The organism is Microbispora sp. CL1-1, assembly GCF_012034195.1.
Lineage (GTDB): Bacteria > Actinomycetota > Actinomycetes > Streptosporangiales > Streptosporangiaceae > Microbispora.
This window is the reverse complement of record NZ_JAATEK010000026.1, coordinates 1-56,535: the sequence shown is the minus strand read 5'-3', so window position 1 is coordinate 56,535 and position 56,535 is coordinate 1. Positions and strand designations below refer to the sequence as shown.

At 71.9% G+C, this 56,535-nt stretch carries 52 protein-coding genes and 1 tRNA gene (1 of these 53 only partly in view); 23 read left to right on the top strand and 30 right to left on the bottom strand.

All coding sequences use genetic code 11. The annotated features are described in order from the left end of the window. From ettA to HCK04_RS26530, 12 genes are all read right to left on the bottom strand, one after another. On the bottom strand, positions 1–678 hold the beginning of the coding sequence (gene ettA / locus HCK04_RS26585) for an energy-dependent translational throttle protein EttA (protein WP_142650128.1). 987 nt of this gene lie to the left of the window's left edge; 678 of the gene's 1,665 nt are visible here — the first part of the coding sequence; its start codon is at positions 676–678; the stop codon falls past the left edge of the window. A 10-nt stretch (positions 679–688) separates the two neighbouring features. After that, on the bottom strand, positions 689–1,990 hold the full coding sequence (locus HCK04_RS26580; protein WP_142650127.1) for a GGDEF domain-containing protein: 1,302 nt from the start codon (positions 1,988–1,990) through the stop codon (positions 689–691). A gap of 198 nt (positions 1,991–2,188) precedes the next feature. Beyond that, a complete protein-coding gene (locus HCK04_RS26575; RefSeq protein ID WP_205830736.1) occupies positions 2,189–2,455 on the bottom strand; it encodes a hypothetical protein in 267 nt (88 codons plus the stop codon). A 78-nt stretch (positions 2,456–2,533) separates the two neighbouring features. Then, positions 2,534–3,472 carry a dioxygenase gene (locus HCK04_RS26570; protein ID WP_142650126.1) on the bottom strand — a complete coding sequence of 313 codons (939 nt, stop codon included), beginning with the start codon at positions 3,470–3,472 and terminating at the stop codon, positions 2,534–2,536. Continuing rightward, the gene (locus HCK04_RS26565) at positions 3,469–4,521 is read right to left on the bottom strand and encodes a maleylacetate reductase (RefSeq protein ID WP_142650125.1); all 1,053 of its coding nucleotides are present in this window, start codon (positions 4,519–4,521) and stop codon (positions 3,469–3,471) included. The genes HCK04_RS26570 and HCK04_RS26565 overlap by 4 nt, the downstream gene beginning before the upstream one ends. Positions 4,522–5,036: 515 nt before the next feature. Then, positions 5,037–5,843 carry a single-stranded DNA-binding protein gene (locus tag HCK04_RS26560; protein WP_142650124.1) on the bottom strand — a complete coding sequence of 269 codons (807 nt, stop codon included), beginning with the start codon at positions 5,841–5,843 and terminating at the stop codon, positions 5,037–5,039. A 266-nt stretch (positions 5,844–6,109) separates the two neighbouring features. Further along, the gene (locus HCK04_RS26555) at positions 6,110–7,741 is read right to left on the bottom strand and encodes a GTPase (protein WP_142650123.1); all 1,632 of its coding nucleotides are present in this window, start codon (positions 7,739–7,741) and stop codon (positions 6,110–6,112) included. 61 nt (positions 7,742–7,802) lie between these two features. Next, positions 7,803–9,869 carry a dynamin family protein gene (locus tag HCK04_RS26550; RefSeq protein ID WP_260617407.1) on the bottom strand — a complete coding sequence of 689 codons (2,067 nt, stop codon included), beginning with the start codon at positions 9,867–9,869 and terminating at the stop codon, positions 7,803–7,805. 56 nt (positions 9,870–9,925) lie between these two features. Continuing rightward, positions 9,926–11,158: a uroporphyrinogen-III C-methyltransferase gene (gene cobA, locus HCK04_RS26545; protein ID WP_142650122.1), complete on the bottom strand. Its 1,233-nt coding sequence runs from the start codon at positions 11,156–11,158 to the stop codon at positions 9,926–9,928. A 161-nt stretch (positions 11,159–11,319) separates the two neighbouring features. Then, positions 11,320–12,408, bottom strand: coding sequence for a nicotinate-nucleotide--dimethylbenzimidazole phosphoribosyltransferase (gene cobT, locus HCK04_RS26540; protein ID WP_142650121.1), 1,089 nt, complete (start codon positions 12,406–12,408; stop codon positions 11,320–11,322). Between the two features lie 64 nt (positions 12,409–12,472). After that, positions 12,473–13,618: a sirohydrochlorin chelatase gene (locus tag HCK04_RS26535; RefSeq protein WP_205830735.1), complete on the bottom strand. Its 1,146-nt coding sequence runs from the start codon at positions 13,616–13,618 to the stop codon at positions 12,473–12,475. A gap of 217 nt (positions 13,619–13,835) precedes the next feature. After that, on the bottom strand, positions 13,836–14,957 hold the full coding sequence (locus HCK04_RS26530; RefSeq protein WP_142650120.1) for a GNAT family N-acetyltransferase: 1,122 nt from the start codon (positions 14,955–14,957) through the stop codon (positions 13,836–13,838). Between the two features lie 101 nt (positions 14,958–15,058). On the opposite strand from HCK04_RS26530, the gene HCK04_RS26525 reads away from it, so the two are divergent. Both HCK04_RS26525 and HCK04_RS26520 read left to right on the top strand, forming a co-directional pair. Continuing rightward, the gene (locus tag HCK04_RS26525; protein WP_142650119.1) at positions 15,059–15,478 is read left to right on the top strand and encodes a DUF2795 domain-containing protein; all 420 of its coding nucleotides are present in this window, start codon (positions 15,059–15,061) and stop codon (positions 15,476–15,478) included. Between the two features lie 9 nt (positions 15,479–15,487). Then, on the top strand, positions 15,488–16,561 hold the full coding sequence (locus tag HCK04_RS26520; protein ID WP_142650118.1) for a Vms1/Ankzf1 family peptidyl-tRNA hydrolase: 1,074 nt from the start codon (positions 15,488–15,490) through the stop codon (positions 16,559–16,561). Between the two features lie 152 nt (positions 16,562–16,713). On the opposite strand, the gene HCK04_RS26515 is transcribed toward HCK04_RS26520, so the two are convergent. Genes HCK04_RS26515 through HCK04_RS26505 form a run of 3 tightly spaced genes read right to left on the bottom strand, consistent with a single transcriptional unit; the run spans position 16,714 to position 19,471 of the window. Next, on the bottom strand, positions 16,714–17,325 hold the full coding sequence (locus HCK04_RS26515; protein WP_142650117.1) for an LUD domain-containing protein: 612 nt from the start codon (positions 17,323–17,325) through the stop codon (positions 16,714–16,716). After that, positions 17,322–18,737, bottom strand: coding sequence for a lactate utilization protein B (locus tag HCK04_RS26510; RefSeq protein WP_142650116.1), 1,416 nt, complete (start codon positions 18,735–18,737; stop codon positions 17,322–17,324). Before HCK04_RS26510 ends, HCK04_RS26515 begins: the two co-directional genes overlap by 4 nt. Next, positions 18,734–19,471 (bottom strand): (Fe-S)-binding protein, encoded by a 738-nt coding sequence (locus HCK04_RS26505; RefSeq protein WP_142650115.1) that lies wholly within the window; start codon positions 19,469–19,471, stop codon positions 18,734–18,736. Before HCK04_RS26505 ends, HCK04_RS26510 begins: the two co-directional genes overlap by 4 nt. 92 nt (positions 19,472–19,563) lie before the next feature. Between HCK04_RS26505 and HCK04_RS44335 the strand changes: the two genes are divergently transcribed. Together HCK04_RS44335 and HCK04_RS26495 are read left to right on the top strand one after the other, a co-directional pair. Further along, positions 19,564–20,361 (top strand): FCD domain-containing protein, encoded by a 798-nt coding sequence (locus HCK04_RS44335; RefSeq protein WP_142650114.1) that lies wholly within the window; start codon positions 19,564–19,566, stop codon positions 20,359–20,361. Between the two features lie 20 nt (positions 20,362–20,381). After that, positions 20,382–21,395, top strand: coding sequence for an LLM class F420-dependent oxidoreductase (locus HCK04_RS26495; protein ID WP_142650113.1), 1,014 nt, complete (start codon positions 20,382–20,384; stop codon positions 21,393–21,395). Here HCK04_RS26495 and HCK04_RS26490 read toward each other — a convergent pair. Further along, the gene (locus tag HCK04_RS26490; protein ID WP_240971833.1) at positions 21,364–22,074 is read right to left on the bottom strand and encodes a hypothetical protein; all 711 of its coding nucleotides are present in this window, start codon (positions 22,072–22,074) and stop codon (positions 21,364–21,366) included. The genes HCK04_RS26495 and HCK04_RS26490 overlap by 32 nt on opposite strands. A 75-nt stretch (positions 22,075–22,149) precedes the next feature. Between HCK04_RS26490 and HCK04_RS26485 the strand changes: the two genes are divergently transcribed. Continuing rightward, a complete protein-coding gene (locus HCK04_RS26485; protein ID WP_142650111.1) occupies positions 22,150–22,992 on the top strand; it encodes a LysR family transcriptional regulator in 843 nt (280 codons plus the stop codon). On the opposite strand, the gene HCK04_RS26480 is transcribed toward HCK04_RS26485, so the two are convergent. Both HCK04_RS26480 and HCK04_RS41405 read right to left on the bottom strand, forming a co-directional pair. Then, positions 22,982–23,299 (bottom strand): hypothetical protein, encoded by a 318-nt coding sequence (locus tag HCK04_RS26480; protein WP_205830733.1) that lies wholly within the window; start codon positions 23,297–23,299, stop codon positions 22,982–22,984. The genes HCK04_RS26485 and HCK04_RS26480 overlap by 11 nt on opposite strands. A 13-nt stretch (positions 23,300–23,312) precedes the next feature. Beyond that, entirely contained in the window at positions 23,313–23,459 is a 147-nt protein-coding gene (locus HCK04_RS41405) for a hypothetical protein (RefSeq protein ID WP_205830732.1), read from the bottom strand. Positions 23,460–23,766: 307 nt separating this feature from the next. Here HCK04_RS41405 and HCK04_RS26475 point away from each other — a divergent pair, with 307 nt between their 5' ends. Continuing rightward, positions 23,767–26,616: an AAA family ATPase gene (locus HCK04_RS26475; protein WP_168066283.1), complete on the top strand. Its 2,850-nt coding sequence runs from the start codon at positions 23,767–23,769 to the stop codon at positions 26,614–26,616. Positions 26,617–27,554: 938 nt separating this feature from the next. Here the strand turns inward: HCK04_RS26475 and dnaE are convergent. Both dnaE and HCK04_RS26465 read right to left on the bottom strand, forming a co-directional pair. Next, positions 27,555–31,178 (bottom strand): DNA polymerase III subunit alpha, encoded by a 3,624-nt coding sequence (dnaE, locus tag HCK04_RS26470; protein WP_142650108.1) that lies wholly within the window; start codon positions 31,176–31,178, stop codon positions 27,555–27,557. Between the two features lie 73 nt (positions 31,179–31,251). Continuing rightward, positions 31,252–31,518, bottom strand: a complete 267-nt coding sequence (locus HCK04_RS26465; protein ID WP_142650107.1) for a DUF6504 family protein — start codon at positions 31,516–31,518, stop codon at positions 31,252–31,254. A 391-nt stretch (positions 31,519–31,909) separates the two neighbouring features. Here HCK04_RS26465 and HCK04_RS26460 point away from each other — a divergent pair, with 391 nt between their 5' ends. The 3 genes from HCK04_RS26460 to HCK04_RS26450 all read left to right on the top strand — a co-directional run bounded on the left by HCK04_RS26460 (position 31,910) and on the right by HCK04_RS26450 (position 35,142). Beyond that, positions 31,910–33,103, top strand: coding sequence for an AAA family ATPase (locus HCK04_RS26460; RefSeq protein ID WP_142650106.1), 1,194 nt, complete (start codon positions 31,910–31,912; stop codon positions 33,101–33,103). Between the two features lie 106 nt (positions 33,104–33,209). Continuing rightward, on the top strand, positions 33,210–33,773 hold the full coding sequence (locus HCK04_RS26455; RefSeq protein WP_142650105.1) for a hypothetical protein: 564 nt from the start codon (positions 33,210–33,212) through the stop codon (positions 33,771–33,773). 247 nt (positions 33,774–34,020) lie between these two features. Then, positions 34,021–35,142: a glycosyltransferase family 4 protein gene (locus HCK04_RS26450; protein ID WP_142650104.1), complete on the top strand. Its 1,122-nt coding sequence runs from the start codon at positions 34,021–34,023 to the stop codon at positions 35,140–35,142. A 76-nt stretch (positions 35,143–35,218) separates the two neighbouring features. Here HCK04_RS26450 and HCK04_RS26445 read toward each other — a convergent pair whose 3' ends face one another. Further along, complete coding sequence (locus HCK04_RS26445) at positions 35,219–35,917, bottom strand: GntR family transcriptional regulator (protein WP_142650103.1); 699 nt, start codon at positions 35,915–35,917, stop codon at positions 35,219–35,221. A 271-nt stretch (positions 35,918–36,188) separates the two neighbouring features. Here HCK04_RS26445 and HCK04_RS26440 point away from each other — a divergent pair, with 271 nt between their 5' ends. The 4 genes from HCK04_RS26440 to HCK04_RS26425 all read left to right on the top strand — a co-directional run bounded on the left by HCK04_RS26440 (position 36,189) and on the right by HCK04_RS26425 (position 39,809). Beyond that, the gene (locus tag HCK04_RS26440; RefSeq protein ID WP_240971835.1) at positions 36,189–37,349 is read left to right on the top strand and encodes an NRAMP family divalent metal transporter; all 1,161 of its coding nucleotides are present in this window, start codon (positions 36,189–36,191) and stop codon (positions 37,347–37,349) included. A gap of 16 nt (positions 37,350–37,365) precedes the next feature. Continuing rightward, complete coding sequence (locus tag HCK04_RS26435) at positions 37,366–38,184, top strand: 5-oxoprolinase subunit PxpA (protein WP_142650175.1); 819 nt, start codon at positions 37,366–37,368, stop codon at positions 38,182–38,184. Then, positions 38,181–38,792 (top strand): allophanate hydrolase subunit 1, encoded by a 612-nt coding sequence (locus HCK04_RS26430; protein WP_142650101.1) that lies wholly within the window; start codon positions 38,181–38,183, stop codon positions 38,790–38,792. Before HCK04_RS26435 ends, HCK04_RS26430 begins: the two co-directional genes overlap by 4 nt. 105 nt (positions 38,793–38,897) lie before the next feature. Then, the gene (locus HCK04_RS26425; protein ID WP_142650100.1) at positions 38,898–39,809 is read left to right on the top strand and encodes a biotin-dependent carboxyltransferase family protein; all 912 of its coding nucleotides are present in this window, start codon (positions 38,898–38,900) and stop codon (positions 39,807–39,809) included. A gap of 70 nt (positions 39,810–39,879) precedes the next feature. On the opposite strand, the gene HCK04_RS26420 is transcribed toward HCK04_RS26425, so the two are convergent. Further along, entirely contained in the window at positions 39,880–40,617 is a 738-nt protein-coding gene (locus HCK04_RS26420) for a GntR family transcriptional regulator (protein WP_142650099.1), read from the bottom strand. Between the two features lie 163 nt (positions 40,618–40,780). On the opposite strand from HCK04_RS26420, the gene HCK04_RS26415 reads away from it, so the two are divergent. The 8 genes from HCK04_RS26415 (at position 40,781) to HCK04_RS26380 (ending at position 48,112) form a co-directional block, all read left to right on the top strand. Next, a complete protein-coding gene (locus tag HCK04_RS26415; protein WP_328709438.1) occupies positions 40,781–41,881 on the top strand; it encodes an ABC transporter substrate-binding protein in 1,101 nt (366 codons plus the stop codon). Positions 41,882–41,885: 4 nt separating this feature from the next. After that, on the top strand, positions 41,886–42,722 hold the full coding sequence (locus tag HCK04_RS26410; protein ID WP_260617405.1) for an ABC transporter permease: 837 nt from the start codon (positions 41,886–41,888) through the stop codon (positions 42,720–42,722). Further along, positions 42,710–43,597 (top strand): ABC transporter permease subunit, encoded by an 888-nt coding sequence (locus HCK04_RS26405; protein ID WP_142650097.1) that lies wholly within the window; start codon positions 42,710–42,712, stop codon positions 43,595–43,597. The genes HCK04_RS26410 and HCK04_RS26405 overlap by 13 nt, the downstream gene beginning before the upstream one ends. Continuing rightward, positions 43,594–44,679, top strand: a complete 1,086-nt coding sequence (locus HCK04_RS26400) for an ABC transporter ATP-binding protein (RefSeq protein ID WP_142650096.1) — start codon at positions 43,594–43,596, stop codon at positions 44,677–44,679. Before HCK04_RS26405 ends, HCK04_RS26400 begins: the two co-directional genes overlap by 4 nt. Beyond that, positions 44,669–45,331 (top strand): HAD family phosphatase, encoded by a 663-nt coding sequence (locus tag HCK04_RS26395; protein ID WP_142650095.1) that lies wholly within the window; start codon positions 44,669–44,671, stop codon positions 45,329–45,331. The genes HCK04_RS26400 and HCK04_RS26395 overlap by 11 nt, the downstream gene beginning before the upstream one ends. 56 nt (positions 45,332–45,387) lie before the next feature. Next, entirely contained in the window at positions 45,388–45,747 is a 360-nt protein-coding gene (locus HCK04_RS26390; protein WP_142650094.1) for a helix-turn-helix domain-containing protein, read from the top strand. 281 nt (positions 45,748–46,028) lie between these two features. Next, positions 46,029–47,063, top strand: coding sequence for a zinc-binding alcohol dehydrogenase family protein (locus HCK04_RS26385; protein WP_142650093.1), 1,035 nt, complete (start codon positions 46,029–46,031; stop codon positions 47,061–47,063). Positions 47,064–47,149: 86 nt separating this feature from the next. Beyond that, positions 47,150–48,112, top strand: a complete 963-nt coding sequence (locus HCK04_RS26380) for a quinone oxidoreductase (protein WP_142650092.1) — start codon at positions 47,150–47,152, stop codon at positions 48,110–48,112. An 18-nt stretch (positions 48,113–48,130) separates the two neighbouring features. Here HCK04_RS26380 and HCK04_RS26375 read toward each other — a convergent pair whose 3' ends face one another. From HCK04_RS26375 to HCK04_RS26340, 8 genes are all read right to left on the bottom strand, one after another. Then, positions 48,131–48,697, bottom strand: a complete 567-nt coding sequence (locus tag HCK04_RS26375; protein ID WP_168066281.1) for a glycosyltransferase family 1 protein — start codon at positions 48,695–48,697, stop codon at positions 48,131–48,133. Positions 48,698–49,223: 526 nt separating this feature from the next. Continuing rightward, positions 49,224–50,276: a helix-turn-helix domain-containing protein gene (locus tag HCK04_RS26370; protein ID WP_142650091.1), complete on the bottom strand. Its 1,053-nt coding sequence runs from the start codon at positions 50,274–50,276 to the stop codon at positions 49,224–49,226. After that, positions 50,276–51,076 (bottom strand): ABC transporter permease subunit, encoded by an 801-nt coding sequence (locus tag HCK04_RS26365; protein ID WP_142650090.1) that lies wholly within the window; start codon positions 51,074–51,076, stop codon positions 50,276–50,278. The genes HCK04_RS26370 and HCK04_RS26365 overlap by 1 nt, the downstream gene beginning before the upstream one ends. Beyond that, entirely contained in the window at positions 51,057–51,965 is a 909-nt protein-coding gene (locus HCK04_RS26360; protein WP_142650089.1) for an ABC transporter ATP-binding protein, read from the bottom strand. The genes HCK04_RS26365 and HCK04_RS26360 overlap by 20 nt, the downstream gene beginning before the upstream one ends. Before the next feature lie 102 nt (positions 51,966–52,067). Next, on the bottom strand, positions 52,068–52,451 hold the full coding sequence (locus HCK04_RS26355; protein ID WP_142650088.1) for a DCC1-like thiol-disulfide oxidoreductase family protein: 384 nt from the start codon (positions 52,449–52,451) through the stop codon (positions 52,068–52,070). Positions 52,452–52,461: 10 nt separating this feature from the next. Further along, on the bottom strand, positions 52,462–52,608 hold the full coding sequence (locus HCK04_RS26350) for a hypothetical protein (RefSeq protein ID WP_168066279.1): 147 nt from the start codon (positions 52,606–52,608) through the stop codon (positions 52,462–52,464). Then, positions 52,605–53,687, bottom strand: coding sequence for a cobalamin biosynthesis protein (locus tag HCK04_RS26345; RefSeq protein WP_260617415.1), 1,083 nt, complete (start codon positions 53,685–53,687; stop codon positions 52,605–52,607). Before HCK04_RS26345 ends, HCK04_RS26350 begins: the two co-directional genes overlap by 4 nt. A gap of 38 nt (positions 53,688–53,725) precedes the next feature. Beyond that, complete coding sequence (locus HCK04_RS26340; RefSeq protein WP_142650087.1) at positions 53,726–54,541, bottom strand: aminoglycoside phosphotransferase family protein; 816 nt, start codon at positions 54,539–54,541, stop codon at positions 53,726–53,728. A 306-nt stretch (positions 54,542–54,847) separates the two neighbouring features. On the opposite strand from HCK04_RS26340, the gene HCK04_RS26335 reads away from it, so the two are divergent. Then, a tRNA-Arg gene (locus HCK04_RS26335) sits at positions 54,848–54,921 on the top strand. Between the two features lie 1,222 nt (positions 54,922–56,143). Next, on the top strand, positions 56,144–56,535 hold a 392-nt coding region (locus HCK04_RS26330; protein ID WP_205830730.1), incomplete at its 3' end, for a CPCC family cysteine-rich protein.

Sequence of the window (56,535 nt, the reverse complement as noted above, 5' to 3'; positions counted from 1 at the left end):
GATCCAGTTGGCGACGTTGTCGAGGAAGTAGCGGTCGTGGGTGACGGCCAGGACGGTGCCGGGGTACTTTTCCAGGTGCTGCTCCAGCCACTGGACGCTCTCGGCGTCGAGGTGGTTGGTGGGCTCGTCGAGCAGCAGCAGGTCGGGCTGCTCCAGCAGCAGCTTGCACAGCGCGACCCGGCGCCGCTCACCACCGCTGAGCTTGGTCACCTCGGCGTCGGGCGGCGGGCAGCGCAACGCGTCCATGGCCTGTTCGAGCTGGCTGTCGAGGTCCCACGCGTTGCGGTGGTCGAGCGCGTCCTGCAGACGGCCCATCTCCTCCAGCAGCTCGTCGCTGTAGTCGGTGGCCATCTGCTCGGCGATCTCGTTGAACCGGTCGAGCATGGCCTTGGTCTCGGCGACGCCCTCCTCGACGTTTCCGAGCACGGTCTTCGACTCGTTGAGCGCCGGCTCCTGCATCAGGATGCCGACCGTGAAGCCGGGCATCAGCCGGGCCTCGCCGTTGGACGGCTGCTCCAGCCCCGCCATCATCTTGAGCAGCGTCGACTTGCCCGTGCCGTTCGGGCCCAGGACACCGATCTTGGCCCCCGGCAGGAACGACAGGGTGACGTCGTCGAGAACCACCTTGTCACCGTGCGCCTTGCGCACGCGCTGCAACGTATAGATGTACTCCGGCATACCTTCAAGCCTAGGGGATCGCACCGGCAGCGCCGTCCGCGCTGCGCGGAGGTGGGGCCACTGGGGCGGCAGGGAGACAGACCCTGTCCCTGCCGAGCTCCTTCGCGCGATAGAGGGCGAGATCGGCAGCGGCCAGCAGCTCGATCAGGTCCTCACCGTGGACGTTCATGATCGCCACCCCGGCGGAGACCGTGACCGTGACCGTCGCCTGCTCGGCGGGGACGACCATCCGGCCCACCCTGGTGCGCAGCCGTTCGGCCACCCGCCTCGCCTCGTGCACGTCGGCGCCGGGCAGCAGCACGACGAACTCCTCGCCGCCGAACCGCCCCACCACGTCGTACTCACGCAGCTGGGTGCGGAGGGTGGCCGCCACCTGGGCGAGGACCTGGTCGCCCACCAGGTGGCCGTAGGTGTCGTTGACCTTCTTGAAGTGGTCGATGTCCACCAGGACCAGCGCGAGGGCGTCTCCGGTCCGCTGGGCCCTGACGATCTCCGTGTCCGCCTCCCGCTGCCAGGCGGCCGCGTTGAGAAGGCCCGTCTTCGGGTCCGTACGGGCCGCGGCCTGGAGCTGGGCGTGCAGCAGGCTCCGCTGCAGCAGCACGACGGGCGGCAGCACGAGCAGCAGCAGCGCCAGGTTGAGGCCGCAGACGACGGCGACGAGCACGCCGAGGCAGAGCTCGACCGCGTCGAGCAGGACGCGCTCACGGTCCCACAGCACCTCGCCCCAGCGGCCCTCCGGGTCGGACGCGTGCGCCGCGACCGCGATCAGCGCGGTGTTGAGCACCGTGAACAGCACCGCGCAGGCCGCCGCGACCGCGATCGGCCCGCCCTTCCCCGCCGACAGGTCCGCGGCGGAGGGGACCCATCGGTGGAAGACGGCCGAGGCGGAGCCCGCCGCGATCCCGATCGCCGCCGCGCTGAACACGCGGCGATACAGCACGGTCGCCCGGACCCTGAGCTGGAGCAGGATCTGCATCGGAATGGGCGCGAGCAGGGCGTAGACCGGCGGAAGCAGGAACGCCACCGGCAACCACCAGGCGGACAGCAGGTCACGGGAGACACCCGCGGGCATGCCGAGGCGGCGGGTGGCCTCGATGCACACCGCGCCGCACACGGTGAGCGCGCCGAACATGACGAGGTGAGGGGTGTGGAACGCGGTCGACTTCGCCAGCACCGCGATCAGGACCGCGTCGAACGCCACGATCGCGCACACATAGGACACGAGCGCGGGCGGCTGGGCCAGCAGCGGCCATCGATTTCGCGAGCAGATCGCGCTTCGCGGTCTGGCCGAGGTCTGACCGGTTGCCGTCATCCCGCCCCCCAGTAGCCGAAGCCCATCTCACGATGAGTAACACAATAGTTGCGGAGTGTGCGATGCGCGACGGGAACCACTACCTTGGCACGATGGCCATCTGCATCTGAGGGGCTGAAAAGGCATCTGCGGCGGTTTGCGCGACGTACGCTTCGTGTCCTCCTGGGCGGCGGACAGACCGGCTCCGCCCACCGCATGCTACGTGGTGCGGGGAAGCGGCGGCAGCGGCAGAGGAAGTCCCGGCAGGCCGTCGATACTGGTCGCGACGTGCTCCTTCTTGTGGAAGTACGCGCCGAGCGACTCGTCGGTCTCGCGTTCGAACCGCGACCCGTGCAGCGGGCGGTCCCCTTCGTAGGTCATGAACGGGACGGCGTAGCCGCACGTGTCACGGATCTTCTCGGCGGTCACGACGATGATCGCCCGCAGGCCGTGCCGGCTCGGGTCGATAGCCGGGAAGTGGCGCATCAGCCCGGCCCAGCGTGGATCGTCGCGGAAAACCGGCTCGCCCCACCCGCGCGGGGATCTCGCGACGAGGGGTGGTGGTCAGGCGCCTGGCGGGGCGAGCACGATGTCGAAGCGCACCTTGCTCCAGGTGCCTTCGATCACCCGCCCGTCAGGGGTCGGGCTGCCGGGCGGCTGCCGCTCGAACCTCTTGATCAGCGACTCCTTGACTCCGAAGACGGAGTCGTTCCAGCCGATCGGGTCGCCCTCGGGGAAGATGTGCGTCACCAGCGTGCGCCCGTTCTCGTGGCCGACCATGAAGTGCAGGTGCGATGCCCGCAGCGGCGACCGGCCGACCGCGGCCAGCATCCGCCCGACCGGGCCGTCGTCCGGGATCGGGTAGGGCGTCGGGGTCAGCGCCCAGAACCGATAGCCGCCGTCCTCCGCCGAGAACAGGTGACCGCGGGCGGAACGCTTGGCTCCGTCGTACTGCACGTCGTAGAGGCCGGTCTCGTCGGCCTCCCAGACCTCGATGCGCGCGCCCGCGAGCGGGTCGCCATCGGTGTCGGTCACCGTGCCCTCGACCCAGCACGGCTCACCCGGGGCGCCGAAGGCCACGTCGCCGCCGAGCTCGACGCGAGGCGAGTCCTCGACGAAGAACGGGCCGAAGACCGTCGCCTCGGTGGCGTCCTTGTAGGCCGCGTTGTTGACGTTGATGGTCTGCATCGAGGCGCCGAGGGTGTCCGACAGCAGGATGAACTCCTGACGCACGTCGTCGGTGATGTGACCGGCGTTGGTGAGGAAGTCGATCGCGGCGCGCCACTCCTGCTCGGTCAGCCGCACCTCTCGGATGAAGGCGTGCAGGTGCTCGACCAGGGCGACCATCACTTCCTTCAGCCGCGGGTCCGGGCAGCCGGCGAAGGAGGCGACGACGTTCTCGACCAGCTTGGCCTCGACGGCCTGCTGCGCGGGATCGACCTCCCGATGGACGCGCCCCTGGGTGCCGGCCTGGGCCGATCCCGGGTTGCCCTGGTTGCTCATCGGCGCTCTCCTTCCCACGCGGCACGCAGCAGCGCGGTGAGGTTCTCTTCGGTCACGGGGGCCGGGTTGCCGGCCGGCAGGGCGGCCATGATCGGCGCGACCGCCTTGGTGATGCCTTCTTCGGGCATCCCGTAGTCCTTCAGCGCACGCGGCGCGCCGACCTCCGCCCGCAGCGCGGCCAGCCCCTCGACGGCGGTGGCGGTGCCGAAGGCCGCCGCGATGCGCCGCTCGGCCTCGGGCGCGCTCGGAGCGTTGAAAGCCAGCACGTGCGGGAGCACGACGGCGTGGGTCTGCGCGTGGGGCAGGTCGAACATGCCGCCGAGCACGTGGCAGATCTTGTGGTGCAGCCCCGAGCCGGCCGACGCGAACGCGGCCGCGGCGAGGTAGGCGCCGTACAGGGTCTGCTCGATGCCCTCGATCGCGCCGCCGTCCGCGGCGACGACGGGCAGCCCGGCGGCCAGGGCGCGGATGCCCTCGCCCGCCAGCGCCTGATCGATCGGGTCCGCCCGCGGTCCCCACATCGAGTCGACGCAGTGGGCCAGCGCGTTGAGCCCCGACGCCACGCTCATGTCGGCGGGCAGCGAGGTGAGCAGCTCGGCGTCGTAGACGATCGAGCGCGGCAGCACCTTGTCGTCGACGCCGGTGGTCTTGGTCCCGCTCTCGGTCAGGCCCCAGACGTTGGTCGCCTCGGAGCCCGCGTAGGTGGTCGGGACGGCGACGACCGGCAGGCCTGTCGTCAAGGCGACGGCCTTGCCCAGCCCGGTGGCGGACCCGCCGCCCACGGTGACCACGACCTCGGCCTCGGCCGCCGCGGCGGCCGTCCGTGCCCGCCCGGCCACCTCGACCGGGACGTGCATGACGACCTCCTCATGCCGCCGCACGACCGGCAGCCGTGCCGCGATCGGGTCGGCGACGGCGGCCGCGCGCTCGGAGGCGATCAGCATGACCCGCTGGGCGCCGAGGAGGGAGACCTCCTCGGTAACCGCCTCCGGCGAGCCGCCGGAGGCGAAGACGACACGCTGCGGCAGCGTCGCGTGGACGAACCTCATGCCCGCCTCCGAAGCATCGCGTGGACGAACCTCACGCCCGCCTCCGCGGCTTCAGCGCCGGGGCCCGCAGTGCGCCGGGCGGGACGTCGGGCAGGCTCGTCGCACGCCGGGCGATGTGCGTGCCGGGGCGGGCCAGCGGCATGCCGGACTCCTCTGTCTTGCGAAGTTAGCCCGGTCATAGTACAGATCGGCGACCTCATGACCAGGACCCACGGCCACCGTCTCCAGCGGCATCCCAGCCGCGGCCGCCGTCGACGCGATCACTACCCGCACTGCCGGCCGGCCCGCTGACGCGATCACCGTCGCGGGCACGCATCGGACAGGCCCTGGCCGGTGTCAATTCCGGCACGCCGCACCAACGCTCACCGCACTCCAGATGCTTCTCGCCACCTCCTGGGCCGCCGCTCGCCGGCCTGCTCGCAGCGCCCATCTGAGCACCTGACAAGGCACTGCTACCAAGCCGTCGCCACATAACCGCGCCAGACGACTGACTCACCAGGCTTCGCGACAGGCCCTTAGGCCGCCAGCGCGGGCGGGAGCCAGGCGGCCTCGCCGCCGTCGCCCAGGCCGCGCTCCGGCTCCGTCACCTCGTCCGTCACATCGCCTGTCGCCCTGTCGGTCGTCTCGTCCGATGCGTCCGCCGCGCTTTCCATCGTGCCGTTCGTCGCGGCGTCCGTCGTACCGTTTTCTCCGCTGATCTCCGCCGTGCCGAGTCTCGTGCCGATTCCCCCTGTGCCGATCTCTCCGCTGCCGCTGCTTCGGGGCGCCGCGTCGTGTTGGCCCCGCGCGCCGACGAGGGCGTCGAACGCCTCGTCGTCGTCTCCGTCGGCGACGGACGCCGCGCCGGGCTCGCCGAGGCCGCTGAACCCGCTGGGGCCGCTGCGGCTGGTCAGCTCCCATTCCCGCGTCGCGTCTTCCATCGCGTGGCGCTCGTCGTCGCTCGGCGCGCCCGCCGCGTAGGCCCGGATCGGCTTCTCGAACGTGGCGATGCCCCACTTCAGGTCATGGCCCACCGAGCTCGCCTCGATCTCCGCCCAGAACCGCTGCTCACCGTCGCGCTCGAACTGCTTGATCCGCAGCTTGCCGTACACCACGACAGGGTGTCCCCTGCGGATCGACTGCTGCACGTTGTCGGCCAGCCCGCGGTAGCAGCGCACGGTGTAGTAGGTGGTGTCCCTGGTCTGCCAGGTGTTGGTCTGCTGGTCGAGGACGCGCCTGTTGACGGCCATCCGCATCGAGGTGACACGCGAGCCGTCGCGGAACTGGTACTGCCGGGGGTCGTCGGTGACGTTCCCGCTCAGCGTGACGTAGATGTCGTTCATCGGAGTGCCTCCCCGGCCCGGTCACTCGCCGGGCTCGGGGGACACACTGGCCGCGCGTCGCACCGCCTCACAGGCCAGAACCGCGTTCTGTGGACGAAGCCACGCCTGTGGACAGCTCTCCCGGTCGGCCTGCCGACGGGTGGGCGGCCGGAGGTCCAGGCCTGCGGCGGTACGTCTCGGGCGGGAGGTCCAGTGGCGGTGTGTCCGACGGCGTCGTACGGAGCAAGAACGCCGCGCGGGGGGATCCCCGGGGCGCGGCGTTCCGTTCAGCGGCGGGTGGCCGCCATCGCGCCGAAGAACTCGTTGTAGCGCTGCAGCTCGCGTTCGAGCGGCTGGACGACCATTTCCTGCGCCAGGGCGCCGACCCGGCGTCTCATGTCGCGCTCTAGCCGGTCGCGTTCCTTGCCGGCGGCGAGGACCACGAAGTTTCTGCTCGCCATGGCCGAGAACAGGCCGAGCCCGAGGACGCTGAGGATCATCAGCCCCACCCAGGGCAGCACGGCCACGTCGCCGAGGACCTCGGACGGCGGACGGCCCACCTTGAAGACCCCGTACGCGAAGATCGCGCCCGCCCAGGCGAGGCTCGCGACGAACATGAGCACCAGGAGGTACTGCCAGATCTTCAGCAGCCACCACCAGACGGGCACGCGGTCGAGCGGCGGGGCCACCTCCGACAGCTCGCCCGACAGCGCCTCGGGAAGATCGTCCACCCGCGAGCGGGCCGCCTCGCGCACGCCGTCGCGCCACACCTCCGGCATGCCGGCCGTCAGACCGTCGGCGAGCGCCTGCACCGCGTTGTCCACCTCGGCGGGCTGCGCGGTGACCGAGCTCGCGACGAGGCCGCGGATGTCGTCCTTCACTGCCCCCAGGCGCAGGCTCTTGAGCGGGTCGGGCCGCATCCGGGCCACCCATCGCGCGTACGGCCAGCCGACCCAGTCGTCCGACCGGACGGCGTACACGTTCTCCATGGCCTCGCCGAGAGCGGAGACGCCGATCGCGTCGCACAGCGCCTCGACCAGCCCGGCGCGCCGGGCGCCGTCCACCGTGGGCTCCACCCGCAGCAGCTCGGGCACGTGCTTGACCAGTCGCTGCACCAGCCGGTCGAGGTCGGCCTCCAGGCGCTGGTAGGCCGCGCGCCGGACGGCAACGGACTCGGCCAGGACGGCCTTCAGGCTGTCGACGCCCTTGCCGGTGGTGGCGGACGTCGCGACCACCCGGGGATGGGTGACGCCCTCACGCCGGAGAAGCTCCTCCAGGTCGGCCACGCACTCCGCCTGCTCCTCCGGGGTGAGCCGGTCGGACTGGTTCAGCACGAAGACCGTCACCGCGTCGTGCCGGTTCAGCTCGGTCACGTAGCGCCGGTGCACCGAGGCGTCGGCGTACTTCTGCGGGTCGAGCACCCACACGATGAGATCGGCCACCTGGATCAGGCGGTGGGCCTCGTGGTCGGTGAGCGCGCGGATCGAGTCGTGGTCGGGCAGGTCGAGCAGGATGAGCCCGTGCAACTGGCTCTCGCCCTTGTCGAGGGCGCTGGCGCGGGCGAACCGGTGCCGCCACTGGATCTGCAGCCAGTCGAGCAGCGGGCCCGCGCCGTCGATGCCCCAGACGCAGGCGTGGGTGCGCGCCGTGGTCGGCCTGCGTACGCCGATGGGCGAAAGCTCCAGCCCGGAAACGGCGTTGAACAAGGACGACTTGCCGCTGCCGGTGCCACCGGCGAGCGCGACGACCGTGTGGTCGGACGACAGTTTGAGCCGGTCGCCGGCGCGCAGCAGGAGCTGGGCGGCCTCGGTGACCAGCGCCGGGTCGAGCCGGCCCTGTCCCAGCTCGACGATCTTGGCCAGGGCGGCGAGCCTGGAGCCGAGCCCGTGCCGGGTTTCGGCGGTGCTGAGAGCCGTCATGGATTCCTCACCGTGGTGCCGGAGACGTACCCGCGCGTGATCTGCCGGATCGGCTCCGTCGTCATCGTGCGACCTCGAGGTTGTACGTTGCCTGGTAGAGCCGCGTCGCCGCGGCCTCGTCCGGGATTCCGGCGCTGTCGAGCGCGTCGACGTATCGGAGGGTCTCCTCGTCGAAGAGCAGGCCGACGCGGGCGCGCAGATCGCTGCGGGCCTTGGCGGTGATGTTGCGCAGCGACTCGGCACCGAGCAGGCCGCGCAGCATCCGCTGGGGCAGCGTGCCGGCGCCCGCACCCGCCGGGGCGTCCGTGGCGCCGTAGCCGAGCAGCCCGATCATGAAGATCAGCGAGAGCGACTCCACGTCGAAGGAGATCAGCTTGGCCACCGAGCGCTTGGTCACGCCCTCGGTGCGGATCAGCTCGGTGACGTGGTCCTGCCAGGCCGTGACGGTCCTGGTGGTCCTGCGCGCGATCTCCTCCGACGGGCGGCCGAGCCCAGGCGTCGCGGCCAGGCGGTCGCCCGCGCCCGCCCGCTGCCGCCAGCGCGTCACGACCTCCTCCGCGGCCTGCTGGACGGCCGAGTTGATCAGCGCTTCGAGGCCCGACCGCAGGGCGGTCTTCAGCCCGCGCACCCGCTCCGGGCCCTGCTGGTGGCTCTTGGCGCCGCCGCGGCGCAGGTGAAGGGTGCGCATGAGGTCGCCCGTGCCGGCGAAGTCCTGCCACCGCGCGAGCACCTCCCCGCGCAGCAGCGAGCCGTCCCTGGTCGCCTCGTCGATCCGCGTCAGGGCGCCCATGTAGGCCGCGTCGACGTCGGAGCGCAGATCGGCGCGCAGGGCGACCTGGGTTTCGAGGTGCCGGGCGAGCGCGGGCAGCCGGGTGCGGAAGCTGTTCAGCACGCCGTTCAGCGTCGTCTTGACCGCCGCCTCGCGCCGCTCGTCGTCGGCCGACAGCCCGGACAACCAGATGCGCAGATCCGCGATCTCGATCTCGGGCAGCCGCCCGTCCTGTACGGACGTCTCGTTGATGACGAAGCACTCGACCTCGCCGAGGCCGTACTCGTTCAGCATCCGGCCGAAGTGCTTGACGACGACCTCACGGGATCTCGGCGGCACCCGGGACAGCACGATGACCAGGCGCGCCCCGCGTTCCTTGGCCCGGCGCAGCAGGCCCCAGGACGGCGCGTCGGCGTACCGGGACGCCGTGGTGACGAACACCCACACGTCGGCGGCGTCCAGCATGCGGTGCGCGATCTCGTGGTGTTCCTCCACGACCGAGTCGATGTCGGGCGTGTCGAGCAGGGCGATTCCCCGGGACAGGGACGGGCTCGACGTCAGCACCACGCTGCCGGCCGGGGCGTCCCGCGTGGGCTCCTCAAGCCTCTGCAGGCCGCCCAGAAGGTCGCCCTGCGCGTACCACTCGTGGTCGTCGGGGTGACAGACGATCACGGGCGTCGCCGTGGTGGGGCGGCGCACTCCCGTGGCCGAGACCTTCCCTCCGGCGAGCGAGTTGACGATGGTGGACTTGCCCGCTCCCGTCGAACCGGCGATGGCGATCAGCGCGGGCGCGGTGCTCATGTGCACTCGCGGGATGACGTAGTCGTCGAGCTGCGCCAGGACCGCGGCCTGCGCCTTGCGCGCCTCCTCGGAGCCCGGCACGTCGAGACCGAAGTGCAGGCCCTTCACGGCCGTACGGAGCTGGTTGAGCGCCTCGGTCAGCGCCGCCGAGACCGGCTCCGGCATCGGGAACGAACGGACCCGATCGCCGTCGGAGTCATTGGACTCGTCGGTCTCTTCTGTCTCCTCGGTCTCGCCGGGCTCCCGGGTCTCGCCGGGCTCATCGGCGGCATCCTCGGCGACCTCGGCATGATCGGCGGTGTCCTCGGCATGCTCCGCGTCTTCGGCGCCCTCCGCGTCGTCCGCACGGCTCTGCGGCGCGTCCTCTGCCTCCACCACCGGCTCGCCCTCGGATCCGGGGCCCGAGGGAGGCGAGGCGCTCTGCGCGGCGGGGCGGTCCGCTGTCTCGTCGTCGCGGATGGCGCGGAACGCGACGGTCCGCTCCCCCGGCGACTCCGGGTGCGCCCCGCTGTCCCGCTCCCCGGCGTCCCGCTCCGCGACGTCCCGCTCCTCGGTCACGGCGTCACCGGAACCCGCACCGGTCCCGTGGTCGGGCGTGTTCCTGGCTGCCGATCTCACGGGATCCGCTCCGCTCGCACCATTTCGATCTCCTGGCCGACCTTGACGACCTCGCCGACGATGACGATCGCCGGAGGCCGCACCCCGGCCGCGGTCACCCGTTCCGCCACCGTCGACAGCGTCGCGGTAACGGCTCGTTGCGTCGGAAGAGTACCGTCCTGTACCACCATCACGGGAGTTTCCGGTGAACGTCCGTCTCGAACGAGTGTTTCGGCGATCTCCTTGATCCGTTCGACGGCCATGAGCAGTATCAGAGTTCCGTTCGATCTCGCCAATCCGGGCCAGTCGACGGTGGACCTGGAGTCGCCGGGCGGGACGTGCACGGAGATGACGTGGAACTCCTGGCTCACCCCGCGATGGGTGACCGGAACCCCGGCTGCTCCGGGGACCGCGACCGCGCTGGTGATCCCGGGCACCACGGTCACCGGGATGCCCGCCCGGGCGCAGGCGATCATCTCCTCGCCGCCGCGGCCGAAGACGAAGGGATCGCCGCCCTTCAGCCGCACGACGAACCTGCCCGCGCGGGCGTGCTCGACGAGCAGTTCGTTGATCTTCTCCTGGGACAGCGACCGGCCGTACGGCACCTTCGCCGCGTCGATCAGCTCGACGTCGGGCGACAGCTCGTCCAGGAGCGCGCGCGGCGCGAGGCGGTCGGCCACGACCACGTCGGCCTGGGCCAGGAGCTGGCGTCCGCGCACGGTGATCAGGCCGGGGTCGCCGGGACCGCCGCCCACCAGCGCGACGCCGACGGGCTTGGTGCGGTGCCGCCGGGCGTCGACGGTGCCGTCGCGCAGCGCGCCCACGATCGCGTCGCGGATGCCGGCCGCGCGGCGGGGATCGCCGCCCGCGGTGACCGCCACGCCGACCTCGTCGACCCGCCCGCTGGCGGGGGTCCAAGCCGCGGAGGCGTCCTTGTCGTCGGCGCGCACGCACCAGATGCGCTTGGCCTCGGCCTCGGCGGCGACCGCGGTGTTGACGTCGCGGTGGTCGGTGCAGGCGTGCACCAGCCAGGCGCCGTCGCAGTCGCCGACCTGGTAGGGCCGCCGCTCCCAGATCACCCGGCCCGTGGCGATGAGGTCGTCCAGCGCCGGGGTGACACTGGGCGAAACCAGGGTGACGGAGGCTCCGGCGTCGAGCAGTGCGGGAACCCGTCGCTGAGCGACGCGTCCCCCGCCGACCACGAGCACCCGCCGCCCGTCAAGGCGGAGGCCGAGCAGGTAGGGCGCCATGACCCCTGTCTCCCTAGAGCGTCAAGTGTGCATTGTTAGGAGGCAAACCTACCCGCTGGGCTCGGGCGACATTCACAGGATGAGACTTGTGAGTCCACAGAGCGATCGGCCGCGGGCCGCGCCGCCTCCACTCGCCCTTGCCGCCTGCGGGCCGCGCCGCCTCACTCCGCCTTGTCGGCCACGCCCGCGGAGTCGAAGGTGGCGACCTCGTGCATGACCCGCGCCGCCGCGCTGACCAGAGGGTGGGCGAGCAGTCCGCCGGTGCCCTCCCCCAGCCGCAGCCGCAGGTCGACGAGCGGGTCGAGACCGAGATGGGCCAGCGCCACCGCGTGGCCGGGCTCGGCCGAGCGGTGCCCGGCCAGGCAGTAGCCGATGGCGTCGGGCGCGAGCCCGCCGGCCGCCAGGGCCGCGGCTCCGGCGATCACGCCGTCGAGGATGACCGGCACCCGGGCCGCCGCGGCGCCGAGCACGAATCCGGCGATGGCCGCGTGCTCCAGGCCGCCGACCGCCGCGAGCACGCGCAGCGCCTCGCCGGGCCCCTCGGGTCCGGCTCCCGCCTCGGCGATGCCGTTGACCCGCAGGCCGCGCCGTACGATCTCGATCTTGCGCTCGTAGGTGGCGTCGTCGACGCCGGTCCCCCGGCCGGTGACCTCGGCGGCGGGCCTGCCGGTGAAGGCGCAGATCAGGGCGGCCGACGCGGTGGTGTTCGCGATGCCCATGTCTCCGGTGACCAGGCAACGGGCGCCCGCCTCCACCAGGTCGCGGGCGACCTCGATCCCGGCCGTGAGGGCGGCCGTGGCCTGCTCCTCCGTCATGGCGGGCCCCTGCGACAGGTCGGCCGTGCCGTACGCGACCTTGCGGGCGAGCAGCCGGGGCGCGGGCGGCAGGTCGGCCGCGACGCCGACGTCGACCACGGTCACCGACGCGCCCACCTCGGCGGCGAAGGCGTTGGCGACCGCGCCTCCCGCCGTGAAGTTGGCCACCATCTGCGCGGTGACCTCCTGCGGCCAGGGGCTGACCCCCTGCGCGTGCACGCCGTGGTCGGCGGCGAAGATCGCGAGGGCGGCCGGGGCCGGGAGCGGCGGCGGGCACGTCCCTGCGATGCCGGCGAGCCGCACCGCGACGTCTTCGAGCACCCCGAGCGAGCCGCTCGGCTTGGTGAGCCTGTCCTGGTGGGCCCTGGCCTCCGCCATGGGGCCGGGCTCGACCGGGCGGATCGCGCCGATCGTCTCGCCGAGGGGGGACGTCATGCTCTCTCCTTCTGCGCGGCGGCCACACGGCGCCTGACGTAGCGCGTCGGCTACGGCAGGCCGGTTACACCACGCTGGCGATTCCGGGCTGGGGGAGCGGCCCGTCCGGGGCGTCTCCGCGGGGCTCCTCCCCCGCGTCGCCGCGGCCGGCCACGCCGATCATGCTATCGGCCCCGTCAGCGCCTGCCGTTTCCGGTTCCGGCCTCTCGCCGTCGACTCCCTGGAAGGCGTCCGCGTCGAGCGGCTCGCCGCCGGTCTCCCCGGCCGTGGTCAGCCGCGGGGCGATGGCGGTCACGAGGCCAGCGTCCTTCGCGGCGCCCGGGCCCGCCTCCGGCGTACGCCGCGGGGGGAACGGCGGCCGGGTCACCGGCAGCCCGGGGGACGGGCGGCGGGCGGCGGGCGCCGAGGACTGACCGCCTCCGGCGAGCGCCTCCTCATACCTGTCGATCACCACGTCGGCGAGGCCCTCGCAGTCGCCGATCACCTCGGCGCAGCGGATGTCGAGGCCCTCGTGGTTGGCGCCGTACGCCAGGGCCTGGGCCCAGATGCGTTCGAGGACTCCGCCGGCGAACAGGACGTACGGCAGGACGATCACGCGCTTGGCGCCGAGCCTGCGGCAGCGCTCCAGGCCGCCCGGCACGCCGGGGCGGGTGTGCGACACGTACGCCGTCTCCACGGTCAGCAGGTCGGCGGCGTGGGTCTCCCAGAACAGCCGCGAGACCCGGTGGACCTCGGCGTTGACGGCGGGGTCGGTGGAGCCGTGCCCGACCAGGACGACCGCGGTCTCGCTGGGGGCGATCTCGGCGGGCGGCTCGTCGGTCACGAACCGCGGCATCTCCGCGCGGGCGTCCGCGAGCCGCTCCGCGAGGAGCCTGAGCACGCGCGGGTCGGGCCCGAGGGGGCGGCCGAGGTCGTATTCGAGCGTGGGATGCCGCTCCTGCTCCAGTGCCATGGTGCCCGGGATGTCCCCGAGCGCGCGCCGGTCGCCGGTGAGGCTGAGCGGCACCGCGATCAGGTGGTGGTGTCCGCGGGCCACGAGAGAGGCGATGGAGTCGCCGAGCGGGGGGCGGGCGTTCGTGATGAAGCCGCCGCTCACCTCGGCGGGAAGCCCGTCAAGGCGGCAGCGGAGGCGGTGAACGAACCTGCCGAACTCGGCGACGCCGGTCTCATCATGGGTGCCGTGGCCGATGAGCAGCAGCGGCGGTTTCATCTAGCTGATCTCCCCTGCAGTTGACCTGCGTGTCGTTCACAATCCCCCGCCCCGCCCGGGCCGGCGCCACCCCGTTCGCGTGCCGGGACGGATCTCCCGCATCTGGATGCGCGCTCACCGGCCGGCGGGAGGCTCACGGCTGGCGAGGATAGCCTTCCGGCCCCCAATCATGGTGGCCACTTGACCGATGGGCACAGGGGCTAGGGGGATTCTTTACCTATTGCCATGAAATTTCCCCGTTGAGCATGCCGAACAGGACGGCGTCGGCCCAGCCCCCGGGGACCGGCAGCGCCCGGCGCATGATGCCCTCCTCGATGAACCCGGCCTTCCTCGCGACCCCCTGGCTCGCGCGGTTGCCCGTCGCGACCAGCAGGTGGACCCGATGGAAGCCGAGATCGAACAGGTAGGCCGTCGCCAGTCGCGTGGCCTCCACCGCGTACCCCCTGCGGCGGGCCCACGGCGCGATCCAGTAGCCGAGCTCGGCGTCCCCGCGTTCATGGTCCTCACGTTGCACGCCGATGGCTCCGGCGAGCCGTTCCCCGTCCTTCGGCTGGATCGCGAAGTTGCCACCATAGCCGGGGCCGTTCGCGTGCGCGAGCCGGGTGCACCACTCCAGCGCCCGCTCCAGCGTGTAACCCTCGGCCCACGGCATCCATCGGGCGATCTCGGGGTCGCCCTTGACCGCGTCGACCACGTCGAAGGCGTCCTGCCGGGCGAACGGCCGCAGGACCAGCCGCTCGCTCTCGATCCTGCGGCGCGGGACCGACCGCTCGTCGCCGCGCAGCCTGCCGAAGACCACCAGGTCGTGCGGGCCGTCGTCCTCGAATCCCGCGCCGCGGAGCAGTCCCTCACGGATGAAGCCGGCCTTCTCCGCGACCCTGATCGACGCGAGGTTGTCGGCGTTGGCCCGCAGTTCGATCCGCCGCAGCGGACCCTCCCCGAGCAGGCGGCCGACGAGACCGCGGAGCGCCTCGGTCGCGTATCCCCGGCGGCGGTAGCCGGGATGCACGCCGTATCCCACCTCGGCGGTGCCCATGCCCCACTGGGCCTTGAAGACCGTGATCGACCCGACCACGCCGTGCCGCGCGTGCATCGCGAGGTGGATGCCCTGGCCCGAGCGCCACAGCTCGTGCACGCCGTACGACAGCCACTGCGCGATGCCGGACGCGTGCCCGGGTGCGCCCGGGGGCAGCGCGGTGGTGTGCGCGCCGTCCTCGATGATGGCCCGCACCTGGCCCGCGTCCCCGGGACCGAACGGCCGCAGGATCAGCCGTTCCGTGTTGATCGTCAGCCGCTCGTCGAACAATACGTCGCTCCATCCCAGAAGAGGATTTTTCACCCGTCGGGGGTTATGTGGGACACGGCCGCACCGCTCCCGATGTTTGGGGCAGGCGGTCCGGGTACGAGGCACGTCAGTGACCCTAATCGGGAGGTGAGGTCATGAGTATCCAGCGCGGCAGCGACAAACACGGCCGCCGGCTCGACGAGGAGCAGAAGCACGAGACGCAAGGCCTCGTGCAGGGCGCCGGACCCACCCGCGTCGAGGAGTGGCGCGAGCCCGAGCCGACGCAGCAGCCCGAGGACGACATGTCGCCGCCCCGCCGGCACCCGCCCGGGCACGAGCCCGGGACGCCGCTCGGCATCACCCCAGCCGACGTGGAACGCCGCAGTCACCTCGCCACCTGGCTCAGCGACGCCGGGTTCCCCGCCGACCCGGCCAGGCTGATCGCCCACGCCCGGCGCAAGAACGCTCCCGACGCCGTGATCGAGGCCGTACGGCGGCTGCCCGAAATGACGTTCCACAACATCGCGGAGGTCGCGAAGGCCCTTGGACTCGGAGTCGAACGCCAGCGCTGGTAGGGAGGGCCCGTGAGACTGGACTTCATCCGCGGGCTGTACGAGCGCAGTGGCCCGTACGCCTCGGTATACGTCGACACCGACCGGTCCTCCGAGGGCACGGCCAACGTCGTCCAGCGCCGGTGGGCGCAGCTCAGGGAACGGCTCGCCGAGGAGGGAGCGCCCGCCTCCGCGCTCGACCCCATCGGCGAGCTGATGTCCGATCCGGCGTGGGCCGCGCCCGGGCGCGCGGTCTTCGCCGTGGAGGGCGAGGTCGTGTTCACCGAGGCGCTCCGGCACCGTCCGCGCCGGCAGACCGCACGCTGGTCGCCGCTGCCTCACGTGGTGCCGCTGCTCGCGCAGCGCGGCGAGCACGTGCCGCACATCGAGGTGCTGGCCGACCGGGCCGGAGGCGACGTCGCGGTGGTGGCCGACGGGCGGCGGCGCGAGCTGACGGTGGAGGTGGCCGACCCGACCCGGCCGCTCCAGAAGACCGGCCAGGGCGGCTGGTCGCAGGCCAACTTCGACCGGGAGGTCGAGGAGGGCTGGCGCCGCAACGCCGTGGCCCTCGCCGAGGTGGTGGAGAAGGAGGCGCACCGCATCGGCGCGGAGGTCGTGGTGCTCGCCGGCGATCCCAAGGCCCGCGGGCTCGTGACCGACCACCTCGGCAAGGACGTCGTACGGCGGCTGACGGTGGCCGAGCACGGCAGCCGGGCCCCGGGCGCCGACCTGGACCACTTCCGGCGGGAGGTCGAAGAGGCCTGCCGGGCCTGGATCGAGCGGCGCTGCGAGGAGCTGCTGAACACGTACGCGTCGGGCAACGCCGTGGCGGGCCTGGCGGAGACGGCACGCGCGCTGCGCGACCGGCGGGTGGCCGTGCTGCTGATGCACGACGACCCGTCCTCCACGGCCATGATGTGGATCGGCCCAGAGCCCACGCATCTGTCGACCGACCCTGCGGAGCTGGCCGCCTGGGGGGTCGAGGAGCCCATGCGGGAACGCGCGGACGCCGCCCTCGCACGGGCGGTGGCCGCGACCGACGCCGAGCTCTGGTTCGTCCCGAGGCTGGAGTCTCCCGACGGGATCGGCGCGCTGCTGCGCTTCTGACCCCCGGGTTCATGACCCGGAACGGCTAGTGACGTGTAGGCGTGCGACCCAGGGCGTGCGACCGCCGGCTTGCGATCCGGGGCTTTCGCGCCCGGGTCAGCACGCCCGGGCTGTCGCGCCCAGGTCTTCGCGCCCGGGTGCTCGCGCCGGGGTCAGGTCACGATCAGCACTTCGAGCGTGCGGGGGCCGTGCACGCCCTCGACCCGGTTCAGCTCGATGTCGCTGGTCGCCGAGGGGCCGCTGATCCAGGTCAGGGGCCGAGTGGGGGTGAGCCGGGCGACGGCGTCCGGCACGTTGGCGACGATCTCTGCGGCCCGCACCACGCACAGGTGATAGTCGGGCACCAGCGTGAGCGCCCGCCGGCCCTGGCCCGGCCCGGCGTCGAGGACGATCGTGCCGGTCTCCGCGATCGCGACCGCGCAGGTGGTGAGCACGCCGTCCACGGCGTCGAGCTCGGCGGCGCTCAGCGGCGGGTCGTCGGCGACCGCCTCCGCGTCCGCGGCGGCGAGCCACGGCGCGGGGAACCCGGCGGGCACGACCACCCGCCGCGCCCCGCGATCGGTGAGAGACCGCGCGACGCGTTCCGCCACGCCCGGCTCGTCCACGAGGTGGACCACGGCGCGGTAGTCGCGGACGCGCTCCTCGAACAGGCGGATGTCACCCGGCTCGTCCGACGGCCCGCGGTAGGCGCGGGTGATCTCGACGTCGGGCACGCCCGCCAGGGCGCGGCGGACCCGGCCGAGGATCAGGTCGCGGGAGCTCATCGGCGTCCTCCGTCCGTGCGGTCCCACCAGTCGCGGAACGACTCCTTCGGCACCTCGGGAAGGTCTCTGGTGTCGGTCCAGCCGCCGAGCGGCCCGGGGAGCCTGCGGGGCACGAGCCGACGCAGCCGTGCCCCGGCCCGCTGCAGGCGCGCGAGCCGTCCCGACCGCTCCAACACCCATCCGGCCGCCGCCATCCCGGCGCGCTCCGGCCAGGGGTGGCGGGCCCGGGAACGCAGGTCCACGAGTACGGACGGGATGTCGATGGCCACCGGGCAGACCTCGTAGCACGCGCCGCACAGCGAGGAGGCGTACGGCAGCGAGCGGTCCAGCTCGGAGCCCATGCCGCGCAGCTGCGGCGTCAGGATCGCCCCGATCGGCCCGGGATAGACCGACCCGTACGAGTGGCCGCCCACCCGCTCGTACACCGGGCAGACGTTGAGGCAGGCCGAGCAGCGGATGCAGCGCAGCGCCTGCCGCCCCACCTCGTCGGCGAGCACGCCGGTGCGGCCGTTGTCGAGCAGCACGAGGTGGAACTCCTGGCCCTCGGCCGCGCCGGTCCACATGGAGGTATAGGGGTTCATCCGCTCCCCGGTCGAGCTGCGGGGCAGCAGTTGCAGGAAGACCTCCAGGTCGCGCCAGGTCGGCAGCACCTTCTCTATGCCGACCACGCTGATCAGCGTGCGCGGCAGCGTGAGGCACATGCGGCCGTTGCCCTCGGACTCCAGCACGACCAGCGTGCCGGTCTCGGCGATCGCGAAGTTGGCCCCGGAGATCGCGACCTTGGTCTTGAGGAAGCGCTCGCGCAGGTGGAGCCGGGCCGCCTCGGCCAGCGCGGCGGGCTCGTCGGTCAGGTCCTCGGGGGCGGGCCGCCCCCAGCCGGACATGTGCTCGGCGAAGATCTCGCGGATCTCCGCGCGGTTGCGGTGGATCGCCGGGACGAGGATGTGCGAGGGCCGGTCGTCGCCCAGTTGCACGATGATCTCGGCCAGGTCGGTCTCGTACGCCGTGATGCCCTGCTCGTGCAGCGCCTCGTTGAGGCCGATCTCCTGGGTGACCATCGACTTGACCTTGACGACCTCGGTCTCGCCCGTGGCCTTCACCAGGTCGGCGACGATCCGGTTGGCCTCGTCCCCGTCGGCGGCCCAGTGCACGTGGCCCCCGGCCGCCGTGACGGACTCCTCCAGCCGCACCAGGTATTCGTCCAGGTTGCGGAGCGTGTGCTCCTTGATCGCACGGCCGGCCTCGCGCAGCTCGGCCCAGTCGGGCGCCTCCGCGACGACGCTCGCCCGCCGTGCCCTGATCGTCCGGGTCGCCTTGCGCAGGTTGAACCGCAGCTGCGAGTCCCGTACGGCTCTCGCGGCGTTGCGGGGGAAGGGACGGTCCGCCGGCATGCCGAGGAAGGTGACGCTCATCGCACCCCCGCCGTCTCGGTCGAGCAGAGGATCTCGGCCAGGTGGGTCACCCGTACGCCGGACTTCTGGCGGCCGAGCATGCCGCCGATGTGCATGAGGCAGGAGTTGTCGGCCGCGCACAGCACCTCGGCGCCGGTGTCGAGGACGGCTCGCACCTTGTCGGCGCACATCGCCGCCGACACGTCGGCGTTCTTCAGCGCGAAGGTGCCGCCGAAGCCGCAGCACTCCTCCGCGCCCGGCAGCGGCACCAGTTCGAGCCCCTTGACCTGGCGCAACAGCGTCAGCGGGCGGTCGCCCAGGTGGATGCCGCGCAGGGAGTGGCACGTCGGGTGGTAGGTGACCCGGTGGGGGAAGTAGGCCCCCACGTCGGTCGTCCCCAGCACGTCGATCAGGAACTCGGTCAGCTCGTAGGTCTTCGGCACGACCTGCGCCACCGCGTCGGCGAAGGGCCCGGACGACCCGGCCAGTTTGGGGTACTGCTCGCGGATCATGGCCGCGCACGAACCCGAGGGGACGACGACCGCGTCGTAGCCGCGCAGCGCCGCCACGCTGCGCCGGGCCAGCCGTACGGCCTCGTCCCGATAGCCGGAGTTGGCGTGCATCTGGCCGCAGCAGGTCTGGGCGCGGGGGAAGTCCACCTCGACGCCGAGGCGGCGCAGCAGGCGCACGACCGCACGCCCGGTGTCCGGGAAGAGCGTGTCGTTGACGCAGGTGACGAACAGGGCTACCCGCACATGCCCCTCCCGGCGTGTATGGTCAGACCAAATATGGTCAGACCATACATCCTGGTGCGCATGCGGCGACACCAGGCATCGGAGGAGCAGTGGTGACCCCCGGAGATCGCCGGCGTACGGACGCCCGCCCGCGCGCCTTCGAGGAGGTGCTCGCACGCATCGAGGAGCGGATCGCGGCCGACGGCCTGACCGTGGGCGACCGGCTTCCGGGCGAACGGCAGCTCGCCGAGCAGCTCGGCGTGGGCCGGTCGTCGGTCAGGGAGGCGCTGCGCGTGCTGGAGACCCTCGGGGTGGTCGCGTCGCAGGCCGGCCGGGGCCCGGACGCCGGGGCGGTGCTCACCTCCCGCCCGGGAGAGGCGCTCACCGACCTGCTCCGGCTGCATCTCGGCCTCGCCACGCTCTCGATGCGCGAGGTGATCGACACCCGGCTGATGATCGAGCAGTGGGCCGCGGCCCGCGCGGCTTCGGCCCGCGCGGCTTCGGCCCGCGCGGCTTCGGCACAGACGGCTCCCGCACAGACGGCTTCCGTGCAGACGGCTTCCGCGCAGGCGGCTTCTGCTCAGGCGGCGACCGGACGGATGGCGGAGGCGATCGCGGCCATGGACGCCGCCCGCGACCCCGCCGAGTTCGTGGAGCACGACATCGCGTTCCACCTCGCCCTCGCGGAGGCGGCGGGCAACCGGCTGATCGTGGCGGTCATGCGCGCGCTGCGCGACGCCCTGCGCCGCTACGCCGTGGACGCGGTCGTACGGCTCGGCGACACCGGCGGCCTGCAGGACGACCACCGGCGCATCCATCGGGCGATCGAGGACGGCGACGCCGGGGCCGCCGCGGCGGCGGTCGCCGAGCACCTCGCCCGCGCCTATCCGGAGTCTGGCCGGGATTCATAGAACGTGTTCTAATCACGCGTGTGGCCGATGATCTGAGACTCGGGCTGAACCTCGGGTATTGGCAGCGGAACGCCGACGACGCGACCGAGGTGGTGCTGACCGCCGAACGGCTGGGCTACGAGTCGGTGTGGACCGCCGAGGCGTACGGCAGCGACGCGTTCACCCCGCTGGCCTGGTATGGCGCGCGGACCAGCCGCATCAAGCTCGGCACGAGCGTCGCCCAGTTGTCCGCCCGGCCCCCGGTGACGACCGCGATGACCGCGATGACGCTCGACCACCTCACCGGCGGCCGGCTGGTGCTCGGCGTCGGCGCCTCGGGCCCGCAGGTCGTGGAGGGCTGGTATGGGCAGCCGTTCGCCGCGCCGCTCGCCCGCACCCGCGAGTACGTCGAGATCATGCGGAAGGTCTGGCGGCGGGAGGAGCCGGTGACCAGCCCGGGCCCGCACTATCCGCTGCCGCTGCCCGGCGGCCTCGGCAAGCCGCTCAAGCTGATCACCCACCCGCTGCGGCCCGAGATCCCCGTCTACCTGGGCGCGGAGGGCCCGAAGAACGTCGCGCTCGCCGCCGAGATCGGGCAGGGCTGGCTGCCGCTGTTCGCCTTCCCCGAGAAGATCGAGGCGATGTACGGCGACGCCCTGTCCGGCGCGAAACCGGGGTTCGACATCGCCGCCATGGTCATGGTGGTCGTCACCGGCGACCTGAGGGCCGCGCTCGACGGCGTGAAGATGATGCTGACGCTCTACATCGGCGGCATGGGGGCCAAGACCCGCAACTTCCACGCCGACATCATCGGCCGCATGGGCTACGCGGAGCAGGCCCGCCGCATCCAGGAGCTGTACCTGGCCGGCCGCCGTGACGAGGCGTTCGCGGCCATCCCCGACGAACTGGCCGACGGCATCGCGCTCCTCGGGCCGCTCGGCCGCATCCGGGAGCGGCTGGAGCTGTGGCGCCGCAGCCCGGTCACCACGCTGCTCGTCATGGGCCCCCGTGACGAGCCCACGCTCAGAGCCGTACGGGATCTGGTGTTCGGGTGAGCGCGGCCCGGGCGGCGGCAGCGGCGGCGAAGGCCCGCACCAGCGGGTGCGGCTGCCGTTCGGCCAGCTCGGGCTGGAACAGCGTGACGAGATAGAAAGGGTGGCCGGGCAGCTCCGCGACCCGCACCTCGCCCTCGTCGTCGTGCCCGGTGAAGCGCAGGCCGTGGGCCTCCAGCGTCGCCAGATGGGCGGGATCGGGCCCGTAGGAGCAGAAGTAGCGCTCCACGGTCCGGTCGGCGCCGACGATCCGCTCGGCGAGCGAGCCGGGGACGAGCCGGACCGCCGCCTCGTGACCGGCGAGGGAGCAGGCGAGCTGCCTGATCAGCGGGTCGGGGGCGGCCGGGTCGTTCTCCGCGTGGCTCACGCTCAGCCCGCACACGTTGCGGGCATACTCCAGCAGCGCGTGCTGGAAGCCGGCGCAGGTGCCGAGCAGCGGGATCGCGTGCTCCCTGGCGGTCCGCGCCGCCGTGATCGCGCCCTGCTCGCTGCGGTAGGGACTGCCGGGCAGGATCCAGACGCCGTCGAAGCCGCTCGGATCGGCGACCTCGTCGGTCCTGATCCAGTAGGCGTCGAGGTCCAGCCCCTCACGCTCGCGCAGCGCGTCGAGGATGAGCGGGATGCGGGTGTGGGCGCGGACGGCGGGTGACCGGTCGCCCACCAGCGCGATGCGGGGTCTCATGACGTCCATGCTGGCGACGTGCGAACTTAATGACAAATGATGATTTTTGGGGTTTGCATAAGCGATGCTGATGTCGTGGATCCTCACCTGCTGCGCACGTTCGTGACCGTGGTCGCCGAGGGGTCGTTCTCGGCGGCGGCCGACCGGCTCGGCTACACCCAGCCCGCGGTGTCCCAGCAGATCGCCGCACTGGAGGCCGACCTCGGGGTGCCGCTGCTGACCCGCCGCCCCGTACGGCCGACCCGGGCGGGCGAGCGTCTGCTGGAGCACGCCGGTCCGCTCCTACTGCGGCTGCGGGCCGCGCGGGCGGACGTGGCGCGGCTGTCCGCCCAGCCGTGGACCCTTACCGTCGCCGCCGGGCCCCTCGCCCTTACGGCGGACACGGCGGCGGCGCTGGCCGGGGTGACGACGCTGCGCATCGCGGGCGCGGCGGCGGCCGTGGCGCTGGTGGCCTCGGGCGAGGCCGACCTCGCGCTGACCGACGGCCCGGCCGCGCCCTCCGACCCGCTGAACCTCCCCGACGCGGGGCCGCTCACCACCGTCGGCGTACGGGAGGAGGAGCTGGTGGTCGTGCTGCCGGAAGGACATCCGCTGGCAGGCCGGTCCGGCCTGCGGCTGGACGACCTGGCCGATGCCCTGTGGGTGGACGCCCCCGAGGTGATGCCGCTCGACCGCCTGCGCGCGGTGGCACGGCTGGACGGGCTGCGGCCCGGCATCCGTTATGAGGGTCACGACCCGGCCGTCGCAGCGCGCCTGGCCGCGGCCGGGCACGGACTGACCCTGCTGCCCGCGTCCGCCGCGCCGTGCGGGGTCCGGGTGCCGCTGGCCGCGCCGAGGATCGTCCACCGGGTCGAGCTGGTGCACGCGACCCTTCCGCCAGGCCCCGCCGCCGAGGTCGTCCGCGCGCTCACCTCCTGAGCGACAGGTCACCCACCGCGTCGGCGTAGTAGACCGACCCGCCGAGGTGGAAGGCGACCTGGCGGAGTGTCCAGCCCGCCCCGGGCGAGTGGTCGAGCTGCTCCGGGCTCAGCACCTCCAGACGGGCCGTCCAGATCCGGGCGAGCCGGGTGAGCCTGCTGCGGGCCTCGTCGAGATCCTGCTCGGTGAACGGAGCGAGGTCGGCCGCAGTGGTGATCATCGACGCATGCCAGTGGTCGGGCAGGGGCACGCGGCCGGCCAGCCGGTCCTCGATCTCCGCCAGATGGTCCACGAGATGGTCGGCCACCCGGCGGATCGCCTTATGCGGGGTGTAGATCCGATCTTCCGAGGGCACCGGCAGGCCGTCCCAGGCGGTCCAGGTCGCCGCCAGGCGGGAGCACGTGGTCGATCATCTCGGCCACGACCCGCGCGGGCTCGCGGTCGTCGGTCGGCGGGGCGTCGGTCATGAACGGCCTCCAAGGTGCGAGGGCATGTGCCCGTGCAGGCTAGGGCCGCGTCGTTTCGACGCCCGCCGAAAGGTCCTGCCGACCGTTTTCCGGAAATAGACGACCGAGCCATCCGAGGCGATCGCCCAGCTTCCGGCCCAGCTGGTCCGGAACCAAAGAGGATAAATCCAGGTAGAGGCATTACATTCGCGAGTGGGTGACGGCGTGCCGGCAAAGGGGATGTCACGAAGACGGAGGCGTCGCAGGCCCCTCCGGCCTCGCGCTTGACACGACCGACATATGGGTGATTTATGGATTTATGGGGCATTTGACCGATGCCGATCGCGGAACTGATGATTGGTCCGATTTCTGCCGATCATCGTGGCCCGGTTGGCGCGGTCGCGCCCGCGAGTGGACCATTGTCGCCGGATTGCTGCAGGAGGCCAGGGTAGGCCGGGGTGCGGTCCTACTGGTCGAGGGCCGGTCAGGTGTCGGGAAGAGTCGCCTGCTCGGCATCACGACCGCCGCGGCGCCGGAGGCGGGGCTGGGAGTCGCTCAGGGCGCGGCGGACGAACTGACCCAGCTGATTCCCCTCGCCCCGCTCACCTCGGCGCTCGGGGAATCGAGCTATGCGCTTCCCGTGGCCGCTCAGATGAGCGTCTACAGTCACGCCGATCAGCGGCTGCTGCTGGTGGAACACCTGCAGGGACAGCTGGAGCAGCGGGTGGCCCGGGAACCGACGCTCCTGGCGTTGGACGACCTGCACTGGGCTGATCCGATAACTCTGCTGGCGCTGCGGTCGATGACCAGGGATCTCGCCTCCTATCCGCTCGTCTGGGTGCTGAGCCGTACGACCGGCGGCGGCGACTGTCCCCGCCTCAACTGCCTGTTCGACCTGCTGGAACGTGACGGCGCGACCCGGATCACCCTGGAGGCGCTGGACCAGGAAGCGGTGGCGGACGTCGTCGCCGACGTCCTCGGGGCGAAGCCCCACCCGGACGTGCTGGCCCTGGCCGGCATCGTGGACGGCAACCCCTTCCTGCTCGTCGATCTGCTGGAGAAGTCCAAAAGGGAGGGCGTCTTCCAGATCGCCGACGGTCGCGCGCGGATGGCGGCGTCCCCGCCGCGCACTCAGGCGATCATGCAGGAACGCCTGGAAAGGCTGTCCGCGCCGACCAGATATCTGCTTCAGTGCGCCGGAATCCTCGGCCGGTCGTTCTCGGTGAAGGATCTGGCCGAGATGCTCGGCGAATCGACCAATGGTCTGTTGCCGATGCTGGAAGAGGCGATGTCGGCGGGCATCATCGAACCCGCCGGAGATGAACTGTCCTTCCGGCACGACCTGCTGTGGCAGGCGGTGATCGGGACCATCCCCGACTCCGTACGCCGGGCCATGCACCACGATGCGGGAAAGATGCTGCTCAAGCGAAGCGGATCGGCGGTTCCCGCCGCCGCGCACCTTATCCACAGTGCCGGTCGCGGTGATACCTCCGCGCTGCTCGCGCTGGACCGAGCGGCGCAGGAGGTGCTGCGGTCCTCACCGCAGACCGCCGTGGACCTCGCCATGCGGGCGCTGGAACTCAGCGACGCCGCCGACCCTGCCTGGTTCGGCCGCGCCGCCACAGCCGTCGACGCGCTGACGGTCATCGGACGGCTGTCCGAGGCCGCGGATCTCGCCCGTTCCGCGCTTGGCAGGGCCCCGCCTCTTCATGCGCCTCGCCTGCGCTGCGCGCTGGCGCACATCCTGCTGCTGAGCGGCCGGCCGGCGGATGCGGTGTCCGAGACCGAAAACCTGCTCGCCCGCAAAGACCTGCCCGATGACCTTCGCGGCATCGCCGAATGGACGATGTTCTGGGGGCTTACCTGTCTGAACGACTTCCGCAAAGGACGGCACCGGGCGGAAACCGTTCTCGCCGGCCGCGAGCGGCACACCGATGCCGCCGTCGTCGGGGCACTTCTGCTGCTCGCTCGGTTCGCCATGGTGGACGGGCGGATCGCCGACTCGTACGCGCACCTTTGCGAAGCCTTGCGCATCACCGAACGCGGCGCCGCCGAAGCCATTCAGCGCCCGTATACGCGCCTGATACTGAGCCTCTACTACAGGGCCATGCGCGAGTTCGACGCGGCCGAGATCGCCATCCGGGCCGCCGAGGAGGAGATCAACGACCTCGGGCTGACCGTGCTCGCCGCAGAACCCGCGCTGTTCCGCTCCGTTCTGCATCTGGGCGCCGGCCGACTCGACGACGCCGCCGCCGAGGCCCAGGCCGGGAGCATGACCGCCGAAGAACTCGGCACCCACGGGTTCATCCGCGTCGGGCTGTCCATACTCGCTGTCATCGCCCTGCGGCAGGGCGACATCGACGCCGCGGTCCGGCACATCGAACGCTTCCAGTCCATCCCCGCCGCGCCCGAGATGTTGTTCGGATCGGTGTGGGAGAAGTGGGTGATGGCGGCGGTGGCCGAAGCCCAAGGTGATCCCGGGCGCGCGGTCGACATTCTCGACGCCATCTACACCGACGAGGAGAAACGGCGCTGGGCACTCCTCACGACGCCTCTCATGGCCGCCTGGATGACCCGGGCGGCGCTGGCGGCGGGGAACCGCCCGTACGCGCGGGCCGTCCTTGACACGGCCGAGTATCTGGCCCGGAACAACCCGGATTTCCCGATCTTCACCACCACGTTCGTTCACTCCTGGGGACTTTTCCACCAGGACCCCGACGCGCTGGCGGCCGCCGTCGACCAGCCCGAACCGTGGGCACGCGCCTTGGTCACCGAAGACCTCGGCGTCCTGCTGGCCACCGCGTCCGGCCCCGGCACCACCGCGAAGGCCGTCGACGCCTTGGACAAGGCGCTCGACGGCTACGAGCGCATCGGTGCGCTCTGGGACGTGGCCCGCCTGCGAGCGCGGCTGCGGGCGCTCGGAGTGCGGCGCCGCCACTGGGGCCGATCACAGCGGCCGACCGTTGGCTGGGACAGCCTCACCGACACTGAACGGGCGGTCGCCGGCCTGATCGCCAAGGGGATGACCAATCGCCAGATCGCCCAGCGGATGTTCCTCTCCCCGCACACGGTGTCCACCCACCTCCGCCGGATGTTCGGCAAGCTCGACATCGCATCTCGCACCGAGCTGGCCCGCATCGTCGCAGAAAAGTGCCCTGAGCTCATCGAGAGTGATTAGGCGGCGAGGTGGTCCCCGACCGGATTAACGCCATCGCGGACGGGATAAGAGTGAGGCAGGTCACACACCCGGCGCGGGGGAGAACAGATGCGGTCCAGATCGTCAGCGCTGAACCGGGCGGCCGCCGGCGTGTACGCGGCCCTCGCCGCCCAGGTCGTGTCTGTGACCGCGCTCGCCGTGTTCGAGGAGACCAGAGGCAGGCGGCTGGCCGCGCAGATCGCGGCCTTCGGCGGCGATCCCGCCTCTCCCGCCGCCCGGACCGTCAGCGGCGCCGCCACGGCGTTCGCCGTGCTGGTCCTGCTGGCGATCGGCGCGACCGTGGCGTGCGCCGCCGCCTATCTGTCCTGGCTGCGGCTGGTGCGCCAGGGCACTCCGCCCGTCGCGCTCGCGGCGGCGTGCCTCGTGCCCGGCGTCAACCTCGTGGTCCCGCCGTTCCTCGCCGACCTGGCCTGGCGCGAGGGCCCGGCGGGGCGACCCCGGCGAAACGGCGGCATCATGCGAAGCGGCGATCCCGCGCGGGGCGAGCCGTACGGCGCCGGAGACCGGACGCGGTGGCTGGTCGTCCTCGCCTGCTGGTGGATGAGCTGGCTGGCCGCGCTCGGCCTGGTGTTCGCCGGCCCGGCCCGGGACGGTCTGACCGGCCTCGGCACGGCCCAGGCCGCCGCGATCGCCGTAGCGGCGCTCCTGTGCGCCTCGGCCGTCCGCGAGGTCACCCTCCGGCACGCGGGCGCCGGCCGGAAGCGGACGGCACGGCCCGCCGTCCGGCCGCAGGTCCGCCTCGGCAGCACGCTCGACCAGGCCGAACGGCCGTCCGGCAGGCCGGTCGGAGACCGCGCGGCAGGGAGCGGAACGGCGGCGACCGGCGCCGGATCCGATGCCCAGCGCTCCGAGCCCGGCCCCACGGCCTCCGGCCGCGCGGGAAACGGCGGCGAGGAGGATCACCGGCCGGGCGGTGGTCCCGAGCTGCCGGAGCTGGCGTGCCAGAGCCGCCGCTGGGGCGCGGACGGGTGGCCGGGGAGCCGCCCCTCGCGTACGGCCGGCGGGGCGCCGTTGTCGGAGTAGGGCGACACCCGGAAGCCGTTGCCGTATTCGATGGGCCGTCCGCCCACCCCGGCACCGGGCACGGGCACCTCGCTGATCAGGGCGCGTACGGCGTCGAGCCCCTCGGTGCGCCACACGCGGTCGAGGTCGGCGAGGTTCCAGCAGTGGACGGCGCGCAGCGAGACCGCCCGGCCCCCGGTGCGCCGCACCACTCCCCTGGCGGCCAGCAGCCACGACCCGAACACGGTCGCGGCCGTGTGCGCCTGCACCGACTCGAAGAACGTCAGGTCGATCGGTCCTGTGGAGTCGTCCAGGGTGGTGAAGATGACCCGCTGCCCCGACCGCACGGCGGGCGTCTGGGTGGCGACCTTCACCCCCGCGACCAGGATCTCCGCGCCGTTGCGCTGCCGGAGCAGATCCCTGGCCCGCGTCACGCCGATCGCGTCGAGCAGGTCGCGGTAGAAGTCCATGACGTGGTGGCTCACGTCCATGCCGAGGATCTCCAGCTCGGCCTCGACGGCCTCGGCCTCGGTCATCTCCGGCAGCTCGCCGGGCGTGACCCGGTCGGTGAACCCCATCGGGAGCTGCCCGGCCACGCCCACGGGTGAGCCCCGGTCGAGCGCGCCGACCTGGGCGATCAGGTCGCGCCTGGTCAGCCGGCCCGGCCGCCAGCGCGGCTCCCCCGGCCGCAGGCCGTGCAGGGCGTCGAACCCGCCGACCTCCACGATCCGCTCGGCCACCGGCCGTGAGGGCCGGGCCCGCTCCCAGAAGTCGGCCAGCGAGGTGTAGGGCCGGCCCGCGACCATGCGCTCCACCTCGGCCTCGCTCACCCCCCGTACGGCCGAGAACGGCACCCGCAGGCCGTATCCACGGCCGAACTCCACCGGCCCGCCCTCCACCGGCCCGCCCTCCACCGGCCCGCCCTCGGCCGGGCTCGTACGCTCGACCAGCCAGGTCTTCCCCGACCGGTTGACGTCGAGGGGCAGGACGTCCACGCCGCACTGGCGGGCCTCGTCGAGGATGACCCGGCTCGGATACATGCCGGGGTCGTGGGTGAGCACGCCCGCGAGGAACGCCGCCGTGTGGTGCCGTTTCAGCCAGGCCGACTGATAGGTGGGCAGCGCGAACGCCGCCGCGTGCGCCTTGCAGAACCCGAACCCGCCGAACGCGTCGAGCACCTTCCACGCCTGCTCGACGACGTCGTCGGCGTAGCCGTTCTCCTTGGCGAGCGGCACGAACCAGGCGCGTACGGCCTCGCGGCCCTCCGGCGTGCCGAGCGCGCGGCGGGCCCGGTCGGCCTCCGACAGCCCCGCCCCGGTCATGACGTCGATGACCTTCATGACCTGCTCGTGGAAGACGACCACCCCGTTGGTCTCCCTGAGCGCATCGCGCAGCGACTCGTGCGGGTAGCGCGCCTCGCGGAAGCCGTGCCGGGTCTCCAGGTAGGGGGTGACCATGTCGGAGTTGACCGGTCCCGGGCGGAACAGCGAGATGTCCACGATCAGGTCGTGCATCGTGCGCGGCTCCAGCTTGGCGACGAGTTCGCGCTGCCCCGGAGACTCGATCTGGAAGCAGCCGATCGTGCGGCTGAGGCGGATCATGTCGTAGGTCTCCCGGTCGTCGCGCGGGACGGCGTCGAGGTCGATCTTCCGGTTCTCGACCCGTTCGACCTCCTGGAGGGCGTAGGCGAGCGCCGACTGCATGCGTACGCCGAGCACGTCGAGCTTGAGCAGGCCCGCCTCCTCGACGTCGTCCTTGTCGAACTGCGACATCGGGAAGTCCAGCATGCTGCGCTCGACCGGGGTGCGGTCGCGCAACGTGGAGTTGCCGATCAAAACGCCGCAGGGGTGCAGCGCGATGTGCCGGGGCAGCCCGTCGAGCCGCTCCGCCAGGCGGAACACCGTCTCCAGCGACCGGTCGTTCAGCCCGCTGTCGCGCAGCTCCGGCAGGTCGGACAGCGCGGCCCTGATCTGCCTGGCCCGCACCTGCGGGAACGCCTTGGCGATGACGTCGATCTCGTGCGGCGGCAGGCCCATGGCGGCGCCGACGTCCCTGATCGCGCTGCGGGCGCGGTAGGTCTCCATCATCGACACGCAGGCCACCCGATCCTCGCCGTACCGGTCGAGGATCGCGCGGTAGCAGTCGAGGCGGCGGGCCGACTCCACGTCGATGTCGATGTCGGGCAGGCCCTTGCGGCCCTCCGACAGGAAGCGCTCCATCAGCAGGCCGTGTTCGAGCGGGTTCACCTCGCCGATGCCGATCAGGTAGTTGACCAGGCTGCTCGCCCCCGAGCCGCGGATCGCGCAGCGCACGCCCATCGCCCGGATCATGTCCGTGATGCCGGCGACGGACGTGAAGTAGCCCGACAGCCGCTTCTTCTCGATCACGTGGAGCTCGGCGGCGAGCCGGTCGCGGGCCTCGGCCGAGCGCTCCAGGCCGCGCCGGGCCAGCCCTTCCTCGCAGCGCCGCCGCAGCAGGGGCACCGGGTCCTCGCCGACCTCAGGCAGGTGGAGCCGGGGCCGCTCGGGGTCGAGCAGGGGCACGATCTCGACAGGGTCGAGCACGCACAGGTCGGCCACGCGGCGCGTCTCGGCCAGCAGCCGCGCGGCCCGGCCGGTGTCGCCGCCGCAGATCCGCGCGGCCACCCGAGCCATCTCGGCGCCGTCCTTCAGGTACGCGTGGGCCGTGGGGTCGTCGAGGTGCCGCCCGTCGAGGGGCACCAGCTTGCGCGCCGCGTCGAGCACGTTGCCGACCTGGTGATCGGCGGCGTCCAGATAGCGGACCGCGTTCGTCAGCACGACCGGCACGCCCATCGAGTCGGCCAGCCCGATCATGCGGGCGGCGGTGCTCGCGTCGCGATAGCCGTACAGATCGGACACCTCGACGACCAGGTCGGGGACCACCGCGCGCCAGGCGGCCAGCAGGGTCCTGGCCTGGTCGTCGTGCCGCTCGGCCACCGCGCGGCCGACGCCGGAGCGGGGCCCGAGCAGCACGGTCAGCCGGGGCTCCCCGTCCGGGCCGGTCGCGTGCTCGGCCACCATGCCCGGCGTGACGTACGGCGCGCCGCGCTCCCCCGCGTGGTGGGCGGCCGTGACCAGGCGGCACAGCGCGGCCCAGCCGCCGGTGCGGGCGAGCACGACGACCCGCGCCGGCTCGGCCGCCGCCCCCCGGCCATGCCCGTGCCCATGCCCGTGTCCATGCCCGCGGCTGTGACCGGTGCGGCGGCCGGACGGCAGGCCGCCCTCGAACAGGTCGTCCGGCACGGAAGAACCGGGCACCGAAGAGCCGGGCAGGGAAGAGACGCCGTCGAGGGCGAGATCGACCCCGACGACCGGGCGGACGCCCTGCTCGTGGCACGCGATGACGTGCTTGATCGCGCCATAGAGGCCGTCGCGGTCGGTCAGCGCGAGCGTGTCCATGCCGTGCTCGGCGGCCCGCCGGACGAGGGCGGCCGGGAACGCGGTGCCGTACCGCAGCGAGAAGGCGGACGCCACGTGCAGGTGGGCGAAGGCGCGCGTCACGGGCACACCCCCGTCCGTCCCCGGTCCGTCCTCCAGCGGCCCGTCCCCCGGTTGGGTGGCTGGAGCGTTCCCATCAGTCCCAGGCCCTCAGCAGGAGCCAGCCGCCGCTGGCGGTGTCGAAGCGCAGTTCATAGGTCCCGACCTCCTTGCCGGCCGCGGCACCCACTCGCCAGAAGCGCCGCTCGCCGGGATCGGCGTCCGAGGTCTTCCACCACTCTCTGGCGACCACCCAGTGGTCCTGGACCTCGCGGACGGTGTAGAGCCGGTCACGCCAGACGAACTGAGCAGGGCGCCCGTCCCGGACCCACACCTCGATCGGATCGCCGTAAAGTCTGCTCAAGACTCCTTCTCCCTGTGGCTTCGTGGCCACCCGGGGGAAGACGGGCGGATGATTCGGGCAGAATCGCCGCTACTTCGAACATACGTTCCCAGGGCGGTGAACGCAAGTCGGCACGGCCCGTTCCCGGGTGCGAAATCCCAGGAAGCACGCCCGCGGGCGGAGCCGTCAGGCACCGGCGACCGCATAAGGTCGCCGGGCGGACGCTTCGCCGCTGCGAGGTGAGTCGTGACCACGATGTCGCTCCTACGACGTTGAGCCTCGCCCCGCACCCGAGACGCGATCTTCAGAGGAGACCGTCTCCATCTGTGATCACAGCAGTACTCTGGCGGGGACTCGCACTGGTCCGCACAGTGACCATTGGAACGCAGACCGGCATGGAAAGTGTGGCTTGATGGAGAAGCGGCTGATCGAGCTCGAGGTGGAGAACTTCCGCAGCCTGCGAAAAGTGGCGCTTCCCCTGGGGCCGCTCAATGTGCTCGTCGGCGCGAACGGCGCAGGAAAAACCAATATCCTCGAAGTGTTCCGATTTCTCGCGGACGTGATCCGGACCGACCTGCAGCCGGCACTCGACCTTCGCGGCGGGTTCGACGAGGTCGCCTTCTGGGGTGGGGACAAGCCACCGACCTCCATCCAGATCAAACTGAAGGCGAACTGGACGACTCACAGCAGCCCGAACGCACCCGACGAGTACTCACTACGGATCGAGCAGCGCAGCGGCAGATCCCTCTCCCGGCGGGAGACATTCCAATTCAAACGGACGCAGGGACGCGGCCGCCGAATCACGATCTCCGGCCAGAAGGTCAATGTCGTTCAAATCGGTAAAGACCGGGCCGAGTCCCCTGCGCACTCCATCGGAATCCAGCGGCTGAGCAGCGGCCTCTCCACGCTTCCACGGCTCACAGATGACGAGGGAGGGACCGAGGTGGCGACGGTGGCGCAGCGGCTCGCGTCCTTCCGGGTCTTCGATGTGAACGTCGGATCCGCCCGCATGCCGAGTCGCTTTCCACACGGGATGGATGCTTTGGAGGACGACGCCGCCAACATGGCCGCGTTTCTTCTGACGCTGCGAAGCCGTGACGAGGAGGCGTTCCAGAGGCTGGAGGCCGACGCGATCGAGGTGCTTCCACAGCTCACCGGAATTGATTTCGAATTTCCCTCTGGTCCCGCGCGCGAGGTCATCGTCATCCTCCACGAGCGAGGACTTCGCAGACGGACGCAGCTCGCCGACGCATCGTACGGAACGATCCGCCTCCTCGGTCTCCTTTCCCTGCTTTACGACCCCAGCCCCCCGGCCCTGACGTGCATCGAGGAGATCGATCACGGCTTGCATCCCCAAGCTCTGGAACTTCTCGTGGAGCGGCTCCGCGAAGCCAGCCTACGGACGCAGTTCCTCATCGCCACGCACTCCCCTGCCCTTGCCGACAGGCTGCACCCGGACGAGCTGGTCGTCTGCGAACGCCGAGACGACGGATCTTCCGCGATACCCGCTATCTCCCATAAGCAGATCCGTGACATCGTCACGCGAAGCGAAGGGCTTCCTCTCGGCGAACTGTGGTTCTCGGGCGCCCTGGGAGGCGATCTGTGACCCCGCGAGGCGGCACTCGTGTGCGTGCCACGAAGAAGCCCGTCGTGGTTCTCGCCGGCGAGGACAGCAACGACCGGCGCTGCCTCCGCATCGTGTTGGAAGCCCTGTGCCCGCAGATGAAAGGGAGGCTCGTGGAGATCAACGAGCCTGTCCGTTTACGGCAGGCCACCGGTCAGAGACTCACCGATCGAGTGAACAAACTCGCCAGACTGGCCGCGCGCGGGCTGCCAGGGAGAAGGCCGAACTCGCCTGCTTTTTCGTCCATGAGGATCTCGACGCCGTCGACGGCGAAGAGTACGTCCGGATCCGCGACCGGGTGCAGGACGCCCTCGACAGGGAGATGAATTCGGCTCATTACGGGCTGGCCGCGTGGGAGACGGAAGCGTGGATGTTCCTGTTCCCGAAAGCGTTGAAGGCGTTCGTGTCCTCCTGGGAGGTGCCGAGCAAATACCTGGGACGAGACACGGGGAAAATACATGACCCGAAGAAGGTCCTCATGAACGAGATCGGAACCCCGTCCCGCCGCTACCGGGAGTCGGATGCACCCGGGGTGCTGGAAAAGGCGGTCTCCCTGGGTTCCCTGAGAGAGTTGTCCGGTTCGAACCGATCATGGAGCGATCTCTGCGCCAGCGTGGAGCGCTGCTGCGGGGAACACCTCGGGAACCGATAGTTCCGCTGCTTCCCGCTGTCGGGCAGCACCGCGTCACTCCTGGGGAATTTCACCCTCACCGACTCAGTCGAACCCGCCACCGGTCTCCGCCCGGGACAGGAAGGGCCTGTTTGGCACTCAGGTCAGGAGAGTGCTAACAGTAGTGACGTCGCCGGCGCGGGCGCTGGGACCGAGCACTACGACGCGTACGCGGCGGCGGTGATTCCTACGCCGAAGACCGTGGATGCGTATCGGAGGTGTACTCGTCATGCGTTCAGTGAGCGATCTTCACCCCGCCCGGTCCCGCTCCGGTGGCCTGCGGATCGCGATGGTCGCCCCGCCCTGGTACGAACTGCCGCCCCGGGCGTACGGCGGCATCGAGGCCATGGTGTCCGATCTGACCACCGCCCTCGTGCGCCGTGGTCACACGGTGACGCTCATCGGCGCGGGACGCGCCGACACCCCGGCGGACTACGTCGCCACCTATCCCGAGGCCCCCTCGTCGCGCATCGGAGAGCCGCTGCCCGAGGTGGTGCACGCGGCGGCCGCCGCGGCCACGCTGGCCTCCCTCGACGTCGACATCGTCCACGACCACTCCCTGGCCGGCCCGCTCACCGCGGCCTCCCGTACGGCCCCGACGCTGGTGACCGTGCACGGCGCGATCGACGACGACCTGGGCGAGTTCTACCGCAGGCTGGGCGGCACGGTCTCGCTGGCCGCCATCTCCGGCTCCCAGCGCGGGTCGGCCTCCGACCTGAACTGGGCCGGTGTGGTGCACAACGCCGTTGACGCCGCGAGCTTCCCCTACCGGGCGGACAAGGAAGACTGGCTCCTGTGGCTGGGCAGGTTCAGCCCGGACAAGGGCGCCCACCTGGCCATCGACGCCGCCCGCGCGGCCGGGCGCAGGATCCTCCTCGCGGGCAAGCTGACCGAGCCGTCCGAGCACGACTACTTCTCCAGGTTCGTCCGTCCCCGTCTGGGCGCGGACGCCGAATACGTGGGCGAGGCCGACGCCGCCCGCAAGCGCGACCTGCTGTCGCGGGCCCGCTGCCTGCTGTTCCCCATCCAGTGGGAGGAGCCGTTCGGGCTGGTGATGATCGAGGCGATGGCGTGCGGCACGCCGGTGGTCACCCTGCGCCGCGGCGCTGCCCCCGAGGTCGTGGTGGACGGCGTCACCGGTTTCGTGCGCACCTCGCCGGACGAGCTGCCGGACGCGGTCGAGCGGGCCGGCGACCTGGATCCCCGCGCCTGCCGCGCCCACGTCGAGCGGCACTTCGACGTCTCGGTGATGGCAGAGGGATATGAGCGCCTCTATCGGCAGGTGATCGCCGGGGCCGCGCTGCGCGACCGCACCGCCGTCCCCGCTTCCGCCCCCGCTCTCGCCGGCTGACCGGCCTGCCGGCCCGCCCGCGCCCTTGCCACGCCCCGCCGGGGACGCCGCGGGCGGGCCGGACCGGCTCCGTGGCTCAGCCCGCGTGATCCGCGTACGCGGCCAGGAGCTGGGCCTCCGCGGTGTCGAAGTACGCGAGCAGCTCCCGTTCGGCCCGTTCTGGATCGCCCTCGATCAGCAGCGTGGCGATGCGCGCGTTGTCTCCCAGGTAGGGCTCGTGGAAGGTCCTGAGCTCGCCCATCACGTGGAAGGCCAGCCGAAGCTCGGCGAGCAGGCGCGCCATGGTCTCGTCCACGCGGGGACTGGCCAGCAGCGCGGTGATCGCGCGGTGGAACCGCATGTTGGCGGTGCCGACGGCCGCCCAGTCGCCGACCTCCGCCGCCGCCTGCCCCTTCTCGACGTGGCGCCGCACCTCCTCCACGGCCTCTCGCGGGGCCGTGACGGACGCCCGTACGCCCGCCGTTTCGAGGATGCGGCGCATGGCGTAGATGTCGGCCACGTCGGCCGCGGCGAGCTTGCGGACGAAGACCCCGCGGTGCAGCTCGTGCACCAGCAGGTTCTCGTGCGACAGCAGCCGGAACGCCTCTCTGAGCGTGTTGCGGGAGACGCCGAGGAGGTTGCCGATCGTCTCCTCCGACAGGCGGGTGCCCGGCGGCAGGGAGCCGTCGATGACGTTCTCCCGCAGGACGTCGGCGACCAGCTCCGCGGCACTGGCCCTATCGAGCACCGGCCGAGCCGCGCTCAACCGTGCCGCCCAGTCCGCCATAGCCGTCATCACCGCAACCCCTTTTCGACCGCCGGATCAGTCCCAGCTTAGGCCGCGGCAGGCCCGCCGGATTCGGTGATCACCAATGGATTTCGCATGATCACACGGAGTTGTGGCACAGAAGTAACCTACAAGAGTCTTGATGAATCGTTGAACAATCCTCTAATTTCCAGGGGAGGTGAAGCAAAGGAGTTTCCGTATGAACCCACCCCCCGGCACCCAGACGACCTCGCCCGCGGGCACCACGAGCGGAGGACGGCGCTCGGCGCTGCTCGGCGCGATGTTCCTCATGGCCACGAGCGCCATCGGCCCCGGCTTCATCACCCAGACGACGACGTTCACGGCGCAGCTCGGGGCGGCGTTCGCGTTCGTTATCGTCGCGTCGATCCTCGTCGACATCGCCGTCCAGCTGAACGTGTGGCGGGTGATCGGCGTCTCCGGCATGCGCGCCCAGACGCTGGGCAACCGGGTGCTGCCCGGTTCGGGATACTTCCTGGCCGCCCTCGTGGCGTTCGGCGGCCTGGTGTTCAACATCGGCAACGTCGGCGGCGCGGCGCTCGGCCTGAACGCCCTCGCGGGGATCGACGTCAAGATCGGCGGCACGGTGTCCGCCCTGATCGCCGTCGCCATCTTCCTCAGCAAGAAGGCCGGCGTGGCCGTCGACCGGATCGTCGTCGTCCTCGGCGTCGTGATGGTGGCGCTGACGCTGTACGTGGCGGTCGTCTCGGACCCGCCGGTGGGCGAGGCCCTGCGGCAGACGGTGCTGCCGGACAAGGTCGACTTCCTCGCCGTCACGACGCTGATCGGCGGCACGGTCGGGGGCTACATCACCTACGCGGGGGCGCACCGGCTGATCGACGCGGGCGTGACCGGACCGCGCAACGCCGGTCAGATCTCCCGCGGCTCGATCACCGGCATCCTCGTCACCGGTGTCATGCGCGTGATCCTCTTCCTCGCCTCGCTCGGCGTGGTGGCCGGGGGCTTCAAGCTCGCCGCCGGCTCCACCAACCCGGCCGCCGACATCTTCGCGAGCGCGGCGGGCGAGGTGGGCCTGCGGCTGTTCGGCGTCGTCCTGTGGGCCGCGGCCATCACCTCGGTCATCGGCGCCTCGTACACGTCGGTGTCGTTCCTCGCCAGCTTCTCGCCCCGTACGGACCGCTACCGCTCGTGGATCACGGTGGCCTTCATCGTGGTCTCGACGGCGGTCTTCCTGCTCCTCGGCAAGGCTCCGGCCAACCTGCTGATCCTCGCCGGAGCGCTCAACGGCCTCATCCTGCCCGTCGGCCTGGCCGTGATCCTCTGGGTCGCCGCACGCCGTCGTGATCTCATGGGGGGATACCGCTACCCTGTCTGGCTGCTCGGGATCGGTGTGCTCGCCTGGGCGCTGACCATCTATCTCGGCTGGAACTCCCTCAGCGGGATCAGCGCGCTCTGGAGCTGACGTGTCCTACCCGACCATGCGCATCGACCTCAACTCCGACCTGGGCGAGGGCTTCGGCCGGTGGACCCTCGGCGACGACGACGCGCTGTTGTCGATCGTCACGAGCGCCAACGTCGCCTGCGGGTTCCACGCGGGAGACCCGGTCATCATGCGGCGCACCTGCGAGACCGCGGCCGCGCGCGGCGTGGTGATCGGTGCCCAGGTCGGCTATCGCGACCTGGCGGGCTTCGGGCGGCGCTTCATCGACGTGCCGCCCGTCGAGCTCGCCGACGACGTCATCTACCAGATCGGCGCGCTGGACGCCTTCGCGCGGGTGGCGGGCACCAGGGTCAGGTACGTCAAGCCGCACGGCGCGCTCTACAACGCGATCGTGCACCACGAGGCGCAGGCCGCCGCGGTCGTCGCGGCCGTGCGGGCCTACGACCCCGGCCTGCCGGTGCTCGGTCTGCCCGGCTCGGCGTGGCTGCGCCAGGCGTCCAGGGCAGGCCTCACCACGGTCGCCGAATGCTTCGCCGACCGCGCCTACACCCGCGAGGGCAGGCTGGTGCCGCGCGGCGTGCCCGGCGCCGTCCTGCACGACCCCGCCCAGGTCGCCGCGCGCAGCGTACGCATGGCCAGGGGCGAGCCGATCGAGGCCGTCGACGGGACGCCGCTCACCATCACGGCCGACTCGATCTGCGTGCACGGCGACAGCCCCGGCGCCGTCGCCATGGCGATCGAGGTCCGTGACGCGCTCAAGGCGAACGGCATCGGCCTGGCGCCGTTCGCGGGGCAGCCGTTGGAAGAGCAGCCGCTCATGGACACGAAGGCGTCGTTCGCGGAGGAGCGGGCGTGAACGCACGGCTGCACCGCTGTGGCGAGCACGCGGTCCTGGTCGAGCTCGACCGCCTTGAGGAGGTCGTCGCCCTCTACGATGCCCTCGCGGCCGACCCTCCTCGGGGGATAGTCGACCTCGTCCCCGCGGCGCGTACGCTGCTCGTCCGGTTCGAGCCGCCGGCACGTCACTCCGAGGTGGAGTCCGCCGTCCTGTCCGTACGGCCGGCCGCGGGCCGCCTGGCGACGACCGAGGAGGTGGTGATCCCGGTGGTGTACGACGGCGACGACCTCGCGGACGTGGCCCGGCTGACCGGGCTCACCGAACGCGAGGTCGTGGCGGCGCACACCGGGACGGCGTGGACGGTCGCCTTCTGCGGTTTCGCCCCCGGCTTCGGCTATCTGATCGGCGGCGATCCCCGGCTGGCCGTGCCCCGGCGGCCGGAGTCGCGCGTACGCGTGCCGACCGGCGCCGTGGCGCTCGCCGGGGAGTTCAGCGGGGTCTACCCGCGCGAGTCGCCGGGCGGCTGGCAGCTCATCGGGCGCACCGAGACCGTGGTGTGGGACATCGCCGCCGACCCGCCCGCCCTGCTGCGCCCGGGGGTCCGGGTGCGGTTCGCGGAGGCGTAGCCGTGAGCGAGGCGTCATGAGCACGCCGGAGGTGAGCGGGAAAACGGCGGGCGGGTCGGCGGTGAGCGGTACGGCCGTGAGCGGGTCGGCGATGAGCGGAGGGTCATGAGCGAGCAGGCGGTGAGCGGGCCTCGGCGGGCGCTGGTGGTGCTGGCCCCCGGTCCCCTCACCACGGTGCAGGACCTCGGGCGGCGCCGGCACAGCCATCTCGGCGTCGGGCGCTCCGGCGCGGCCGACCGGGGCGCGCTGCGGCTGGCCAACCGCCTGCTGGCCAATCCCGAGAACGCCGCCTGCCTGGAGATCACCCTGGGCGGGCTGAAGGTCCGCGCCGTCGGCGACCTGCTCGTGACGCTCACCGGCGCCCCGTGCCCCGCCACCGTCACCCTGCCCGACGGACGCACGCGCGGCGCCGGGCACGCGTCGGTCGAGCGCCTGCCCGACGGGGCCACGCTGCGGCTCGGCGTGCCGCCCCGGGGGCTGCGGACCTACCTGGCGGTCCGCGGCGGGATAGACGTGCCCGAGGTGCTGGGGTCGCGGTCCACCGACCTGCTCTCCGGGCTCGGCCCGGAACGCCCGGCGCCCGGATCGGTGCTCCCCGTCGGGCCGGCGCCCGCGGCGTTCCCCGTGACCGACTTCGCCCCGGTGCCCGAGCCGGAGGCGGGCGTCCTCGTGCTCGACGTGATCCCGGGGCCACGCCACGACTGGTTCACCCCCGGAGCGCTGGCGGCCCTGTGCGCCGAGCCGTACGAGGTGACCCCGCACAGCGACCGGGTGGGCATGCGGCTGCGCGGGCCGCGCCTCGAACGCGCGCGCGACGGCGAGCTGCCGAGCGAGGGCATGGTGCCCGGCGCGCTGCAGGTGCCGCCGTCGGGACAGCCGACGCTCTTCCTCGCGGATCACCCCGTGACCGGCGGCTATCCGGTCATCGCGGTGGTCCGCGATCACCACGTCGACCGGGCGGCGCAGGCCCGTCCCGGGCAGCACGTCCGTTTCCGGGTGGCTGGCGCCACCCGTTGAACAGAGGAGGCCCCGATGGAACCCGACCCCGCACGGCGGCGACCGGCGCCTGCTCCGAGGACGGCCGGGATCAGTCGCCGGCGCGGCGGACGAGAGGGTTGGCGGCGGTCGAGTTGCGAATGCTGAAGGTCACGCTGCCGGCGCGGTAGCGGTCGTCGGAGCACTCGACCGGCCTGCCCTCCTGGGTGGTGGTGACGCGGCGCTGGCGCAGCAGGGGGCTGCCCCGCCGCACCTCGAGCAGCCGGGCGTCCTCGCTGCCGGCCGCCACCGCGTCGATCAGGTGCTCGCCGTACGCGAAGACGAGGCCGACCGACTCGTAGAGCTCCTGGGTCACCGACTCGCACTCGGGGTCGAGCCGCTCGACGGCGGGAGCGATCCAGCCGGCGTAGACGGTGCGCTCGACCAGCACCGGCTCGCCGTCGAGCCGCCGCAGCCGCAGCACGTCGAGCACCTCCTCCCCCGGCTCCAGCGACAGCCGTACGGCCTCGGAGGGCGAGCACGGACGGCGGCGGGCGGACAGCACGCTGCCGCTGGCGCGGTAGCCCATCGACCGGGCCCACTGGGCGAAACTGTGCAGCTCGGCGAAGCTCTGGCTGCGCTCGCTGCCGAGCACGATGCGCCGCGCGCCCTGCCGCGACCCCACCAGCCCCTCGGCGGCCAGCAGGGCGACGGCCTGGCGGACGGTGCCGCGCGCCGCCGAGTAACGTATGGCCAGCTCAGCCTCGGAGGGAAGCTGGGCACCTATCGCGTAGTCCCCTCTGACGATGGCGTCCCGCAGGTCACCTGCGATCTGTTCATAGCGCGCCATCGTGATGAGCCCTTCCGTTCACGCGACTGACATCGATATGCGACTTACTAGGTCTGGCTTGTTTGTACAAGTTCGCCTAAGTTCGATCCACGCACCACAGTGGGAGGGACCGTTGTCCACACGTACCGTCGGCCTTGTTGCCGCGCTCACGATAACCACCTCAGTGATCGCGGCATGCGGCGCCGCCCCCACGACCGCCGGCGGCGGCTCGGGGTCGGGTGATTCCAAGGCCGCCTCCGCGACCTCCGTCCAGGACTTCGGCGGGATGGACAAGCTGGTGGAGGCCGCCAAGAAGGAAGGCAAGCTCAACACCATCGCGCTGCCGCCCGACTGGGCCAACTACGGCGAGGTCATCAAGGCGTTCGAGGCCAAGTACGGCATCAAGATCACCAATGACAACCCCGACGGCTCCAGCCAGGACGAGATCAACGCGGTCAAGACCCTGAAGGGCCAGGACCGCGCCCCCGACGTGCTCGACCTCGGCAGCGCCTTCGCGCTCAGCGGCGCCCAGGAGGGCCTGTTCGCCCCCTACAAGGTGCAGAGCTGGGACAAGATCCCCGACGGCCAGAAGGACGCGAGCGGCGCCTGGTACTACGACTACGGCGGCTACATCTCCATCGGCTGCGACGCCAAGCGGGTCAAGACCTGCCCCCAGACCTTCGCCGACCTGCTCAAGCCCGAATACAAGGGCATGGTCGCGCTGAACGGCGACCCGACCAAGGCCGGCGCCGCCTTCGCCGGCGTCTACGCCGCCTCGCTCGCCAACCAGGGCTCGTTCGACGACATCCAGCCGGGCATCGACTTCTTCAAGAAGCTCAAGGAGAACGGCAACTTCAACCCGGTCGAGGCCACCCCCGCCACGGTGGAGAAGGGCGAGACCCCGATCACCCTCGACTGGGACTACCTGCAGGCCAGCTACGCCAAGGAGTTCTCCTCCAAGGGCGTCGACTGGCAGATCGCCATCCCCAGCGACGGCCAGTACGCCAACTTCTACGCCCAGGCGATCAACAAGTGGGCGCCGCACCCCGCCGCCGCCCGCCTCTGGCAGGAGTTCCTCTACAGCACCGAGGGCCAGAACCTGTGGCTGAAGGGCTACGCCCGCCCGGTGCTGCTGCCCTCCATGCAGCAGGACGGCAGCGCGGACGCCGCCATGGTCGACCAGCTCCCCAAGGTCGAGGGCACCCCCTCCTTCCCCACTCCGGACCAGGTCAACAAGGCCAAGGAAGTCCTGGCGAGCGGGTGGGGCGCGGCGGTCTCGGGCTGAGATCGTGCGCGACAGCCGTACGAGATCGAAGAGCCGGTGGGCGGCCGCGCCGCTGCTGGTCTTCGTCGTCATCGTCTTCGGCGTGCCGATGCTGGTCCTCCTTGGTGGCACGTTCACCAAGGAGGGCACGTTCAGCACCGCCAACCTCACCGAGTCGCTCCAGGGCGCGTATCTGACGGCCCTGTTCGGCAGCGTCAAGCTCTCGGCGCTGGTGGCGGTGCTGGGCGGGGTGCTCGGCACCTTCCTCGCCCAGGCCGTGGTGACCTCCAGGTTCCGCGCGCTGCGCGAGGCGGTGCTGACCGCCTCCGGCGTGCTGGCCAACTTCGGCGGCGTGCCGCTGGCCTTCGCCTGGATCGCCACGCTCGGCAACTCGGGCGTCGTCACCACCACGCTCGGCCTCGGCGAGCACGGATGGAGCCTGTACAACTTCTGGGGTCTCGCCCTGGTCTACCTGTACTTCTCCATCCCCCTGCAGGTCCTCACGGTCGTGCCCGCGCTCGACGGGCTGCGCCCGCAGTGGCGTGAGGCCGCGCAGAACAACGGCGCGAGCACCTGGCAGTTCTGGCGGTACGTCGGGATTCCGGTGCTGACCCCCTCGCTGCTCGGCGGGGTCGTGCTGCTGTTCGGCGGCGCGTTCTCGGCCTACGCCACGGCGCAGGCCATGGTCGGGTCCACCGTCCCGCTGGTCACGCTGAAGATCGCCGACGCGCTCACCGGCAACGTGCTGATCGGCCACGAGAACGTCGCGCTGGCCCTCAGCCTCGACATGATCGTGGTCGCGGGCCTGGTCATGGCCGTCTATCTCCCGCTGCAGCGAAGGAGCGCCCGATGGCTTCGCTGACTCCGCAGGTGACCCCTCAGGTGACCACGCAGGCCGCCGCCGGAACGGCGCCCGCGCGCGGCGGCCGGCCGCGGCGTCCGCGGGTGTGGCGCGGGGTGGTCCTCGTGCTCGCCGCCGTCTATTTCCTCGTCCCGCTGATCGCGTCGTTCGTCTTCACGGTGAAGGAGCCCGACCAGGGCTTCTCGCTCGACGCGTACGGCCAGATCTTCTCGGCCGAGGGCTTCGGCGGCAGCCTCCTGCTGTCGCTCGGGCTCGGGGTCGCCACGATCGTGCTCGTGCTGCTGCTGACGCTGCCCGCCGCGGTGGCCGTACGGCTCGGCGCGCCGCGGCTGCGCCCGGTGCTCGAAGTGGTCTGCACGCTGCCGCTGGTGGTGCCCCCGATCACGTTCGTGGCCGGGATCAGCACCGTGCTGCGGTGGGGGCCCGACTATCTGGCGACCACGCCCCTCTATCAGACGATCATCGCGGTGCAGAACCCCGACTTCCCGGTGGTGCTGGTGCTCGCCTACGTCGTGCTGGCGCTGCCGTTCGCCTACCGCTCGCTCGACGCGGGCCTGGGCGCGATCGACGTGCGCACGCTGTCGGAGGCGGCCAGGAACCTCGGGGCGTCGTGGCCCCACGTGCTGCTGCGGGTGATCATCCCCAACATGCGGTCGGCGATGGCGAGCGCGTCGTTCCTCACGCTGGCGCTGGTGCTCGGCGAGTTCACGATCGCCCGGCTGCTCAGCTTCGAGACCTTCCCCAACTGGATCTACCGGATCTCCGGCTCTCAGGCGCAGGTGTCGGTGGCCGTCTCGGTGTTCAGCCTGCTGATCACCTGGCTGCTGCTGCTCGCCCTGTCGTCCGCCGGTGCGAGGCAAAGGAGTGGATCATGAACGGCGCCCGGGTCGAGTTCCGCGGCCTGCGGCGGCGGTTCGGCAGCACGGTCGCGCTGGACGGGCTCGATCTCACGGTGGAGCCCGGCGAGCTGATCGCGCTGCTCGGCCCGTCGGGGTGCGGCAAGACCACCGCGCTGCGCTGCCTCGCCGGCTTCGAGCAGCCCGACGAGGGCGAGGTGCTGGTGGACGGCGCCGACATCACGCGCGTGCCGGCCAACCGGCGCGACGCCGGCATGGTCTTCCAGTCCTACAGCCTTTTCCCCAACCTCAACGCCCGCGACAACGTGAGCTTCGGCATGCGGGTGCGCAAGGTGCCCGCCGCCAAGCGGCACGCCCGCGCGCAGGAGCTGCTCGAACTGGTCGGCCTGCCGTCCGTCGGCGACCGCTATCCCCACCAGTTGTCCGGCGGTCAGCAGCAGCGCGTGGCGCTGGCCCGCGCGCTCGCCCTGGAGCCCAGGGTGCTGCTGCTGGACGAGCCGCTGTCGGCGCTCGACGCCAAGGTGCGCGTCACGCTGCGCGAGGAGATCCGCCGCCTGCAGCTCTCCCTCGGCATCACGACGATCTTCGTGACGCACGACCAGGAGGAGGCGCTGTCGATGGCCGACCGGGTCGCCGTGCTGCGCGACGGCCGCCTGGAGCAGGTCGCCGACCCCGCCACCCTGTACGACCGGCCGGCGACCGCGTTCGTCGCCGAGTTCGTCGGCGCGATGAACCACCTGCCCGGCCTGGTGTCGGGCGACCGGGTCACCGTGCTCGGGCAGACGCTGCCCGTGGAGGGCCAGGCTCCGGACGCGGCGCAGGCGGACGTGCTGGTGCGGCCCGAGGCCGTGCTGGTCACTCCGGACGCCGAGGGCGACGGGATCGTCATGGTGTCGTCGTTCCGCGGCTCCACCGCCCGCCTGCGGATCCGCCTGGGCGACGGCACCGAGGTGCTGGCCGATGTCCCCGGCCACGACTCGGCGCGCTTCGCGCCCGGCACCGCCGTACGGATCGGGCTGGTCGAGCGGCCCGTGCTCGTGTCGGCCCGTTCGGAGACCGGAGGAGCCGCGGCGGCGGTCCCCGAACCCGATGTCGTCTAGGGCGTGCCCTGCGGCGGTCCTGTTCGACATGGACGGCACGCTGGTGGACACCGAGGACCTGTGGTGGGACGCCTGCGTGGAGGTGGCGGACGGCCTGGACTCCCCTCTCGGGGAGGCCGACCGTGAGGCGTTGTTCGGCCTGTCGGTCGAGGACGCCGCCGTGCACATCACCGGAGGTCCGGGGGCGGCGGCCGTGGAGACCATGCTGACGGACGCGTTCACCGGCCGGCTGAAGAACGGCGTGACCACGCTTCCCGGCGCGGTCGCGCTGCTGGAGACCCTGCGCGCGGCGGGGATCCCGGCGGGGCTGGTCAGCGCGTCTCCCCGGCCGGTCGTGGACCTGGTGCTCGAAACCGTCGGCGGTCACCACTTCCGGCTGTCGGTGGCCGCAGGGGACAGCCCCAGGAACAAGCCCGCGCCCGATCCCTACCTGGCCGCCGCCGCGCGGCTCGGCTTCGACCCGGCCGCGTGCGTGGCGGTCGAGGACAGCCCGACCGGCGTCGCCTCGGCCCGGTCCGCCGGCTGCGCCGTCATCGTGGTCGGCCCGCCCGGTACGACGAGCGGCCTGAGCGGGGCGGACGGGGTGACGGCGGTGCCGACACTGGAGAGTATCGACCTGCCGCTGCTGCGACGGCTGGTCTCCCGCCAGTGAACGCCGTGAGCCTGGTAACTTCGCGGACCTAAGTTCCCTTTGGGTATCGTCGCAACATGCACGTCATGAACACCTGCGACGATCCCAAGGACGTCTACTCGGCGGCCTGCCCGTGCCGCAACATGCTCGACCTGCTGGCCAACAAGTGGAGCGCGCTGGCCCTGGGCGCGCTGGAGGACGGGCCGCAGCGTTTCGGCGCGCTGCGTGCCCGGCTCCAGGGCGTCAGCCCCAAGGTGCTCACCCAGACCCTGCGCCGCCTGGAGGACCACGGCCTCGTCCACCGCGACGTGTATCCCGAGGTGCCGCTGCGCGTGGAATACAGCCTCACGCCGCTCGGCCGCGACGCCAACGTCCCGCTCGCCCACCTGCGGACGTGGGTGGAGCGCAACATCGACCGCTTCCCCGGCCCCGCGTAACCGGCCCCGCGTAACCGACCCTGGGTAACCGACCCCGCGTAACCGGCCCGGAGCAGCCGGCCGGGAGTAACCGGCCCCGCGTAGCCGGCCCCGCGTAACCGGCCCGGAGCAGCCGGCCCCGCGTAACCGGCCCCGAGTATCCCCCTTACCTGGATGGTTCCCGATGGATACTCGTGTCCCTTGCGGGTAACCACGCACCGGTGGCTACCGTGCAGGTCGTGCCGCCGAGCCGTACGACCGGCTTCGGCGCGTGACCCGTGACGAACGCGCAAGGGACAGACATGACCGAGAACCTGAACGGGACCATGCCCGCCGTCGCCTACCGGCGCAGCCTGCCCATCGACGACCCGGAAAGCCTCCTCGACGTGGAGCTGCCGGTGCCGCGACCCGGGCCGCGCGACCTGCTGGTGCGGGTGGAGGCCGTCGCTGTGAACCCGGTGGACTACAAGGTCAGGCGCAACAGCGACCCGGGCGGCGAGCCCAGGGTGCTCGGCTGGGACGCCGCGGGCACCGTGGTCGCCGTGGGCGACGAGGTGGAGCTGTTCGAGGTCGGCGACGAGGTCTACTACGCCGGCGCGCTCGACCGGCCCGGCGCGAACTCCCGCTTCCACGCGGTGGACGAGCGCATCGTCGGCCGCAAGCCCGCCACGTTGTCCTTCACCGAGGCCGCCGCGCTGCCGCTGACCTCGCTCACGGCGTGGGAGGGCCTGTTCGAGCGGCTGGGCCTGCGCGGCGACGCGCTCGACCAGACCGGAACGCTGCTGATCACCGCAGCCGCGGGCGGCGTCGGTTCCATCGCCGTCCAGCTCGCCCGCGCCCTGACCGGGCTCACCGTGATCGGCACGGCCTCCCGGCCCGAGACCGTGGAGTTCGCCCGCCGGATGGGCGCCCACCACATCGTGGACCACCGGGCACCGCTGGCGAAGCAGCTCGCCGAGGTCGCGCCCGGCGGCGTGGACTACGTCTTCAGCACGATCGGCACCGACCGCAACCTCACGGCCTACGCCGAGGCGCTCGTGCCCTTCGGCGCGATCGTCGCGATCGACGACCACGACTCCCTCGAGATCGGTGTGCTCAAGCCGAAGAGCATCGCGTTCCACTGGGAGCTCATGTTCACCCACTCGCTGTTCAAGACGCCGCATCAGGTGAACCAGCACCGCATCCTCGACCGGGTCGCCCGGCTCGTGGACTCCGGTGTCCTCACCACCACCGCCACCCGCGACCTCGGCCCGGTCAACGCCGCCAACCTGCGTGAGGCCCACCGGATCGTCGAATCGGGCACCGCGATCGGCAAGATCACCCTCACGGGCTTCTGAACAACCCTTCTCCGCCGGGAACAACGGATGCGGCGCGGCCGGTTGGGGACGAGAGGAACCGAGCCCAAGAACACCAGGAGTCGCGCATGCATGCCATCGTCGTCCCCGCTTACGGTGATTCCTCCGTGCTGGAGTACGCCGAACGGCCCGACCCCGTTCCCGGTCCCGGGGAGGTGCTGGTCGACGTCGCGGCGACGGGCGTCAACTTCATCGACGTCTATCACCGCGAGGGCCGCTATCCGCTGCCGCTTCCGCTGATCCCGGGCTCGGAGACGGCCGGGACCGTCACGGCCGTCGGGCCCGGCGTGACCGACATCGTGCCCGGCGACCGGGTCGGCTCCGCCGCCGCGGTCGGCGCGTACGCGAGCAAGGCGATCATCCCGGCGGAGAAGGTGGTCCGGCTGCCCGACGGGCTGTCGCCCGATCTGGCGGCGGCGGTGCTGCTCCAGGGGCTGACCGCCCACTACCTGACCCACTCCACGTACGCGATCAGGTCGGGCGACGACGTGCTCGTGCACGCGGCGGCCGGGGGCATGGGCCTGCTGCTCGTCCAGATGGCCAAGCTCCGCGGCGCCCGCGTGATCGGCACGGTCTCCAGCGCCGAGAAGGAGAAGCTGGCCCGGCAGGCGGGGGCCGACGAGGTCGTCGGCTACGAGGGCTTCTCCGAGGCCGTCAAGGAGATCACCGACGGCGCCGGGGTGCACGTCGTCTATGACGGGGTCGGCGCCGCCACGTTCGACGGGTCGCTCGCGTCGCTGCGGCCGCGCGGCATGATGGCGCTGTACGGCGCGGCCAGCGGTCCCGTCCCGCCGTTCGACCCGCAGCGGCTCAACGCGGGCGGCTCGCTGTTCCTCACCCGGCCCACGCTGGCGCATTACACGGCCACCCGCGAGGAGCTGCTGTCGCGGGCGAACGACGTGCTCGGCTGGGTCGCCTCCGGCGCCGTGAAGGTGCACATCTCGCAGCGTTACCCGCTCGCCGAGGCCCGGCGCGCCCACGACGACCTGGAAGGCAGGCGGACGACCGGCAAGCTGCTGCTCATCCCCTGACCTGCCGGTGAGCCGTCCTCAGGCGGCCATGTGGTCGATCAGGCGCTGCGCGGCCACCGCGGCGCCGTCGGGGCGCATCTCGCCCGCGAGGGACGCGGCGCGGGCCGCCACGCCGGGGTGGAGAGCCTGGCCGAGGGCCTCGGCCAGCGACCCGGCGGTCGGCGCGGCGGGCGGGTGGGCGATCCCGATCCCGAGATCGGCGGCCCGCCGCGCCCAGTAGTGCTGGTCGTAGAGCTGCGGCACGACGACCTGGGGCGTCCCGGCCAGCGCCGCGGCGGTCGTGGTGCCCGCGCCGCCGTGGTGGACGACGGCGGCGACCCGGGGAAACAGTGCCCGCTGATCGGCCTCGTCGATCATCAGGCAGTCGGGGCCGTCGTCCGCCGGGGACAGCCCGGCCCAGCCGCGCAGCACGATCACCCGGCGGCCGAGCGCGCGGGCCGCGCCGATCGTCGCCCGCGCGACGTCCCGGGGAGCGCGGACGCTGCCGAATCCGACGCAGACGGGCGGCTCGCCGTCGTCGAGGAACTTCTCCAGGTCCGGCGGCAGCGGACGCGGGTCCGGCAGGATCCAGGCACCCGTCTGCACGACGCGTCGGGCCCGGGCCAGGGCCCCAGCGCGGGATCGGCGGCCGGCCAGGGCCGGTCGGTGAACATGTGCCCTCGGGTGTCCGCCACGGGGGCCAGGCCGGCCGCGGCCCGGTGGGCGTTGAGCGCGGCGCCGACCGTCTCGTTCCAGCGCCGCGCGTCCTCGGCCCACAGCGCGCGGTTGCCGGCCGCCTCGTCCACCGGCGCCCGCCCCCAGCCCGAGCTCCCGCAGCGCCACGGCCAGCGCCGCCATCGGCTGGACGTCGCCCCGCGTCCCGATCGTGGACATCAGCACGCGCATATGTACCCCCTGGTCATGGTGTGGCTCACTGTGTGGCGGGTCGCGGTGTGGCGGGTCGGTGAACTGCCCGGCTCGCAGCGTGGCGGGGCGCGGGCCTGCCCGGCTCGCAGCGTGGCGGGTCGCGGGCCTGCCCGGCTCACGGCCCCCGATTGTCCGCCGTGACCGGGGTCTTGCCGCAAGCCCCCCTGCCGCCTGTACGGTGAAAGTGGCGGGGTCCCCGTACGGATCAGGTGAGCGGGTGGGCCGGCCACTCCAGGAGGCGGGCCCCGAGCACGGCCGTCTCCAGCGTGAACCGCTGGGTGGGATCGCTCGGCGAGAAGCCGGTCAGCCTCCTGATCCGCTCCAGCCGGTAGGTGATCGCCCGGGTGCTGACGCCGAGCCTGCGCGCCGCCGCCGTGTGGTTGCCCTGCGAGGCGAAGATCGCCTCCAGCGTCTCCAGCAGCGGCTCGGGGCCGCCGCGGGCGGAGGTCAGCGGCCCGAGCACCGTCGAGACGAGGTCCACGATCGCGTCCCTGTCCCGCAGCAGCACCAGGAAGACCAGCAGGTCTGCGGCCTTGAGCACCTGGGCCCGCAGGCCGAGCCGCCCGCCGAGGTCGATCGCGTTGACCGCTTCCCGATAGGACGTGACGATCCCGCCAGGACCCTTGTGGGGGCGGCCCACCCCCACCCGCCAGTCCGTGAGCGCGGAGCGTACGTGGTGGGTGAACTCGCCGCTCGCGGCGGTCAGCGCGCCCGGGGCCACGCACACCAGCAGGCCGTCGCGGACGGCGACCAGGATGTTGTGCGAGCCGAACCTCGCCACCAGCGCCTGCTCGATCCTCCCGGCCAGCGGGTCGCCCGCCGCCATCGGGGTGCCGGGCCTGGCCACGGTCACGACGTACGCCCCGGCGAGCCGCAGGCCGAAGTGCTCGGCCCGTTCGGCGTCCGCTCTGCCCTGCAGCAGATCGTCGACGAACAGGCGGCGGGCCTCCTCCTCCTGCCGGAGCGCGGCGCGCTGGGCCTCCTCGTATCCCTCGATGTAGGCGGCCATCCCGCGGCGTACGGCGCCAAAGGCCCCGCCGGCGGTGATCTCGGCGGCGTGCAGGCAGGCGTCGGCGAGCACCCGCAGCGGGATGCCGCGTTCGGCGGCGAGGGCGCCGCACTCGCGCAGGGCGTCCATGTCGGCGCGGGCGGGCAGCCTGCCGGTGGCGGCCGACGCGGCCAGAACCGACAGGAACCCGCCGAGTAAGTCGGCGGGCACTCCGGTCGCCTCGCTCACGCGAGCGAGAACGCTGTCCATCAGACTCCTACGTCACGCCGTTCGAAGGCGAGCAGCGCCGTCATGAGGAGCACGGCCGTCGCACCCAGCAGCACAAGGTAGTCACCGTACGGCCAGCCCTCATAGAGCGGCCTGCCGTCGAGGTAATAGTGGCTGGGCGAGATCCAGCGCAGCCAGGAGATCGCGTCGACGTTCCTGCCCATCGTCTCCACGATGTATCCGGCGACGCCCCACACGCCGGTCACGGCGAGCGCCACCTGCCTGCGCCCGGACGCCGCGCCCACGCACAGCGTCAGCGTCCCGAAGAACAGCACGAGCAGGAACAGCCCGGTGTGGGCGGCGAGGATCTTGCCGAACGGCACGTTCATGTCGGCGGCGGACGCGGCCACGGTGGCGACGGCCAGCGTCACGAGCGCCACGATGAGCAGGCCGAGCGCCAGCGCGGCCCAGCGCTCCAGGAGCAGCCGCCTGCGGTCGATCGGCAGCGTCAGCGTGAGCTCCAGCGTCTTGTTCTCCTCGGGGCCGGCGATGGCCCGGTTGCCGAGGATCGCGGCGCACATGGTGAACAGCAGTGGGCCGAGGAGCTGGTAGGCGACCGCCTGCAGATAGCCGCGCCCGGTCGCGATGTCGGACATGCCGCCCATCAGGTCTCGGAACGCGCCCGGATATTTGGCGACGGCCTGCGCGCTGAACGTCTCGGGGTCGTCCATGAAGCCCGCGTAGATCGAGATGTACATCGTGAGGAACGCGCACAGCCCGACCGTCCACCCGATGAGGGCACGGCGATACTCCCCCAGGCTCTTACGCACCAGCGTGGGCATGACGGCCCTCCTCCTCGCTGTAGTAGGTCAGGAAGATCTCCTCCAGGTCCGGCTCCGCGCTGACCATGTGGACCACGGTGTAGCGGGCCGCCGCCTTGATCAGCGCGTCGGGCCTGCCGTCGATCGTGCAGCGCAGGCTCGCCCCCTGCACGACCACGTCGCGTACGCCCGGGAGGCCCTGGAACGACTCTGCCGGGACCGGCGCGTCGAAGTGGAGCTCCACGTGACGTACGGCCCGCTCGCGCAGCGCGGCGATGTCCTCCACCGCGACGAGGCGGCCCGCCCGCACGATGCCCACCCGGTCGGCCACGTGCTCCACCTCGGCGAGCACATGCGACGACATGAGGATCGTGCGACCTGCCGTGCGCGCCTCCCTGACCATGGCCAGGAACTCCTGCTGCACCAGCGGGTCGAGCCCGCCCGTCGGCTCGTCCAGGATGAGCAGGTCGGGCTCGTGCATGAACGCCTGGATGAGCCCGACCTTCTGCTTGTTGCCCTTCGACAGCTCCCCCATCCTGGCGGACAGGTCGGCGTCGAGCCGCTCGGCCAGGTCGTCGATCCTGCCGCGGCTCACCCCGCCGCGCACGTCGGCGAGGAACTGCAGGTAGTCGCGGGCCCGCTCCCTGCCCTCCAGGGCCAGCTCGCCCGGGAGGTAGCCGATCCGGGCGCGTACGCGCGGATCACGCGTGTCCGCGCCGAAGACGGTCGCCCGGCCGGACGTCGGCCGGATCACGTCGAGAAGCAGCCGGATCGTCGTCGTCTTGCCCGCGCCGTTGGGGCCCAGATAGCCGAAGACCTCGCCCGGCCGGATTTCGAGGGTGAGGTCTTCGAGACCTCGTCTCGCACCGTAGAACTTCGTCAGCCCTTCGGTCTCCACCACTGCTGTCATGCCGCAATGGTGGCGCTCCCGTCAGGCGCGGGGTATGCCCGCTTCCGGACACTTGCCGATCGTGTTCGTTCGCACCTTCGGCAAAGCGCGGATCAAGACACATCACGGCGTGCCGCAGTCGGCGGAGCCGGGCAGCAGGTGGCGGTAGCGCGACACCAGCCGGTAGCCCGCCTCCGCCAGCCAGCTCACCGGCGGCGTCAGCAGCACCCGGCCGGCCGCGCGCCAGGCCGCGTGCGGCTGCAGGGCGAGGAGCAGCGCCACGGCACGCGCGCCGTGGGCGCGCAGCCCGCCCGGCCCGAGGAGCCGCACGGACGTCTCGGCCTCGTCGCGCGACAGGCCCGCCGCCTGGAGGTCGAGGCCCTGCCACGCCCGCACCAAGGGCATGTACGGCAGGAACCGGTGCCCGGCGTCCACACACGCCTGGCAGAAGGCGCAGTCACCGTCGAAGACCAGCAGGACCCGGCTCTCTGCGTTTTCTTGGCCCATGCTGTCGAACCTACCGATCCTGGGACGGATCACTCCGTTCGCGTGGTGGTGGCGCGGGCCGCCGTGACGCGCGCGCGGCCAGGACGACGACCAGGATCACGGCGACCGCGAAACTGAAGACGACCGCGACCACCAGCAACAGGATGAGCGCGCTCATCGCCGATCCGTCCAGCGTGCCCGTCTTTGGAGCAGGCGTGCCGACCCCCGGGCCAGGCGCGCCCGTCCTTGGAGCAGGCGTGCCGACCCCCGGGCCAGGCGCGCCCGTCCTTGGAGCAGGAGTGCTGGACCACGGGCCAGGCGTGCGGCGACCGCCAGGCGTGTGGCGACGGCCAGGCCCACCGAGGCGTACGACACCGCACGCGCGAGCCGTACGGACCTGGGGATGTCGGCGACGGCCGGGCGAGGGCCGTCGCCCAGCTCCGGGCGGTGCTCGACCCTGCCGCCGTAGTCGTTGGCCCCGCCGAGCCGTACGCCGAGGGCGCCGGCGAAGGCCGCCTCGCAGCGTCCGGAGTTGGGGCTGGGGTGGCGGTGCCCGTCCCTGATCCACACGGCGGCCGCGCGGCGGGGAGAGCCGCCCGCCAGACCGGCCAGGCCCGCCGTGAGCAGGGCCGTCAGCCGGGCCGGCACATAGTTGGCCACGTCGTCCAGCCGGGCCGAGGCCCAGCCGAACCTCGCGTAGCGCGGCGACCGGTGGCCCACCATCGCGTCGAGCGTGTTCACCGCGCGATAGCCGAGCAGGCCGGGCACGCCGAAGATCGCGCCCCACACGAGCGGGGCCACGACGGCGTCCGAGGTGTTCTCCGCGATGGACTCGACCGTGCCCCGCGCCAGCTCCGCGGCGTCCAGCCCGGACGGGTCGCGTCCGCACAGGTGCGGCAGGCGGGCGCGGGCGGCGGCCAGATCGCCCTCCTCCAGCGAACGGGCCATCAGCATGCCCTCCCTGCCCAGCGTCGTGCCGCCGAGCACCGCCCATGTGGCGGCGGCGGTGACCGCGGCGCGGGCGATCGGGCTCGACCGGGTCACCCGCTCGGCGAGCATCCCAGCGGCCGTCGCCGCGCCGACGCAGATGGTGGTGTAGGCCACGCCCGCTAACCGCGAATCGCGATATATGCGCTTTTCGAGGGCGGCGGCCCGGCTGCCGAACACCGCGACGGGATGGCCGCGTCTGGGATCTCCCACCGCCGCGTCGATCACGGCCCCGGCGAGCAGCCCCGCCGCCGTGGCACCGTCCAGGATCCGGGTCACGCAGGCATTCTGCCGTACGTGCCCCTTTGTCATGAGATGGGCTCGTAGCCGATGAGGCGACTGTGGATCGCGTCCTCGTTGGCGTCGAGCCAGACCGCGGCGCGCCTGATCCGTCCGCCCGCGCCGTCGTCCCACATGCGCGCCCAGCCGCCGCCGAGCGTCCTGGCCCGGTCGCGCATCAGCGCGTAGGAGCGGCCGAACCGCGTCCTGGCCGTCTCCACCAGCCGGAGCCGGTCACGCAGCGGCAGGCCGTACGCGTCGCAGAACGCCCGCACGCGGGCCGCCGCGTCCAGTGAGCGCTGCGCAGGGTCGCGGTCAAGGGGATCGGCCAGCGGGGCCCAGTGCCGCAACGTGGTGACCACATCGAACAGCCGCGTCGTCGGCCTGGCCATGTCGAAGTCGATCAGCGCGTACGGCAGGAGATCCCGCCCTGTCTTCCGGAAGACGACATTGGCCGGAGTGACGTCGCAGTGGCCCACGAGCTCGGCGGGGCCCTCCGGCGCCGAGCCGTTCTCCCAGACGGCGCCGGGAGGCGGGACGAACGAGGCCGCCGCGTCGTGGAAGCGCCGCAGCAGCCGGGCAAGGGCGGTCAGCGCCTCGTCGCTCACCGCGTACGCCGGCAGGGGATGCGTGGGCACCACGCCCTCGACGTACGTGAGGATGGCCCTGCCCCGCTCGTCTGTGCCGAGAACCCGCGGCGCCCGGTCGAACCCGGCGTCCTCCAGGTGCCGCAGCAGCGCGTGGACCGACGGCGACGTGGCACGCATCGGCCGCCGTACCGTCGCCCCCACCCGTACGACCCCTTCGGAGACGTCTCCGAGGAGCGGGATCTCGCGTACGGACATGGCGCTGAAGTTTAGCCCCGCAGGCGATCACATTTCCGCCGGAAAGCACGAAGAACAGGAAAACGTCTCGCCACACGGACGAATGTCCACCTGGCGAGAAGCCGGGCGGCATCGTGACCCTCCTGCGCGTGAGCAGTGCTGGATCGACCTTCCCTGCAGGAGGCCCGAGCACGTGCCTGAGCGGCATCGACGCAGGCCGAGCGGCCCCGGTGACCGGGCTCACAGGCCCACACGAGGCATGCGCCGGCCCATGTCCGGGAAACCGGGTGTGTACCCGGTCCCCGGATCATGCAGAATTAGGCACGAGCGCCCTTAGCTCAGCTGGATAGAGCATCGGACTTCTAATCCGACGGTCGGGGGTTCGAATCCCTCAGGGCGCGCTCCTCTCCTCAGCCTCTTTGGCCCCTGACCTGGGCTTCTACTTGATCGTGCCGTGATCGCGCGTGCAGCCGTACGCCACCGAGAGCCGCCGCTTGTCGCCAGTCACGGGATATACGCGGGATGATGTTGGAAAGCGGACGGTCGGGCCGTCGTGATCGTGGATCATCGGTGACATGAACGGGAACGACGGAGAATCGGGCGTCGACCTTCTCCGTTTGGCGATCGCCCCCTCGTCCTGCAGGCCAGGCAGCGAAGCATTCCAGCTGCAGGTCTACGTCAACGGAGCGGAGATGACCTCCGCCGGGGCGGGGCTGGGGATGGATCCGTACAACGTCCTGCTCCCAGCTAATCGACTGCTGGCCGATTCCCAGCCGCGCACTGTCGCGATCGCTCGTTGCGGCGCACGCGGCGTCTACGACTGCGGGGGCACGGACGTCACCATCACCCGTGATGGGGACCTAGTGCGCTGGGAATGGTCGAGAGAGGTGCCCATGGACCGCAGCGCCTGCTTCGCGGCCACTCAGTACGAGCTGGAGGTCGCGCGGGTCGCCGCGGATCATTCGTGGGAGACCCCGATGCGCACCGCGGGGCGGCTGGTCCTGACGAGCATCGACCATGCCCGACTGCTGACCTACGGCCTCAGCGCCAAGAGAGCCGTCCCCGAGATCCTGATCTGTTCGAGGTCTGGCTTGGCGTCGAGGATGGCTACCAGGTCTTCGTCGCCGCTCCCTGGCAGGGCCGCAGCCCGGCCGAACTGGCGCGCGAGGTCTGCGAGATCCTGGCGCGTCCTCCTCGGGAGTGGCCAGCCACTTGGCATTCCGTCAAGGGCTGGGTGACTACGCCGCCGAGCATTGCGGGGCCGTCCTGGGAACGCGAGCGGCTCTGACGTCGCAGCGGCTACCAACCCCGGAAGGATTCGTCCCATCTAGAAACCCAGCTACGAGCCGGAGGTGATCAGGACGGAAAGGTATGCGCATCGCGCTAGAAACCCCAGGTCGCCGGCTGATTCCGTACAACTGGACAGGGTGACGAGAGGGCAATCACGGTGACTCACGACCGGCCGGCCGGCAAGCTCAGGGCCATGGGCTATGTGCAGCCGGACGCCCCAGATGCAGCCCCAGGCGGCCACTCCCGGAAAATATCCGGAACAATCTTGACCACGTGGCCTCCCATCCAGGGTTGCAGCTCGCATCAGAATCTCAGGAGGCGCCATCTCCGCTCGTGGACAACGTGAACCGACGCCCGAAGAAGTCCAGCGGGGGGATCGAGGTGTTCAAGGAGTACGTCGAAATCACCACCAACCGCTCAATGCACGCTCCGGAAGGAAGCTGCCCTCACGCCTGTCCCTGCTGCGGATATCTGACTCTCGACTCGCGCGGCTGGTACCAGATCTGCCCCCTCTGCTTCTGGGAGGACGAGGGGCAGGACGACCACGATGCCGACGACATCCGGCGCGGCAGCCCCAACTATGGACTCAGCCTCACCCAGGCCCGCCTCAACTTCCGGCAGTTCCGTGCCTACATGGAGCGATACGTCCACAAAGTACGCCCTCCAAGACGCGAGGAGTTCCCTACCGACACAGACCCAGGGCCGCCTATCCGCGACCCGGGCTG

Excerpts from the sequence above, each read along its gene's own strand:
- HCK04_RS26460 (WP_142650106.1), top strand. The coding sequence starts at position 31,910 with ATGGAGAAGCGGCTGATCGAGCTCGAGGTGGAGAACTTCCGCAGCCTG.
- HCK04_RS26385 (WP_142650093.1), top strand. The coding sequence starts at position 46,029 with ATGACCGAGAACCTGAACGGGACCATGCCCGCCGTCGCCTACCGGCGC.
- HCK04_RS26575 (WP_205830736.1), bottom strand. The coding sequence starts at position 2,455 with ATGCGCCACTTCCCGGCTATCGACCCGAGCCGGCACGGCCTGCGGGCG.
- HCK04_RS26355 (WP_142650088.1), bottom strand. The coding sequence starts at position 52,451 with ATGGGCCAAGAAAACGCAGAGAGCCGGGTCCTGCTGGTCTTCGACGGT.
- cobT (WP_142650121.1), bottom strand. The coding sequence starts at position 12,408 with ATGACGTCCCCCCTCGGCGAGACGATCGGCGCGATCCGCCCGGTCGAG.
- HCK04_RS26445 (WP_142650103.1), bottom strand. The coding sequence starts at position 35,917 with ATGACGGCTATGGCGGACTGGGCGGCACGGTTGAGCGCGGCTCGGCCG.
- HCK04_RS41405 (WP_205830732.1), bottom strand. The coding sequence starts at position 23,459 with ATGACCGACGCCCCGCCGACCGACGACCGCGAGCCCGCGCGGGTCGTG.
- HCK04_RS26580 (WP_142650127.1), bottom strand. The coding sequence starts at position 1,990 with ATGACGGCAACCGGTCAGACCTCGGCCAGACCGCGAAGCGCGATCTGC.
- HCK04_RS26565 (WP_142650125.1), bottom strand. The coding sequence starts at position 4,521 with ATGAGGTTCGTCCACGCGACGCTGCCGCAGCGTGTCGTCTTCGCCTCC.
- HCK04_RS26380 (WP_142650092.1), top strand. The coding sequence starts at position 47,150 with ATGCATGCCATCGTCGTCCCCGCTTACGGTGATTCCTCCGTGCTGGAG.
- HCK04_RS26560 (WP_142650124.1), bottom strand. The coding sequence starts at position 5,843 with ATGAACGACATCTACGTCACGCTGAGCGGGAACGTCACCGACGACCCC.
- HCK04_RS26525 (WP_142650119.1), top strand. The coding sequence starts at position 15,059 with ATGAGTATCCAGCGCGGCAGCGACAAACACGGCCGCCGGCTCGACGAG.
- cobA (WP_142650122.1), bottom strand. The coding sequence starts at position 11,158 with ATGGCGCCCTACCTGCTCGGCCTCCGCCTTGACGGGCGGCGGGTGCTC.
- HCK04_RS26350 (WP_168066279.1), bottom strand. The coding sequence starts at position 52,608 with ATGAGCGCGCTCATCCTGTTGCTGGTGGTCGCGGTCGTCTTCAGTTTC.
- HCK04_RS26450 (WP_142650104.1), top strand. The coding sequence starts at position 34,021 with ATGCGTTCAGTGAGCGATCTTCACCCCGCCCGGTCCCGCTCCGGTGGC.
- HCK04_RS26570 (WP_142650126.1), bottom strand. The coding sequence starts at position 3,472 with ATGAGCAACCAGGGCAACCCGGGATCGGCCCAGGCCGGCACCCAGGGG.
- HCK04_RS26370 (WP_142650091.1), bottom strand. The coding sequence starts at position 50,276 with ATGGACAGCGTTCTCGCTCGCGTGAGCGAGGCGACCGGAGTGCCCGCC.
- HCK04_RS26435 (WP_142650175.1), top strand. The coding sequence starts at position 37,366 with ATGCGCATCGACCTCAACTCCGACCTGGGCGAGGGCTTCGGCCGGTGG.
- HCK04_RS26555 (WP_142650123.1), bottom strand. The coding sequence starts at position 7,741 with ATGACGGCTCTCAGCACCGCCGAAACCCGGCACGGGCTCGGCTCCAGG.
- HCK04_RS26365 (WP_142650090.1), bottom strand. The coding sequence starts at position 51,076 with ATGCCCACGCTGGTGCGTAAGAGCCTGGGGGAGTATCGCCGTGCCCTC.
- HCK04_RS26535 (WP_205830735.1), bottom strand. The coding sequence starts at position 13,618 with ATGAAACCGCCGCTGCTGCTCATCGGCCACGGCACCCATGATGAGACC.
- HCK04_RS26510 (WP_142650116.1), bottom strand. The coding sequence starts at position 18,737 with ATGAGCGTCACCTTCCTCGGCATGCCGGCGGACCGTCCCTTCCCCCGC.
- HCK04_RS26405 (WP_142650097.1), top strand. The coding sequence starts at position 42,710 with ATGGCTTCGCTGACTCCGCAGGTGACCCCTCAGGTGACCACGCAGGCC.
- HCK04_RS26515 (WP_142650117.1), bottom strand. The coding sequence starts at position 17,325 with ATGAGCTCCCGCGACCTGATCCTCGGCCGGGTCCGCCGCGCCCTGGCG.
- HCK04_RS26400 (WP_142650096.1), top strand. The coding sequence starts at position 43,594 with ATGAACGGCGCCCGGGTCGAGTTCCGCGGCCTGCGGCGGCGGTTCGGC.
- HCK04_RS26440 (WP_240971835.1), top strand. The coding sequence starts at position 36,189 with ATGTTCCTCATGGCCACGAGCGCCATCGGCCCCGGCTTCATCACCCAG.
- HCK04_RS26390 (WP_142650094.1), top strand. The coding sequence starts at position 45,388 with ATGCACGTCATGAACACCTGCGACGATCCCAAGGACGTCTACTCGGCG.
- HCK04_RS26420 (WP_142650099.1), bottom strand. The coding sequence starts at position 40,617 with ATGGCGCGCTATGAACAGATCGCAGGTGACCTGCGGGACGCCATCGTC.
- HCK04_RS26340 (WP_142650087.1), bottom strand. The coding sequence starts at position 54,541 with ATGTCCGTACGCGAGATCCCGCTCCTCGGAGACGTCTCCGAAGGGGTC.
- HCK04_RS26490 (WP_240971833.1), bottom strand. The coding sequence starts at position 22,074 with ATGAGACCCCGCATCGCGCTGGTGGGCGACCGGTCACCCGCCGTCCGC.
- HCK04_RS26395 (WP_142650095.1), top strand. The coding sequence starts at position 44,669 with ATGTCGTCTAGGGCGTGCCCTGCGGCGGTCCTGTTCGACATGGACGGC.
- HCK04_RS26360 (WP_142650089.1), bottom strand. The coding sequence starts at position 51,965 with ATGACAGCAGTGGTGGAGACCGAAGGGCTGACGAAGTTCTACGGTGCG.
- HCK04_RS26425 (WP_142650100.1), top strand. The coding sequence starts at position 38,898 with ATGAGCGAGCAGGCGGTGAGCGGGCCTCGGCGGGCGCTGGTGGTGCTG.